Origin of the sequence: Tenacibaculum sp. 1B UA, from assembly GCF_033978845.1 — a bacterium.
GTDB lineage: Bacteria > Bacteroidota > Bacteroidia > Flavobacteriales > Flavobacteriaceae > Polaribacter.
This window is the reverse complement of sequence record NZ_JAKVUA010000002.1, coordinates 172,877-230,547: the sequence shown is the minus strand read 5'-3', so window position 1 is coordinate 230,547 and position 57,671 is coordinate 172,877. Positions and strand designations below refer to the sequence as shown.

The window sequence follows — 57,671 nt, the reverse complement described above, 5'->3', positions numbered from 1 at the left end:
GGTTTTGAACTAACTACTTGAATATTTTTAGGTTTACCATACACATCTACAGTAAATTGAATTAAAATTCTACCACGTATACCTTCCTCTGAAAAGACCTCAGGGTAATAGTTTTTAGAAAAATGTTTTTGTATATTGTTTTTAAAACATTTTTTTGCCTTTTCATTAGAATTATTTTTACACTTAGGAAATAAAGGAACTTGTTCAACTACAGAAAATAATAGCTCTTTAGTTTGAGACTTCAAAGAAGTTTTTATAGATAAGTCGTTATTAGTAGTAACAATAGAAACCTTAGAAGGATTACTTAGGCTTGATTGATTTTTTTGTGGTGTTTTTCTTATTTTTTTTATTCTATTTCTAGCGGTTAATGCTTTTGTAGTTCTTTCTCTTGAATTTTGTTTCTTGTTAACAATCTCACATTTATTTACACTTATAATATTTAAATCAACAGCATTGTCTTCAGGAGTAGTACAAACTTCTTGAGCTTTTAAAGCAATAGTTACAAAGAGAAGAAGTATAAAAAATAGTAATGTTGTTTTCATAGGATTTAAGAGCTTGTTTGGTGTTGTAAAGGTTACGCTTTATTGCTCTTTTGTCCTTAAGGAATCATGATAAATCTATTAAGTAATATGTTCTTTAATGTTATGAATATTAATTAAACATTAAGTAGCTTTTGAATAAAAATAAAGCCTTCATAATTATTACGAAGGCTTTATCAATACTGAAATATTTTATGTGTTATTATTTCACATTCATTAATTCAACATCAAAGATTAAGGTTGCATCTGGAGGAATTACACCGCCAGCACCTTGTGCTCCATATGCTAAGTCAGAAGGAATTACCAAACGAGCTTTGTCTCCAACTTTTAATAACTGAATACCTTCATCCCAACCAGGAATTACTTGACCAACTCCAATTGCAAAATCGATAGGTTGCTTGCGTTTGTAAGAAGAATCAAACACAGTTCCGTCTAATAATTGTCCCTTGTAATGTACAGAAACCGTAGCTCCTTTCGTAGCTTGTTTCCCATCTCCGTTTTGTAAAACCTTATAACGTAATCCGCTTGCAGTTTCATCGTATCCAGCAGCTACTTCATCTAATAATTCTTTTTGTTTAGCTTTTGCTTCAGCTTCACGTTTTTCACGAGCTCCTTCAAAAGATCTAAAAGCTTCTACTGCATTAAAAGATTCAGCGGTATCACCAACACGAATAATTTCTACATCCATAGTGTCGTCTTGTGCAATAGCATCAACAACATCTTGACCTTCAATAACACTACCAAAAACAGTGTGTTTTCCGTCTAACCAAGGAGTAGCAACATGGGTAATAAAAAACTGAGAACCATTAGTTCCAGGCCCTGCATTTGCCATTGATAACTTTCCTGGAGCATCGTGCTTTAATTCAGGGTGAATTTCATCATCAAATTTATAACCAGGATTTCCTGTTCCTGTTCCTTGTGGGCAACCACCTTGAACCATAAAATCAGCAATTACACGGTGGAATTTTAATCCATTGTAATAAGGAGTTCCTTGTGGTTTTGCTGAGTTTTCTAAATTTCCTTCTGCTAAAGCAACAAAGTTACCTACAGTTCCAGGAGTCTTTTCGTATTCTAAGTTTACTAAAATATCACCTTTTGGAGTGGTGAACTTTGCATAAATTCCGTTATCCATTTTTCTCTTGTTTATTTATATTGTGCGATTCCAATATCCAAAATATTATTAGGTAAAAGAATCTTTTTATTAAAATAGCTAAATCATTGTTTTTCTTAGCAATGACAAAGTTAGTTTTTTACTGATAAAGTTGAAAGGTTAAAGCTTAAACCTATGTTAATATTGTTTGAATTTACATTACCGAAAGGCGAATAATATCTACCTCCAGATGCAATTATAGAAACCTGATTTACTATGTCATAGCTCAATCCAAGTGTAGGGCGAATAATAATTCCTTCGTCAGTATCTACACCAGCACCTCCGCCAGCACCTGCCATAATTTCTATAAAACCACGCATTTTTTTGTTAAAAAAATACGGACTATATATACCACCACCTACTAATCCGTGAGCATAACCACCTGAGCGACCATCATACGCAAAACCTGCTTCACCAGCAATATATAACCAATGATTTAAGTCATAGTTAACTTTAAAACCAATTAACTGTAAGTCTATTTCAGTAGCGTTGTAAACATCATCTGTTTTAGCAACATTAAAATAGCTTTGATTTTGAATTTCTAAACGTAAACCTTGTGTACTATAAGTACTATTCTCTTCGGAAGACGTTCCGCCATTTAATCCGAAGTATTTTAGACCAAACCCGAAGGTATAGGCTTCTAAATCGCCTGCAATCGCACGATAATAACCACCATGACCACTAATAGCAATATTTTTAAACAGTTTTAAATCGATTCCTGCAGAAGGATAGATCATCAATCCTCCTTCAGGAGCCACACGACCACCAGCAGCACCGATACCTAATTTCCCGAAAATATTAATGTATTTTGATTGGTATGGGTGATACCCAGCACCAACAAATAAATCCATAAAACCAGCACGTAACCCTCTATAAATAGCATCGGTATGTGCAAATAAGAAGGTGTTTTCGTTTAAATATTTCTGATACTCAAAACCAATAACATATAGCATTTCATTTAAGTCATCACCATTATCTTTTTTTGAATTACCAATAGGTTTAAAGAAATCAAAACGAATTTGTTGTGCATTTTTAACTACAGGTTTACTCCAGAAACTATCAGGAGACAAGTTATCTGCTACAAAATTTTGATGTGCTTTGTCATAATCGGTAAAACGTAAAATACTAGGTATTTCTACAAAGAAAGAAACGGAGTTACTTTTAATTTCTCCAGATAAAAAGTTAACGTGACTGTATTGTATTCCGAAGGAATAATCATTCTTTTTATATTGTAATCCGATATTTGGATTGATAAAACCACCATCATTTACCAAGTAACGATATCCACCACCGCCACCAAAGTGGAAGTTAGCATCTACATATAAGTTTTTATATAATTGTTTATTCACCCCTAATTCAGCGCCTAACGTAAATAACCCTCCTTGGTCACCTGTTGCAGCAAAATGAAATCCTGCGCCACCATACAACCAATCGTTAATTGGAATTTGATAGTGTATACCTGCTAATCCCATGGTTGATTTTAGGTTTGGAAATTTATCCGAAGGCATTTCAACAGGTATAAAATTCAAACGAACTTTATTGTGTAACTCTTTTCCTTGTAAATTAGACAAGTTCTCTTGACCGTAAGTTAGAAAAGAGAAAATAAAAAATAGAAAAGAGAATATGTAGTGCTTCTTAAAATTCACTAGTGAAATGTAATTTTACAGTTGGATATTTACTTTGTGTCATTTGTATGGTAAATGAAGAGTCGGCTAAAAACACTAGCTGACCTTGTTTGTCTTTAGCTAAATAACGTTGTTTTACACGTTTAAACTCTTTGAATTCTTCATTTTTAGTGTCTTCTGGTTCAACCCAACAAGCTTTATGTACAGCAATATTTTCATACGAACACTTAGCTCCGTATTCATGCTCTAAACGATATTGAATTACTTCGTATTGAAGTGCTCCCACGGTTCCTACAATTCTACGCCCGTTCATTTCCATCGTAAATAATTGCGCAACACCCTCATCCATTAATTGATCTAAACCTTTATATAATTGTTTTGCCTTCATTGGGTCGGCATTGTTTACATAACGGAAATGCTCTGGAGAGAAACTAGGAATCCCTTTAAAGTTTAACTGTTCTCCTTCAGTTAAAGTGTCTCCAATTTTAAAGTTTCCTGTATCATGTAATCCTACAATATCACCAGGGAAAGATTCATCTACGATTTCTTTCTTTTCAGCAAAAAAGGCATTCGGGCTGGAAAATTTCACTTTTTTACTGTTACGAACGTGTAGGTAAGGGGTGTTTCTTTTAAAAGTACCTGATACAATCTTCACGAAAGCCAAACGGTCACGGTGTTTAGGGTCCATGTTTGCATGAATTTTAAATACAAACCCTGTAAGTTTTTCTTCTTTAGAGTCTACTAAACGCTCTTCTGCTTGTTTTGGCTGCGGATTTGGAGCAATATCAATAAAGCAATCTAGTAATTCTTTTACTCCAAAATTATTTAAAGCTGAACCAAATAAAACAGGCTGTAGCGAACCGCTCAGGTAGTCATTTTGATTAAAATTAGGATATACCTCATTTACCAACTCTAATTCTTCACGAAGAGTGTTTGCAGCATCTTCACCAACGATTTTATCTAATTCAGGGTTATCGATGTCATCAAATTCCACCCCTTCAGAAATAGTTTGTTTATTATCTCCAGAGAAGATATTTAATTTCTTTCCCCAAATATTATAGATTCCTTTAAAATCGTATCCCATTCCAATAGGGAAACTTAAAGGAGTTACTTTTAAACCTAGTTTTTGCTCAACTTCATCTAATAAATCAAAAGCGTCTTTACCTTCACGGTCTAACTTGTTAATGAAAACAATCATCGGAATTTTACGCATGCGACAAACCTCTACTAACTTTTCGGTTTGTTCCTCAACCCCTTTTGCAACATCAATAACCACAATAACACTATCTACTGCAGTTAAGGTTCTAAATGTATCTTCCGCAAAATCCTTGTGACCAGGTGTATCAAGAATATTTATCTTCTTGTCTTTATAAATAAAAGCTAATACAGAAGTAGCAACAGAGATACCACGCTGGCGCTCAATTTCCATAAAATCGGAAGTCGCTCCTTTTTTAATTTTATTATTTTTAACCGCACCGGCTTCTTGAATAGCCCCACCAAAAAGTAATAATTTTTCAGTTAAGGTAGTTTTACCAGCATCAGGGTGTGATATAATTCCGAATGTACGTCTCTTCTGTATTTCCTCTAAAAAACTCATCTATAAATTTTAAGGTTGCAAAGATACATTTTAAAGCGAACTGTTCAAAAGAAGCTTTATACAGATATGTTTTTTAATTTGAAAAGGAAAATAAGCTATAATTTTATAGGAGAGTTTATCAAACTTTTCCAGTTTTCAATTACTTCGATTGGGTGATTCATTTCGTTATCTAAATTACGTCTTTTTTGTTCTTTATATGAAGGTACTTCTTGTTTAACAAATTGGTCAAATTTAGGATTATTACCATGCTTATCATCTTGTCCAATTTCCCAAACCTTGTTTGTTGCTACACCATTATCCTTTATCCTACAGTAATAAGTTCTATCAGTAACTAAAGTTTGTCCAATAACATAAGCACGTTCAGTCATGTATTTTTCAGCTTTTACAGCATTATCACTTGCTTTCATTATGGAATCATATGTTTTTTTTGCATGTTTTATAAAGCTTTCAGCTGTTTTTGCAAGTGTCCCTGATTTGGGTTTTCCATAGCTAGATTCGTTAGGGTTTTTCCATTCTTCTTTTGCATTTTTATTCATAGGGTCAACATTAGCCATTTCTTGATAAATACTTAATTGAAGAGTTGCGCCTAACATAAAAACTGTAAAACCAGCACTTGCTTTATCTTTTTGTTGAAGTGTGCCTAGCATACCTTCGGCTCCAGAAAGAAAGGTTTGGTCATATTTTTGTAATAGATTAAATAAATGCTCACGATCTTCTTTACTCTTAAGGTCGCGTTGTTTTAGTGCAGGAACATATTCGTAGTTAATCTTTTGTATTAAATTAGTAATAGCTCCACTAATGGAGTCTATTTTACTTTTTTGTATTTCTTGTTTAACTACTTTAGTTATTTGAGCATAAACCTCATCAAAATACTCAGGAATTTCAGGAGGGAAAATAGCCTCGATAATTGCGTTGGCAATTGCGCCGCCTACAGCACTAAGCATTCCAGAAGCAATTCCTTTACCCATAAAAACAGCTACACTTTTAACATTAAGCTTTAATGATAATGAATCTAAATTTGAGTGGAGTTTGGGAGGTAATGTAAAAGAGGAATCTTGTAAAACAAGGTTATATTCATTATCAAGACTAATGTTTTTTAATAAAAAATATAGAGATGTTTTATTTGTTGTTAATTCATATACAATAGTTCGTTTAGGTAAATTATGAAACTTTTCTAATAAAAAAGTGATTCGATCATTTATAATTACTTCGTTAAGTAATAAGGGATACTCGTTAAGTATATTTTTTTTAAGACAATTTATATTAACATCTAGTTCTGTAGGAATATTTGGAACCTCTTCAGGTTGAGCTACTTTAATTTCTGCCTTCAACTTATTATTTTCAATAGAAATAGGAGGTGCTCCAGGTAACTTTTTTTGAAGGATGGTGTTAGTTTTTAATTCGAAATATTCCTTATTTGTTTCAGGTTTTAAATTGCCATATACTAATAAAATATCAGGGTTAATAGTACTCAGTTTTTTTTGAGTTAATTGAATCATTTTAACTAAATTTTGTAGTGAATTAATTTAAATACTCTAAACTAAAAAAACTAAATGAAAAGTTTTTTTATTTAGGTATAAGCGTTATGTTTTTGTGCATAGACTGATAAAAATTAACTGATTTTCGTAAGTTTGCTTTTCATAAATTTTCTGTATGAAGGAGCAAGTAATTTTAGTTGATCAGCAAGACAACCCCATAGGACTAATGGAAAAGATAGAAGCACACGAAAAAGCTTTGTTACATAGAGCGTTTTCGGTATTCGTTTTTAATGATAAAAATGAATTGATGTTACAGCAACGTGCTGCTGAAAAATACCATTCTCCTTTGTTATGGACAAATACTTGTTGTTCACACCAGAGAGATGGAGAGTCGAATATTGAGGCTGGGAAACGTAGATTACAAGAAGAAATGGGGTTTTCATGTGAGTTAGAAGAAGTGTTCTCTTTTATTTATAAAGCTCCGTTTGATAATGGCTTAACAGAGCATGAATACGATCATGTAATGATTGGTCGATTTAACGACGAACCTATTGTAAACCCCGAAGAAGTGGCGTCATATAAATGGATGCCTTTAGTAGAGGTGAAAAATGATATAGAAAACCACCCTGAACGATATACAGCTTGGTTTAAAATAATTTTTAAAGAATCTTACGATAAAATATCTAAGTATATTTAATATGCCTAAAGTAACAGTTCACAGAAAAGCACACTTTAACGCTGCACACAGGTTATTTAACCCTAAATGGTCTGATGAAAAAAATTATGAGGTTTTTGGTAAGTGTAGTAACCCTAATTACCATGGTCATAATTATGAACTAATTGTTTCATTAACTGGTGAAATAGACCAAGAAACAGGATATGTATATGATTTAGGTAAGCTGAAAAATTTAATTAAATTGAAAGTAGAAGATGTTTTAGATCATAAAAACTTAAATATTGAAGTAGAGGAGTTTAAGGATGTTAACCCTACAGTAGAAAATATATCAGTGGTGATTTATAATAAGTTACGTGTAAGTATTCCAGAAAAATTAGACTTAGAAGTTACATTATACGAAACTCCAAGAAACTACGTAACTTATAGAGGTGCATAATCTATGATAAACCAATTACTACGATTTACTCCAATTTTAAAACAAAAAATTTGGGGAGGAAAAAAACTAAACGAATTACTTCATAAAAACTCAGACGGATCCAATATTGGAGAGAGCTGGGAGATTTCTGATGTTGATGGAGATGAATCAATTGTTAGTAATGGTGATTTTGAAGGAAGAACATTACGAAGTCTTTTAGAAGAGTATAAGTACGATTTAGTAGGTGGTTATGTGTATAAAACTTTCGGTAAGCAGTTTCCACTGTTAATAAAGTTCATAGATGCTAAAGAAGTACTAAGTATTCAGGTACACCCTGATGATGATTTAGCAGGGCTTCAAGAAGCTTATGGAAAGACCGAAATGTGGTACGTAATGCAAGCTGACGAAGAAGCTAGTATTATTATTGGGTTTAAAGAAAATTCAAGCAAAGAAGAGTATATACAACACCTTCATAATAAAACACTTTTAAGTATTTTAAATATTGATAAAGTGGCTAAAGGAGATGTATATTTTGTGCCACCAGGTAGAGTGCATGCTATTGGGGCAGGTTTGTTGATTGCCGAAATTCAACAGACATCAGATTTAACTTATCGAATTTACGATTGGGATAGAAAAGATATTGATGGTAATTATCGAGAATTGCATACTGAAAAAGCATTGAAAGCAATTGACTTCTCAGCAGAAAGCTCTTATAAAACAATTTATGTGAAACAAGAAAATGTAGCGAATAAAGTAGTTACATGCCATTATTTTACAACGAATATACTTCCAGTAGAAGGAAAGAAAGAAATAGATTTATCTAAAAAAGATAGCTTTATAATTTATATGTGTGTAGAAGGAGAAGTAATATTTTCTTACGAGAATCAAGAAGAAATTGTAAGAAAAGGAGAAACTATTTTGGTGCCAGCATGTATTGATAAAGTGAAAGTTTTATCAGAAAGTTCTTCAGAGCTATTAGAAACATACATAAAATAAGCTTAAGAGAAGAATCTCCTAAGCTTATAACAAATCAAACTAACTTAACGATTGCTCAATTGATTGTAAAATCAATATTTAGAAATAATTAAGACGTTTTTTTAATAGTATAGCCAAAAGTAGCTGTACAAATAATATTTTGTTTCTTTTCTTCTTTTTTAGATACTGTTATATTGAAAATAACCTCAGTATCACTCAATTTTTTAATGTTGTTTTTGATAACAAGCTTATCATTAAGGTAGGCATTGTCTAACAGGTCAAATTCGATACTGTTAAAACTAAAATTAGAAGAATCTGGATAAAAGCCTAAAGAAGTGTTTGCGTTAGCTTCAATTTTATCGTATAAAACTGAAGTTTTTAGTACTTTGTTTTTGCTAACCTGTTTTTTGTTAACTATGAATTGATTAGGCTGACTGTTTGATGTGATGTTTAGTGTTTTCATGATAATTTTAAGGATTAAGTATTAGTAATTCAGGATCTCTGTAAAATGGATTTTGTACTGAGTACATTACAGTTGAGGTTACGTGTTTTCTAATTGAATTTCGATACTTAAAAGTGTTCATAATGTTTAAAATTTAAAATATTAGTAAATAAAAAAAGGTGCTTTTTTAAAAAGCACCTTGGTTAAGTTTATATTAAAATTGATTATTTAAAATCGATGTTTAATTCTGTTTCTTTGGGTGCTTTTAGGTACGTATACATACTGTTTATGCATGCGGGCTGTACACATAATCGAATTGATTGTGTTGAAAATAAATGTGTATGTGCCTAAAAGCGTTTTCATAAGAACCCAAAAGTAGTAAAAGTTTTTAATAATTGAACAAAATCAAAAATTAATTAATGTTAAAATTTTGTCAATGTGAGTTTTATCGGTTTTTATGATAGCAGTTTAAATATGTATCTTTGATACGTAAACACTTATTATTATTTATGAAGATAATAGCAATGATTCCTGCACGTTATAGTGCATCGCGTTTTCCAGGGAAATTAATGAAAGATTTAGGAGGGAAACCTGTAATTGTAAGAACCTATGAAGCGGCAGTAAAAGCGAATTTGTTTGATGAAGTATACGTGGTAACCGATTCCGAAGTAATTTATAATTCTATAGAAAAAGTAGGAGGTAAGGTGTTAATGAGCCAAAAAGAACACGAGTGTGGCTCAGATAGAATTGCAGAAGCTGTTGAAAGTCTTGACGTAGATATCGTGGTAAATGTACAAGGAGACGAACCTTTTATTGATACCGTTTCGTTATCTAAATTAATTAGCGTTTTTAAATCTGATACTCAAAAAGAAATTGATTTAGCGTCGTTAAAAGTAAAAATAACGAATGAAGAAGATATTCAAAACCCTAATAATGTAAAAGTAATTACCGATGCAAACGATTTTGCAATCTATTTTTCAAGAAGTGTAATTCCGTATCACAGAGATAAAGAAATAGCTATAAATTATTACAAACATAAAGGGGTTTATGCCTTTAGAAAAGAAGCATTGATCGATTTTTATCATACACCTATGACACCAATAGAAGCAGCTGAAAAAATTGAATGTATTCGCTACTTAGAAGCAGGAAAAAAAATAAAAATGATAGAAACTTCAGTAGAAAGTATTGGTATTGATACTCCTGAAGACTTAGAAAAAGCTATAAAACAACTTGAAAATGAATAATATTAAAATAATATCCTTTGATGCAGACGATACACTTTGGGTAAACGAAACTTATTTTCGTGATGCTGAAGATGATTTTGCTCGATTGCTGTCTGATTACGAAACAGAAAATAAAATTCATCAAGAATTATTTAAAAAGGAAATAGAAAACCTTAAAATTTACGGTTACGGTGTAAAAGGTTTTATGTTGTCTATGGTTGAATGTGCTCTAGAAATTTCTAACTATAAAATCAGTCCTAAAAAAATGGAAGCAATTCTTGAGATAGGAAAAGAGATGTTAGAAAAACCAATAGAGTTATTAGATGGAGTAGAAGAGGTGTTACAAGAACTACAAGGAAAATATAAGCTAATTGTAGCTACTAAAGGAGATTTGTTAGATCAAGAGCGTAAGTTGGCTAAATCAGGTATCTTAAAATATTTTCACCATACAGAGGTGATGAGTGAGAAGAAAAAAGCCGATTATAAAAAACTAGTAAAACGGTTGGAAATTAATCCTTCAGAATTTTTAATGATAGGTAACTCATTAAAATCAGATGTATTGCCGTTAATTGAAATTGGGGCTACGGCAATTCATGTTCCATTTCATACAACATGGGCACACGAAGAAGTAAAAGAAGAACAAAAAACGGATGCTTATAAAACAGTATCTAGTATTACAGATGTATTAAAGTTTTTATAGATGAGGTATCTAGATATTGAAAACTGGAATAGAAAAGAACTTTTTAAACACTTTAGAACTTTAGCAGATCCAACTTTTGGTTTAGTTGCAGATGTAGATGTGTCTAAGACTTATCAATCAGCAAAAGAGAAGGATCAATCCTTTTTTGTAAGGTATTTACATGCTTGTATGAAGGCTATAAATGCTGTTGAAAACTTTAAATTTAGAGTTGAAGGAGATAAAGTAGCAATTTATGATGTAATTAATGTATCAACAACTGTTGCTAGACCAGATACAACATTTGGTTTTTCTTATTTTGATTATTCAGAAGATTTTGAAGTTTTTAATCAAAATTACATAGAAGAAAAAGAGCGAATACAAAGTTCAACTAGTTTATTGCCAATAAGGTATTCATTAGGCTGTATACACTCTTCAGCGATTCCTTGGGTAAGTTTTACAGGGCATAAAGAACCTTTCTCAGGAAATAAAAATGATAGTGTTCCGCAGTTAGCTTTTGGTAAATTAAAAGAAGAAAAAGGGAAAGTATTAATGCCTGTGGCGGTAAATGTAAACCATGCTTTGGTAGATGGATACCATGTAGGAGAGTTTTTTGAGAAATTTCAAGCTGAATTGGATAAAATCGATTAATTTTGCATCAAATATTTATAATTATGGCAAGCATAAAAAATTTAAAGAAAGATATTAACTATACATTAGGAGACATTATTAGTATTTGTCAAATAGCTAGAGAATTAAACCCTGAAGCTGATAAAGCTAAAGCAAATGCTATTGTAGATGAAGTTATTGTAACTTTTGATGATTTAATTGCAAAAGTAAATGCAAAAAATGTAGAGAATAAAAAAGCTCATTACAAAGCTTTAAATACTGAGTTAGAGACTAAAGCTAATGCTTTAATAGAAAAAGTAAATAGTTTATAGTACTATAAATTATATGTTTATAAAGCGAGACTCTAATGAGTCTCGCTTTTTTTTTGGATAAATTTTAACATTCACTTTGGAATAAAATTTTGTAAATTACGTTCAGTATTTAATAACAGATAACCCCAATAAATATGGCAAGAGCTATGTATGAGTACACGAAAACTGTGCTTCAAAAGGTTAGTTTTAACGCTGATTTATTTTGTAAAGAGCTTGAGAAAGCTTTAAGTAGATTACTACCTTATGAAATAGATGAACTAACTATTTGGCTAAAACAATTTACAGCTAATAAACCAGATTTATATGTTTGCTTAGCCTTAGTCGATAAGTAAAAAAAGGAAGCTTTTAAAGCTTCCTTTTTTTATTTTTGATGTTCTCTTTTTTTACCTTTTAGCTTTTTTATAAGCTTTCGGTGAAACTCGTGTTCAGCAACTTCTAAAGTGAGAATTTTTTTATCTGATAAAAAAGTTGAGAGCTTATCATAAAAGTGAGTTTTAGCTTCGTATTGTTCTTTTGAAACTGACTTAATTTTATTCACAATTTCTTTTGATTCTTTGTCAGTTAAACTATCAATTCCTCCACAGCTAAGTATTTTTTTCTTTATACTGTATCGTTCCGCTTTGTGAAGTTTAATCATTTTTTTATCATATATATTATATAATGGCCAAAATTTATCAGCTTCTTCTTCCGTTAGATTTAATTTTTCAGAAAGAAAAGCTACTTTAAAAGCTTTAATTTTTTCATAATTTCCTTTTTTAGTTTGTGATTGAACAGAAAAAAGGGAAGTAAAAGCTACAAATAATATAAGTAAATGCTTCTTCATTATTGTTGTATTTCGTTTATAAGTGTTGGTGTGTCAACAGAGCTTAAGTAATCTTCTAGTGTTTCATCACTAATAGAAGCAAATATATCTTCTTCTAGCTCTGAAGTATTTAAGGCTGTTGCAAGCTCACTATTGTCAATATCACCATATCCATTTTCATACCAAGATTCTATATCAGTAATAGTTATATCTTCAAAAGTAATTTTTTGAGTATTAAAATAATTAATACCAATAAAAAGTAAAACAGAAGCTGCTGCAGCTACAGGAACATACTGTAAAATTCTTTTACGTAATGAAATTACTTTTGACTCTTTAGTTTGTTCTATTGCTAATTTTGATTGAATTCGAGCTTCAATTGTATCAAAATAACCGTGAGGAGTATTGAATGGTTTATTTTTTGGTAAACTATCTATAAATACAGAAGTGTTAATAGTCTCTTCAACTTTTTCAAAATAATTTTGAGGAGTTGAAAAACCATTATCCTTGCCAACTTGTTGGTTTATATAATCTATAGTATGTTTTAATTTTTTATCCATTACTTTAGTAAGACTCTTGTTTTTGTAAAAGGTTTAATTATAGTTCTTTATAAATTGTTCTATTTTTTTAGCGGCTATATGATATGAGGCTTTTAAAGCACCAACTGAGGTATTGAGAATTTCAGAGATTTCTTCATACTTTATTTCATCGAAGTACTTCATGTTAAATACTAATTGTTGTTTTTGAGGTAATGTAGCAATTGCTTTTTGCAAAATAAGCTGAATTTCATCACCAGAAAACCAATAATCACTATCTAAAGTAGAAGTAAGCTGTAGTTGATAATCAGAAATATGAATATTCTTTTCTTTAGCTTTTTTGTTGATGAAAGTTATAGCTTCATTGGTAGCTATTCTATACATCCAAGAATATAGTTTACTATCTCTTTTAAAGTGATTAATACTTTTAAAAACTTTTATAAAAGTGTTTTGTAAAACATCATCGGCGTCTTCATGAGAAATTACTATTTTTCGTATATGCCAATACAATCGCTCTTTATATTGCGATACTAGGCTTTTAAAAGCAATCTCTTTGGTAGTAGATTGCTGTAATTGATTTATAAGTGTGATCTCGTCAATCAACCAAAACTGTTTTAGTTGTTAGACATTAAAGATAGCAAAAGGTTTAAAAAGAGATATAAAAAACTACTTAATTCTTTTTGTACACCCAAATAAGCGTTTTTCTTTAATAGTTTCAGAAACTCCTTTAGGAAGCATTTCTTCCCATCCATCTTCTCCGTTTTTTATCTTTTTTAAGACTTTTCTTGAGAAAATATGTAAAATATCAGGGTTAAAGTCTTTAATATCAATTAATCGACCATTGTTTTTAAAGAACTTATAAAGTTCTTTCATTCTAGGATGCACTTTAAGGTTTTCACTAGTAATGTATTCACCAGTTTCCTCATTTTTATAAGGATACATGTATACCTTTAAATCTCTATAAAATAGTTTACCAAAAGCTTCTAAGATACCACCGCTTAAATCACGATAATACTTTTCATTAAAAATTTGAATCAAGTTGTAAACTCCCATAGCAAGTCCCATGCGCTCTTTGGTGTATTCGCTAAAGTATTCTACTAGTTTAAAGTATTCTTGATAGTTGGTAATCATAACGTTTAGACCAAGAGAACATAGTAGTTCAGCCCTGTCTAAGAAGTCACGTTCGTTAATTTCTCCTTCGGCACGAAGGTTACTTAAGGTAATTTCAAAAATAATTTTAGTTTTCTTAGGATCTACTTTATTTTCATCAAAGAATAGTTGTTTAGAACGCTCAAACATATCCATGTTAACCTTAGTTACGGGTCTGTAACTTCCACGAAGAGCCAAAATATTCTTTTTGTAAAGTACTTGTGCAGGCAATAAGTTATTCCCGTCAGGACCAAACATTACAGCATTTGTCATCCCGTTTTTAACAAGTTGTAAACTCATTAAGCGGTTGTCAACATACATAAAACGAGGTCCAGAGAAGTTGATCATGTCAATCTCTAAACGGTCTTTATCAATATTATCGTAAAAAGACTTTAATAAATCTTTAGGATTGTCATTTAAGTAATAAGCTCCATAAATTAAGTTTACACCTAAAACGCCCAATGTTTCTTGCTGCTGACGAGCATCGGTTTCTTTAAAACGAAGATGCAAAACAATTTCGTTGTAATCTTCTAATGGATCTAATTGAAAACGAATACCAACCCAACCATGACCTTTAAATTTTTTAGTAAAGTTTATAGTTGCTACTGTATTAGCGTAACTAAAAAATAATTTATCAGGGTGTTTTTGACGATCAAGTCGTTCCTCAATTAACTCCATTTCATGCTTTAGCATTTTCTTTAATCGAGGTTCAGTAACATAACGATTGTCTTTTTCAATTCCATAAATGGCATCAGAGAAATCCTTATCATAAGCACTCATAGCTTTTGCTATAGTACCAGATGCTCCACCAGCTCTAAAAAAATTACGAACAGTTTCTTGACCAGCTCCAATCTCTGCAAAAGTTCCATATATATGAGCGTTTAAATTAATTTTTAACGACTTCATTTTGGTAGTTGGTACAGTACTTATTTTTTGATCTCCTTTTAACGTAATTGCCATTTTGTTTTTTTTAGTTACGTATTACAAATGTACTCAAATTAGGAAGTATCAGACAATTTTTGTTGTATTTTTGTGGTGAAAATGAAGAAAAAAAATCAAGTAAAAATAACTTTTTTAGGAACAGGAACTTCTACTGGAGTTCCGATGCTTACAAGTAAGCACCCTGTAGCTTTATCTAAGAACCCAAAAGACAAACGATTACGGTCTTCAGTGCTGGTTTCGTGGAATAATATTAATTATGTTATTGATTGCGGACCTGATTTTCGTCAGCAAATGATGCGTGAAGAGGTCGAATCAATCAAAGGAATTTTATTTACACATGAACACGCAGATCATATAGCAGGTTTGGATGAAATCCGTCCGTATTGTTTTCAAATAGGACCAGTACCTATCTACTTAACAGAAAGAGTGCTAAATGTTTTAAAAAAACGATACGATTATATTTTTGCAACTGAAAATAGATACCCGAGTGCTCCAAGTGTAGCGCCAACTATTGTTTCACACAAAGAAAGTTTTGAGTTGGATGGAGTAGAGGTAACACCAATTGAAGTAATGCATGGTAATTTACCAATTCTCGGATATCGTTTTAATAACGTAGCATATATAACCGATATTAAAACTATTTCAGAAGAAGAGAAAGAAAAGCTAAAAAACCTTGATGTTTTGATTGTGACAGGTTTACGAAGAGAACCTCATAAAACACATTTTAACTTAGAAGAATCATTAAATTTTATAGAGGGAATTAAACCTAAAAAAGCATATTTAACGCATATTAGTGAGCTTTTAGGATTACACGATGAGGTTGAAAAAGAATTGCCAGAGAATGTGTTTTTAGCATATGATGGATTACAAGTTTAGTATTAAAAATATCAATACTACAATCAATATTAATTACTTAAAGTAATTGATGGTTTTAGAATAGCTTCTTATTTTTACTTTAAATATTTATAACATGAAAATTATTATATCACCAGCAAAATCGTTAGACTTTGAAAGCAAAGTTACTACCGATGTATATACACAACCTAGGTTTTTAGAACAATCTGAAAAGTTGAATAAGAAGCTAAAAACACTTTCAAGGAAAAAGCTGAGTGAGTTAATGAAGATTTCTGATGATTTAGCAAGTTTAAATTATGAAAGAAATCAAGACTGGCAGCCTCCTTTTTCTTTAGAGAATGCAAAACAAGCAGTATTCGCTTTTACAGGGGAAGTGTATAGAGGGATTGATGCTAATTCTATTTCGGAAGATAAAATTCCAGTTTTACAAGATAAATTGAGAATTTTATCAGGATTATACGGGTTGTTAAAACCATTGGATTTAATTCAGCCATACCGATTAGAAATGGGAACTAGGTTAAAAGTAGGTAGAAGAGAAAACTTATATAAGTTTTGGGATACTATATTGGCGGAATCTTTAAATGAAGAACTTGAGGATGGTGAGCTATTAATTAATTTGGCAAGTGCAGAATACTTTAAGGCACTTCCTAAAAAAACATTAAAAGTACCTATGATAACTCCAGTTTTTAAAGATTTTAAAAACGGACAGTATAAGACTATTATGACGTTTGCTAAAAAAGCTCGTGGATTAATGGTGCGCTATATTATTGATAATAATGTAGAGACTTTAGAAGAATTAAAAGGTTTTGATGTTGACGGATATGGTTTTTCTGAAGAAATGTCTACTGAAACAGATTTAGTATTTACAAGATAAATGAAACGAAAAAAAGTTGCTATTGTTTTTCTTTTAGGTTGTTTACTAATAATTACTTCTATTTATGTTTCAAACAAAGTAATAATTAATAATGCAGAAGGAAAACTATTTAACTCTACAGAAAATATATCTAAAAATAAGGTAGGGTTGTTATTAGGTACGGTAAAGTATTTGTCAGATGGTAGAGTGAATTTGTATTATCAATTCAGATTAAATGCTGCTGTGGAGTTATACAAAGCTAAAAAGATTGATTTTATTTTAGTAAGTGGTGATAATGGCTCTGAGGGATACGATGAGCCCACTGATTTTAAAAATGATTTAATAGAAGTGGGAATTCCTGAAAATAAGATATTTTTAGACTATGCAGGGTTTAGAACATTGGATTCTGTGGTAAGAGTGAAAGAGATTTTTGGGCAAACTTCAGTAACTATTATATCTCAAAAATTCCATAATGAAAGGGCCTTATACTTAGCTAATCATTATGATATTTACGCAATAGGTTATAACGCAAGAGGTATTTCTGGGAAATATGCGGTCAAAGTCCAGCTAAGAGAATACTTAGCTAGAGTAAAAGTTTTTGTTGATATTCTTTTTAATATAAAGCCTAAGTTTTTAGGAAGGCCTATTGAAATAAAATAAAAATTAACAATCAGCTAATCGTACTGTAACAGCTAAGCCGCCTTCTGAGGTTTCTTTATAGTTTCGGTTCATATCTTTAGCAGTTTCCCACATAGTGTCAACTACTTTGTCTAATGGGACTTTAGACTCTTTTGGGTTAGTTTCTAAGGCTAATTCAGCAGCATTAATAGCTTTAATAGCTCCCATAGCATTACGTTCAATACAAGGTACCTGTACTAATCCACCAATAGGGTCACAAGTAAGTCCTAAGTGATGTTCCATGGCAATTTCAGCAGCAACTAAACATTGTGATGGAGTTCCGCCTAATAATTCAGTTAATGCGGCAGCAGCCATGGCTGATGATACTCCAATTTCAGCTTGACAACCACCCATAGCAGCAGAAATTGTAGCATTTTTCTTAAAAATACTCCCTATTTCTCCTGAGACTAGTAAGAACTTTTTAACATGCTCAAAAGTAGCATCGTGGTTTTCTATTACTAAATAATACATTATTACAGCAGGAATTACTCCAGCACTTCCATTAGTAGGAGCAGTAACAACTCTACCTAAAGCAGCATTTACTTCATTTACTGACAAGGCTAAACAACTCACCCATTTTAAAATTTCTCGAAACTTAACTTCGGTGCCTCTAATAGCGGCAATCCACTCCTGTTGATTGTTATATTCAGCATCTTTAATAAGTTTTTGATGTGTTTCAAATGCACGTCGCTTTACATTTAATCCACCAGGTAAAATCCCCTTAGTATGACAACCAATATACATACATTCTAACATGGTATTCCATATACGGTGTAACTCTTTATCAATTTCTTCAGCAGAATTAATTACGAGTTCGTTTTGGTATACAATATCAGAAATATTCAAGCCTTCCTTTTCACAATAAGCTTCTAGTTCAGTAGCTCTGTTTATTGGAAACGGAAAGTTTTGTTTGTTAATTTCAATATCCTCAGCAAGATTATCGTCTTCTTGTACGATAAAACCTCCACCAATAGAGTAATAGGTTTCTGTTGAAATTTCTACCCCATTAGCGTATCCTCTAAAAGTCATTCCATTCGCATGAAAAGGCAAAAATTCTTTGTTGAATTTTACTGAGTTATTAGCAAAAACAATATTCTTTTCATTATTAAAAAATAATAGCTCTTTAGTTTGAATATCACTAATAACTACATCAATAGTTTCAATAGGAATATACTCTGGATCAGCACCACTTAAACCAAGTAAAACGGCTAAATCTGTCGCATGCCCTTTACCAGTTAACGAAAGAGAACCATACAAGTCTACTTTAATCTCTTCAATTAAAAGAAATTCATTCGTTTCTTTTAATTTTTGTATCCATTGTTGGGCCGCTCTCCAAGGGCCAAGGGTATGAGAGCTAGAAGGTCCCACCCCAATTTTAAGCATATCAAAAACGCTAATAAATTGCGACATAAATAGTAAGTTGTTTGTTGGTGGCTAAAATAAAAAAAAGTCCTGTATTTAAAACTTAAATACAGGACTTATATTTATCAAAAAAGAGTTATTACATTCCGTAAACAGATTCTTTGTCAAATTTCTTTACTAACATGTAGTAAACTACAGCACGGTACTTGTTTCTTTCAGACTTTCCAATTCTCTCCATAACTTCTCCAATAGCCTTATCTAATTCAGGTCCATCAGCTAAACCTAACTTTTTCATTAAGAAATTTTTCTTAACGGTTTCCAGTTCTTTAGGATCACTACCAGATACAGTTTCAGCATCATTTTTATAAATAGAAGGTCCTAGTCCTTTTGTAACAGCAGTTAATAAATCTGTGTTAGAACGGATATCTCTATCGTCCATAAATTTTTTATAAAGTGTTACTTTTTCGTCAAATTTACTCATGATTTTTTGTTTAAAATTAGATATTAATTTTTAGTTCTTTCAAATATAGAAAAATAATTAATTCTTTCAAACAACTTAGTGTTAATAAGAAAGAGAGACAATATTGTTAATTAAATTGTTGAAAAGAAATAAACAGATAGGTAAATAGGTACTGTTCTTGTAGTAATTTTATATAAATTCAAATCTGTAGCCTATGTCAATATCAAAATTTGAATCCATGTTGAAAACCAATGAGGTATATTTTTTTGATGCTGTAGAATTTGAAATAATTATAGAGCATTATTTAAATATAGGTAAACAGTCGTTGGCAAAAAAAGCCGTACAGTTAGGTTTGGAGCAGCATCCGTCTTCAATTCAATTAAAATTAATGAAAGTAGAAATTTTAATTTTTGAAGACCAATTGCATGAAGCAATTAAGATGTTATCTAATATTGAAGCTGTAGAACCTCATAACGACGAGGTTTTTATCCAAAAAGCAATTATTCTATCCAAAAAGAAGAAGCATACTGAAGCAATTGCAATTTTAAAAGAATCTTTACAGTATATAGAAGATCCATCTGATGTTTGGTCAATGATAGGTATGGAGTATTTATATCTTGATGATTTTGAAAATGCTCGCTTAAATTTTGCTAAATGTATAGAGGTAGACTATGAAGATTATTCATCGTTATACAATATTGTGTATTGCTTTGATATGGAAGGTAGTCATAAAGACGCTATTAAATTTTTAAATGCTTATTTAGATAAGAATCCTTACTGCGAAGTTGCATGGCATCAATTAGGAAAGCAATATTTTGAGTTAGGTATGTACAAAGAAGCATTAACAGCTTTTGACTATGCAGTATTAATTGATGATAGTTTTATTGGAGGTTATTTGGAAAAAGCAAAAGCTTTAGAAGAACTAAACCGTTATGAAGAAGCTATAGAAAATTATTTAGTAACACTAGAGTTAGACGATCCAACAGCCTATGCTTACATAAGAATAGGAGAGTGTTATGAAAAGCTAAATAATACACAAACAGCTATACATTTTTATAAAAAAGCAGTGCACGAAGATCCTCTTTTAGATAGAGGTTGGATTTTACTAACGAATGCTTGTTATAATCAAGAGAATTATCAAAAGGCATTGTATTATATAAACAAAGCTATTCATATAGATGAAGCAAACGTTTTGTATTGGAGACGTTATGGAGATATCAATTTGAAGCTTAATTTTTATGAAGAATCAGTTAAAGCTTTTAAAACTTGTTTGTCGTTAGGTGATAAAGAAATTGAAATATATGTAGCGTTGGCTGATATTTTATTGTTTTTAGGAGAGTTTAACGAAGCTCTTAAGGTATTAATTCAAGCAAAAAAGACATATAAAGAGTTTGCAGAAATAGAATATAGGCTTTGTGGGTTGTTTATGATTCTTGGTAAAGAAGAGTATAGTATAACACACCTAAAAAATGCTTTAGCGATTGATTTTGAATATTATACAATAATAAAAGAGTTGTATCCTTCTGTTTTTGAAAAAAACAGCATACAAAAAATCATTTCTAATTACGATAAAGCGGTACAATAAATACTTTAGAGTGTTATATTAACTGATATGTATTAGGAAACAAACTTCCAAATCTTTTTTAGAATTAAAATACAAATTAGAGTAATTATCGAAAGTGTAATTGCAAGAATCATTTCACCATAAATCCAGTTTCCAGTGGCGAATAAGAAACTGTACACACCAATTATTCCAGTTACAAATCCAACAATTTTAAATCCAACATTTTTAAATTTATTTTCTCCTTTAAAAATAAGATTGTCAAATTTTTCTAATGTTTTAGCATCTGTAGGTTGTGTTAAAAGAGTTACAATAACCCATCCAATAGTTGTGACAAAAACACCGATGATTAACTGCCAATATCCAGCAATTTCTATGATTGGGGTTTCTATTTTTTTGTTGATAAAAAAGAATACAGCAATAATAAAAGAAATAGCCATAGCAGCAATTTCACTGTATGGGTTTATTCTACTCCAAAACCAACGTAAAATAAACAATAGCCCTGTACCAGCACCAATTTGTAGCAATAAATCGAAAACACTTTTAGCCGATTGTAAATAGAAAGAAAATAACGCAGCACAAAGCATTAGCAATACAGTTGATATTCTACCAACTACAACTTTTTGTTTTTCAGAAGCTTTTTTATTGATAAACCTACTATAAAAATCATTTACTATATATGAGCTTCCCCAATTCAGTTGGGTAGAAATTGTACTCATAAAAGCAGCTATTAACGAAGTTAATACAATTCCTAATAAGCCAGCAGGTAAATAGGTCATCATTGCTGCATAACCAACATCATGACCTTGCATTTCAGCTGTTAAACTAGGAAAAGCTTGATTCATACTATCTAAACTCGGAAAGATAATTAATGAAGCAAGTCCTACAATAATCCATGGCCAAGGACGTAAAGCGTAATGAGCGAAATTAAAAAATAAAGTAGCCCACGTTGCATTTTTTTCGTCTTTAGCAGCCAACATTCGTTGTGCAATATAACCACCACCACCGGGTTCAGCACCTGGATACCAAGTACTCCACCATTGTACAGCAAAAGGGATTATAAACAAGGTAATAAGAGCCTCTTTATCCGAAAAATCAGGAAGCATTGCTAGTTTATCACTCACGTTGGGGTGTGTTAATAAATTTGAAAGTCCGTTGATTTCAGGCAAATTTATAATATATATAGTTGCCCAAACTGAACCAACCATAGCAATTAAAAACTGAATAAAATCAGTAAGTAATACACCTTTTAACCCTCCTAAAGAAGAATAAATAACTACAATTATAGATGAGTATAACAGCATTTCTCCTTGAGAAATTCCTAATAAAATATTGGCAATTTTGGCACCTGCTAAACATACACCAGCCATGGTAATTACATTGAAAATAACTCCTAAATAAATAGCTCTAAAACCTCTTAAAAAGCTAGCCATTTTACCAGAGTACCGCAATTCATAAAATTCTAAATCTGTTGTAATTCCTGATTTTCTCCACAATTTAGCATAAAAAAATACGGTTAACATCCCTGTAAGTAGGAGTGCCCACCAAACCCAGTTTCCTGAAACACCATTTTTTCTAACTAATTCAGTTACTAATCCAGGAGTATCTGCGGCAAAAGTAGTTGCTACCATAGAAACACCTAATAACCACCAAGGCATGTTTCTTCCTGATAAAAAGAATTCAGAACTATTCTTACCTGCTGATTTTGAAGCCCAAATTCCGATGAATAAGGATATAATAAAGAAGGCAACTATAATTATAAAATCTAAACTACTTAAATTAACCATGAATTTATTTTTGGCTTAAACTTAATTAAATTTTGTTAGTCACATAAAAAAAAATCTACTAAATACATCGTTAGGTTGTTAAACAGCATAAAACTATTAATTATTGTTATTTGCATTTAAAATAACCTGTTTTGTGTTTGAGAGGTATTTACGCCCTATAGGAATTCGTTTCTTATTTATTGTTAAAGAGTTTCCTTCTACATAATTTATTTTATCTATTGAAATTGTGTATGAGCGGTGTATTCTTAAAAAGAGGTCGTTAGGTAACTCTTCTGAAATACTGGTTAGGGATTTATGCACAATATGATTATCGGTGGTAGTACTAACTTTTATGTAGTCTTTTAAACTTTCTATGTATAGAATGTCTTTATATTTAATCTTAACGAGCTTTTTATCGACTTTTAGAAAGATATAAGCATCATTTTTTTGCGAACTATTATAGTTAATATTAGAAATACGTTGAGTAAGTTTATTAACTGTTTTTAAAAAACGATTAAAAGGAATTGGTTTAACTAAGTAATCGAGAGCATCAAGTTCGTATGCATCTATCGCAAACTCTCTATATGCGGTAGTTATTACTACATGAGATTTTAATGTTATATTTTTTATAAACTCTATGCCATTCATTTTAGGCATATTAATGTCTAAAAAAATGACATCTATATTTTCATTTTCAATAACTTCAATAGCATCTATGGGGTTGTTAAAAGTACTAACAATGTTAAATTTTTTAAATTTCTCTAAATGTTTTTGAATAACTTTAATAGCAAAAGGCTCATCATCAATTATAATAGTATTAATTTTCACTTTTATAATGGTATATTTAGGGTTACACAGTATTTATTTTCATTTTTTGAAAAAGATAAGTCGTAGTTGTTTTTGTAAAGTAAGTTTAATCTTCTTTTAGTATTTATATTTCCAATACCACTTTTTTCACTATTCTTAAACAAGCTATCTTTTTCATAAGAGTTTTTTATTGAAAACAGTAATCGGTTTTCAGGTTGTTTTTCGATACTAATGTATATATAAAAGTTGGGACTATTTTTATTTCCATGTTTAAAACTATTTTCAATAAATGATAAAAAAATGAGTGGAGGTATTTTTACATTATCTATTTCTCCACCAATTTCAATATTTATTATTGCATTTTCATGACACCTTAACCTTTCTAAATCGATATAGTTTTGAATGTGTTGTATTTCGTTAAGTAGTTTTACTTTTGGTTTTGTTACATCATAAATAACATACTGCATTATATTAGATAATTTTAAAACGACCTCTGGTGCTTGTTCAGATTGCTCTAATGTAAGTGCGTATAAGTTATTTAATGTATTAAAGAAAAAGTGGGGTTGTATTTGTGTTTTTAAAAAATTAAGCTCACTTTTTAATTGTTCTTTTTGTAAAGTAGCAATCCTTTTCTTTTGATAAACCCAGTCTATTGTAAATTTAATAGCAGTAGCTAAAGCAAGTACATAAAGTTCGCCTAAAGTAACAGCAATAATATGATTAAACGTGAAAGCTTGTTGATGACCATCAGATTCTGGCCAGATGTTTTTTGTAACTAATAAATAGTTTAACCCTGTTCGAATTATATATAAAAAGCCTAGTGAAGCGATTAATAAAAAAATATAAGTTTTATATTTTTTTTTGGCTAAAAAACTAGGAACAAGAAAGTATATGCTTGTGTAAACAAGAATAATATGTAGAGGGAATTCAATTAAATTTGATTTAAGAGAATACCAATAATCTCCAAAATAGCTTCCCCATCTAATTACATTAAAGCAAAAATAACTAACCCAAAAAATAACATGATATTTTCTTGGTATGGTTTTATTATTTTTTAAAGAAGCAAATGATTTCATTTTATAAAAATCATGAAAGTAGCTATTTTAAGTTATATCAAATAATTTTTGTTAAAAAAATGCAAAAGTTTAAAAAAAAAGTGTCGTTTGTTGTTTTTTTTGCGTTGTTGGTATATTATTTTTTCCAGAAAAAGAATTAAACATACATTTAACTTAAATTTTTTTTAATTAACCACTCATATGAGAAAAAATAAAATACTACTGTTCTTTTGGGGTTTTATGTTGTTTAGTATAATTATTACCGCACAAGAAAAAGTAATAACAGGTAAGGTAACATCTGCAACTGACGGTTTGCCTTTACCAGGAGTAAATGTAATTGTTAAAGGGACAACAAAGGGAACTGAAGCTGATTTTAACGGTAAGTATACTATAAAAGCATCAAAAGGAAGTGTTTTAGTTTTTTCTTTTGTTGGAATGAAAAAGTTAGAGGTTGTAGTAGAAAATAATATAATAAATGTAGCCTTAGAAGAATCGAATCTGTTAGAAGAAGTTGTTGTAACAGCATTGGGTATTAAAAAAGAATCGAAAAAGCTAGGTTATTCTTTACAAACTATAAAAAGTAAAGACTTAAACAAAGTTAAAACAACCAATATAACAAATGCTTTATCAGGAAAGGTTACTGGGGTTCAAATAAATCAAAACGGTTCAGGAGTAGCTGGTTCTGCATCCATAAATATTAGAGGAGTTTCTTCCTTAGTATCAAATAATCCGCTTATTGTAATAGATGGAGTTATTGTAGATAATACAGGCTTAGGGCAGGGGAGTTTTACTGGTGGACTTGATTATGGTAATGCTTTAGCAGATATTAACCCAGAAGATGTTCAAAGTATAAATGTATTAAAAGGAGGTAACGCAACGGCTCTTTATGGGTATAGAGGAGCGAGTGGAGTTATTGTAGTAACAACAAAAGAAGGTAAAGAAGGAAAAGTAAAGATTGATTTTAGTTCTAGCACAACGCTTGATAATGTTTTAGTAGCTCCTAGATTACAAAATAGTTATGGACAAGGAACATATAATGCGGCTACAAATTCGTTAGAGTATGATATTACTAGATCGGGAAGCTGGGGGCCAAAATTAGACGGCTCTCAAAGGATGAGGTTTGATGGAATAGGAACTGATGTTTATAAAGCAAATCCAAATAGCTTTAAAGATTTTTACAAAACAGGGTCAACTTTTATAAATTCAATAAGTGCATCAGGAGGAAATAAAGTATCTAACTATAGGTTATCTTATACTAACTTAACTAACGCTCCGGTACTAAGAGGCAGTGACTTTGAAAGAAACAGTGTTTTGTTAAATACTTTTACCAATATAACTGATAAATTAAAAGTACAAGCTAAAATTTCATACATCAATAATAAAGCTACTAATAGACCAGATATTACAGATGGGCAAGCTAATACAGTGAGAGGATTAATTTTAAAACCTCGTAATATATCTAATCAAATACTCTCTAAAAATTATATAAAGTTAGATGGAAGACCAAATAATTACGGAGGCGGAGCTTTTACGATGAACCCCTATTATGCAGTAAACACTAAAATAAATGAAGATAATAAAAATAGGTTTACAGGGTTGTTAAATGCAACATATCAGGTAACAGAAAACTTATCAGCCACAGCAAGGTACTCGAGAGATCAAAGTAATTATATAGCATCAATTTATCAGCCTATAGGAGCTTTTGATATTGCACCAACAGGTGGATTAGAAGAAATAACAAATCAAACGGTTTTAAACAACCTAGATTTAATGCTGTTTTATAATGGTAATATAACCGATAAACTATCGCTAGACGCAACTTTTGGTTTCAATACTGTTGAAACTAATTCAAAAACAAATAGAACAGAAGCAAATGATTTATTAGATGAAGATTTATTTTCAATAAATAATTTTACTTATAAGAGTGTTTCTACATTTTTAAATAGAACAAAATCTCAATCATTATTTGGAAGCGTTCAATTAGGGTATAATAATTATGCCTTTGTAGAGATTACAGCTAGAAATGATTGGAGTTCTACTTTACCGAAAGAAAATGCTTCGTTCTTTTATCCATCAATAGGAACTAGCTTTTTGTTGGGTGAAATATTTAATATTAAAACAGAAAAAATAAATAGATTAAAATTAAGAGCAAGTGCTGCAAGAACAGGTAACGCTACATTACCTCATTTGTTAAGCTCTGTTTTTACTGTTACTTCAAAACCTTATAACGGGTTATCATTATTATATTTAGGTAACTCTCAATTACCAGCAGGAGATGCCGAAGAAGGAGCTTCACCAGGATACATCATACCTAACTCAAATTTAAAAGCAGAATTATCTACTGAATATGAAATAGGTTTAGATGCTAGCTTTTTTGAAAATAGATTAGGAATAGATTTTACTTATTACAATAAAGAAACTAAAAATCAAATATTACAAATATCATTACCAGCAACATCAGGAGCGCAAAGCAAGTTGATAAATGCAGGATTAATAAGAAATAGCGGTTTAGAAATAGCCTTGACAGGTACACCTATAAAGAGTGAAAAGTTTTCGTGGAATACAGCTATTAATTTTACAAAAAACGAAAACAGAATAGAAAAACTCGTAGATGGTCTTCCTTCAACTATACTAGCCCGTCAGTTTAACGACGTTATACAACTTGTAGCAACAGAAGGTAGTTTATATGGTGACCTAATAGGATCTACATTTAAAAGAGATAGTGATGGGAATAAAATTTATGATACTGGTGGACTGCCAATAGTAGGAGAAGAAGGAGTAATAGGAAACGTAACTCCATATTTTTTAATGGGTATCACTAATACATTTACCTATAAAAATTTTGAATTAGATTTCTTAATAGATATACGTTCAGGCGGAGATGTTTTCTCTTTTACAGATCGATTAGCAGGAGTACAAGGAACCGATGAAATAACATTAAAAGGAAGAGCCTTTTATGAAGGAGGTCAAGGAATTCTTGTACCAGAAGGAACAACTATTGAAGGAGGAGTTTTACCGTCAGATATAGTTGCTAGAGGAGTAGATCCACAAACTTATTACAATAGATTAGGAAATATTTCAGAAAACTGGATTTCTGATGCAAGTTTTGTGAAATTAAGACAGTTGTCACTTACTTATAATTTGTCTCCCAAGTTTTTAAAGAAATTTTCAATTTCAAAGGCATCAATAAGTTATGTAGGAAGAAATTTAGCAATACTTCATAAGAACACAAGAAACTTTGATCCAGAAGTAGGGTTTAATACGGCAATTCAAGGAATTGAGTTTTTTGATATGCCTTCTACTTCAAGCCATGGGTTAAAATTAGCAGTATCCTTTTAAAAAAAACATACTATAATATTATGAATAATAGAAATAAAAAAAATAGTATTAAAATTGCCAATATTGCTTTAATACTAATTGTAATAGCTTCAACCTTTTCTTGTACAAGTGATTTTGAAGAAATAAACAGAAACCCGAATTTACCAACCAATGCAAGAGCAGAAAATCTTTTAGGAGGAGTTCAGTATTTTACATTTGCAGAACCTAGATTTGTATCATGGAGAGGGAACTTACTGTATACTTCTCAATTTTCACACCAATTTACAACAAATGTTCAAGGTACTTGGTGGGCTGGTGTTGATAGTTATAAAAATGATCAAGGTTGGACTAATGGTGTTTTTGATCAGCCATATAAAAAAAGTAGTATAAACCTAAGAGCTCTATTAATAGAGTATCAAGATCTTAACGATATACAAGGTATGGCCATCACAAGAATAATGATGTCTATGTTTACTCAAAAAATGACAGATATTTTTGGAAATGTACCTCATAAAGAAATAATAGTTCCTAAAATAGAAGTATTAAATCCAAAATATGAAACCCAAAAAGAAATCTATAAATTTATATTAGAAGACTTGAAAGAACAGATGAATATTATTGGAGCTTCTACAGAAACTATTAATGGCGCAAAAGGAGATTTTATTTATCAAGGAGATCCACAAAAATGGAAAGTCTTAGCAAATACATTACGTTTAAGGATGGCTTTGAGAAGTAGAGATGTATTTATAGCAGACGGAGAGTCGAGTTTTATTGATGCGGTTATCAACGATTGTTTAGCAAACCCATTAATAGATGATACTAATGAAGCTACTCTTGAAAGGTCGAAAGAACCTTTAATTAATGCAAATTTAGATGGAGGTTTTGAAGATGTTTATTGGGGCTTTGCCGGTTTAGGTTCTAAATGGGTGCCAACCGAACGTTATGTAAGTTTATTAAGAGATAATAATGATCCAAGATTAGGAGAAATTTTTACAGAAGCAGAAAATGGTGGATATAAAGGTAGTTTTGTGAATATACGTACAGCTCCAGAATGGGAAGACATGGCAAAACCTAGCGAAAAAATTATAGGCAAAGGATTGAGTGATTTAAAAGATCAAGTAAACGTAATGGTTTTAACAGCAGCAGAGTCTAACTTTTTGCAAGCAGAAGCAGCTTTGTTAGGTTATGCAGGAAATGCAAATGCATCTTATCAAGCAGGAATTTCATCTAGCATACGTTTTTGGGGAGCTGAAGTAGGAACCTTTATTGCAAGTGAACCTATAGCAACACTATCAGGAAGTAACGAAGAGCAGTTAGCGCAAGTACATAATCAACGTTGGTTAGCTTCGTTAACAAACGGTTATGAAAGTTGGAGTTTGGTAAGAAGAACAGATTTAATACCACAAATTACAGATAATACTAATTATTGGGTTTCTCAGCCAAATAATGGTAACGTACCGAATAGGTTGCCTTACTCATCAACAGAAAAGACATTAAATAAAGAAAATATTACAGTTGCAATACAACAACAAGGACCAGATGAAATGAACACTAAGTTATGGTGGGATATGAATTAAGAAAACTTTGTTTTAACTCCCCCTCTTTGTAAATTATCTTATATAATTTAAGGATTTACAATTAATTATCAAGCGAGAATATTAAACATATTTTCGCTTGTTTTTTGTCTAGTATTTACTGCTTTTAGTCGAAAAAAAAGATGAAAAAGATAAGTAATAAATACATTTACCTAAAAGACGAAAACCATGATTGGAGACATAAAAACCTATAATAGAGAAGCAATTGTTCATAAACCAGCAGGGCAATTCGAAGAAACTAGATTTGAGAAAATCCATAATATAATTTTTAATAATTCACTCCAAGCTTCAAAAATAGTAGCACATGAAATAGCTGATTTAATTAAACAAAAAGCTAAAGAAAATAAAAAATGTGTTTTAGGATTAGCAACAGGTTCTTCACCAATTAAAGTTTATGAAGAGTTGGTAAGATTACATAAAGAGGAAGGTTTAAGTTTTAATAATGTAGTTACTTTCAATCTTGATGAATATTTACCGATGAAGCCTAATGATGTACAGAGTTACTATTATTTTATGCATGAGTACTTGTTCAATCATGTAGATATTTTATCTGAAAACATTCATGTTCCGAATGGAACTTTATCATCAGAAGAGATTTATCAATATTGCATAGATTATGAATTAAAAATAAAAGAAGCAGGAGGGTTAGATTTTCAGTTACTAGGAATTGGGAGAACTGGTCACATAGGCTTTAACGAACCAGGGTCTCACTATAACTCAAGCACAAGAAGCATAACCCTAGATTATGTTACAAGGCAAGATGCAGCTTCAAGTTTTTTAGGAATAGATAATGTTCCTAAAAAAGCAATTACTATGGGAATAAGTACCATAAAAAAGGCAAAAAGAATTGTTTTATTAGCATGGGGTGTAAATAAAGCAAAAGTTATACAACACACTATTGAAGGAAAAATATCTCCACAAATACCAGCTACTTACCTACAAGACCATAAGAATACTACATTTATTTTAGATGTAGAATCGGCTTCAGAACTTACAAGAATAAAAACACCGTGGTTGGTTATGTCTTGTTTTTGGAATAAAGAACTAAAAAAGAAAGCTGTTTTCTGGTTAAGTGAGAAAGTGAAAAAACCAATTTTGAAGCTTACAGATAAGGATTATAATGAAAACGGAATGTCAGGACTGTTAGCAGAAGAAGGAAGTGCTTATAGTTTAAATATAAAAATATTTAACGCCTTACAACACACTATTACAGGATGGCCAGGAGGAAAACCTAATGCAGATGATACAAATAGACCAGAAAGAGAAACACCTCATAAAAAAAGAATAATCATTTTTAGTCCCCATCCAGATGACGATGTAATATCTATGGGAGGTACTTTCGATAGATTAATAGAGCAAGGGCACGAGGTTCATGTGGCTTACCAAACCTCTGGTAGTATTGCTGTGACCGATGAGGATGCTTTAAAGTTTGCTGAGGTAGCTAAGGTACTTACTACAGATAAGAATCATTTAGATAAAGTGATTTCTAAGATTAATGAAAATAATAAAAGAGCTGTGGCTTCAAAAGAAGTACAACTTTTAAAAGGAACAATAAGAAAAGCAGAATCATATGCTGCTACTCGTTATTTAGGATTACCAGATGAATTTGTACACTTTTTAAACCTTCCTTTTTATGAGACAGGGAAAGTAAAGAAAAATAACTTATCTGATGTTGATGTAAAAATTATGTGTGATTTGATAGAAGAGGTAAAGCCTCATCAAATATATGCAGCGGGTGATTTAGCCGACCCTCATGGAACCCATAAAGTGTGTTTAGATGCACTTTTTGAAGTATTAAAACAATTAAAACCTAAAAAAATGATGGAAGATTGCTGGGTATGGTTGTATAGAGGAGCATGGTTTGAATGGGAGCCTTTTGAGATTGAAATGGCAGTACCACTTAGTCCAGATCAAGTTGTAAAAAAACGACATGCTATTTTTTATCACCAATCACAAAAAGACAAAGTAATGTTTAGAGGAGATGATATAAGAGAATTCTGGGTAAGAGCAGAAGACAGAAATAGATTAACTGCTGAAAAATATCATGATCTGGGAATGGCAAATTACGCAGCAATCGAAGCATTTAAAAGACATTATTTCTAAAAACTATTTCATGATTATATCTTCTAAAAACATATTTATTGTCTTGTGGCTAATCTGTATTAGCTTAAAAGCACAAGACAACTTAAGGAACGAGCTTAACTTAATGCCATGGCCGCAAGAGTTAACAAAAACTAATACCAAGCTTGTAGTTGATGCTAATTTTACTATGAGCGTGCAAAAAAAAGAAGGTCGAGTATATAATTATGCAACAAATATTATAAGACGGATAACAAATAAAACAGGTGTTTTTATAAAAGAAGGTTTTCCGAGGTTAAATACTAAAAACGCAACAATTAAAGTTGAGTTTGATAAAACAGAAAAACTAGGTATTCATGTAGATGAATCTTATGTTTTAGAAGTAAAAGAACAAGAAGTTTTAATAAAGGCTAAAACGGATGTTGGAGTAATTAGAGCTCTTGAAACAATGGTACAGTTAATAACTTTTGATGAAGAAAAATTTTTCATTTCTGGTGTGCTTATTAAAGACTCTCCTAGATTTGTGTGGAGAGGTTTAATGATAGATGTTGCGAGACACTTTCAACCAGTACATGTTATTAAGCGAAACTTAAGAGCTATGGCAGCTTTAAAGATGAATGTTTTTCATTGGCATTTATCAGATGACCAAGGTTATAGAATAGAATCAAAAATTTTTCCAAAGCTACATAAAGAAGCATCAGACAATCTTTATTATACACATAGTCAAATAAAAGATGTAATTAATTATGCTAATTCTTTAGGTATTCGTGTGATACCAGAAATAGATGTACCAGGACATGCAACAGCAATATTAACAGCATATCCTGAGTTGGGAAGCAAAAAAAATGAGAAATATGAATTAGAGCGTTACTCAGGTGTTTTTGACCCAACATTAGACCCCACTAATACAGAGGTATATGTGTTTTTAGATAAATTATTTTCAGAAGTAATAACGTTGTTTCCTGATGAATATTTTCATATTGGAGGAGATGAAAATGAGGGTAAACATTGGAATGAAAATAAAGAAATTTCAAAATTTAAAAAAGAGCATAATCTTAAAAGCAATCATGAGTTACAAACATATTTTAATATAAAGCTTCAAAAAATATTATCAAAATACAATAAAAAGTTAATGGGGTGGGATGAAATAATGACGAAAGACATGCTTAAAACCGCTATTATTCATTCGTGGAGAGGGGCAAATGAGGGATTTGAAAAAGGGACTTTAGTAAAAGCGGTAAAAAAAGGTTACAATGTTGTATTGTCTAACGATTATTATATCGATAGATTACAGTCAGTTAATTACCACTACATGATTGACCCTGTTGGTAATAAAAAGTTAACAAAAAAAGAAGAGCAAAGAGTTTTAGGGGGAGAAGTAACAATGTGGAGTGAATTGGTAACACCATTAACTATAGATTCACGTATTTGGCCTAGAACAGCAGCAATAGCAGAACGCTTTTGGTCCTCTAAAAAAGTAAATAATATCGCTAATATGCGTAAAAGGTTAGTAGTAGTTAATGATAATTTGGAGCTTGTAGGGATAACTAATAAAGGTAGTGTAGAAGTTATTTTAAGAAATATAACAAAGACAAATACAATTGAACCGTTAAAGGTGTTGACTGGGATATACGAACCTTTAAAAGTCTATACCAGAAATAAAGAAGGTACAGAGTATAAAACGTTTTCACCTTTTATACTTTTTGCAGATGCTTGTACAGCAGATGCAGCAGATGCATATACCTTTAATACTTTAGTAAGTGATTTTATTAAAACACCCAACGAAGCAAAAAAATCAGAAATAATTAAATATTTTATTAAGTGGGAAAAAGGTTATACAGATTTTTTAAAGTTACCAAACAACCCTATTTTAAAGAAGTATAAGAAACACTACAAATCATTACATAAAACAGCATTATTTTGTATAGAGATCTTACAAAGCTCAGAGTTATCAGAGAAAGATAGAAAAGAATTGAAAGAACAAATAGAATTTTTAAAAACACCATTAGAAGATACAGAGTTAATGGTTATAAAAAGCATAGAAAAACTATATAACTATTCATTGTTAACTCTTCATAAAAGTATTAATAATGAAGAGTAATGTTACATTAAAAGAAATAGCAATAAAAACTGGTTTCTCAATATCTACAGTTTCAAAAGCACTAAATAACAGTTATGAAATAAGCAATGTAACAAAGAAAAATATAAATGATGTTGCAAAGTCTTTATGCTACAAGCCTAATTTTTTTGCAAAGAACTTAAAAAAAAGAAAGAATTATATTATAGGAGTAATTGTACCAAATTTTAAAGACGATTTTATATATAATTTTATCAATGCAATCATAGAGGAAACCAGTAGTAAAGAACACAGAGTAATGCTATATCAAACATGTAATAGCCTGCAAAGAGAAAGCAAATACATAAAATTACTATCAGACGATTTAATAGATGGACTCATAGTTTACACTCATAATATTTCAATTAGTGACTATACCAAACAACTAAAAGGTACACTTTTTACAATAGTCCGTAAGAAAGATAGTAAAAATGAAGCCAGCTTGTTAAAAGTAAACCAAATAGAAGGGTTAACCTTGGGAAAAAAAGTAATTAACGATTTAATTTTCCGAATAAAATCAAAAACCTCATAAATGATTTTAATTGCAGATAGTGGTTCTACAAAATGTGATTGGATTGTTCTTAATGTCAACGAAAGTAGCATTCAGTCTAGAATTAGAACAAAAGGAATAAATCCGTCGATCTTAAAAAAGAAAGCAATTCATAAAACTATTAGAAGTTCAAAAGAATTGATAGTTTGTAAAGAAGAAATTAGTTCTATATATTTTTTTGGAGCAGGATGTAACAATGAAAAAAGTAAAGAAAAAATACAAAGTGTTTTGTTACATTATTATAGCAATGCAAAAAAAATAGAAATACAAGAAGATATAATGCTAGCAGTGTTGTCAGCGTCTTTAGAACCATCAGTAGTTTGTATTTTAGGAACAGGTTCAAACTGTTGCTTTTTTGATGGAAATAAAATACAAAAACGCATAACATCAATGGGATATTTATTAATGGATGAGGGTAGTGGTAATCATTTAGGGAAACAGCTGTTAAAAGCTTACTATTTTAATGAATTACCTAGCGATTTAAAGTTTTCTTTTGAAAAAGAGTTTAACTTAAACTCAGATAAAGTATTATCTAAATTATACAATTCAAAAACACCTAATAAGTACCTAGCAAAATACGCTCGATTTTTATTTACCAATATAGAAAACAGTTATGTACAAGAGTTGGTAGCATCTTGTGTTTCAGAATTTATTAATAAACAATTAATAACTTACAAAGAAGAATTAGAAAAAAAACCTCTGTATTTTATTGGTTCGGTAGCATACCATGCTAAAAAAATAATAAATGACGAATTGGCAAAAAATAATTTAAAACCAGTAACTTTATTTATAAGAAGACCACTTACAATGTTCATACAAAAAATACAAAATAACCCTAAGCTATTGGAAAAATCATTTTCTTAATTTTTATGGAAGAATAACTTTAATTGAGTAAATTTGATATTCGATATTTATGAAGAAAATTAAAAAAATAGCAGTAATGACTTCTGGGGGAGATTCTCCTGGAATGAACGCAGCGATACGATCTGTAGTAAGGGCCAGTGCCTATTACCATATAGATTGTATGGGGATTTATAGAGGATATCAAGGGTTGATAGAAGGAGACCTAACTCCGTTAACCGCACGAAGTGTAAATAATATTATCAACAAAGGAGGAACCATATTAAAATCGGCTCGTTCAAAAGATTTTAGAACTAAAGAAGGAAGGCAAAAAGCCTATGAAAGTTTACAAAAGAACAAGGTGGATGCTTTAGTGGTAATTGGAGGAGACGGTTCTTTTACAGGAGGAGTAATTTTTAATAAAGAATTCAACTTTCCTATAATAGGTATTCCTGGTACGATAGATAATGATATTTCAGGAACAAGTCATACACTTGGTTATGATACTGCTTTAAACACAGCCGTAGAAGCAATTGATAAAATAAGAGATACAGCATCTTCTCATGACAGACTATTCTTTGTTGAGGTTATGGGGCGTGATGCAGGGTTTATAGCATTAAATGCTGGTGTAGGAGCTGGAGCAGAAGAAATTTTGATTCCTGAAGAAGATTTAGGGTTGGAAAGGCTATTAGAGTCATTAAAGAAAAGTAGAAGGTCAGGAAAATCATCAAGTATTGTAGTTGTTTCCGAAGGAGATAAAACAGGAAAAAATGTATTTGAATTAGCAGATTATGTTGAGAAAAACCTACCTGAATACGAAGTAAGAGTATCTGTATTAGGTCACATGCAACGCGGAGGATCACCAACTTGTTTTGATAGGGTTTTAGCAAGTAGGTTAGGAGTAAGCGCTGTTGAGTTATTACTTGACGGAAAAACCAATTTGATGGTGGGCTTAAAAGATAATAAAGTAGTTGCTACCAATTTAGAAAAAGCAATCAAAGGTCAACATAAAATCGATACTGAGTTACTAAGGGTATCAGATATAATGACCACTTAAACACGAATATAAAATTTATTAATAATGATAAAAATAGGAATTAACGGATTTGGAAGAATTGGTCGATTAGCGTTCCGTTCTGCAATAAAAAGAGACAACATCCAAGTTGTGGCTATTAACGATTTGTTAGAGGTAGATTATTTAGCCTATTTATTGAAGTATGATTCTGTTCATGGACGTTTTGAAGGAGATATTGAAGTTAAAGAAGGAAACTTAGTTGTAAACGGACAAACAATAAGAATTACTGCGGAAAGAAATCCTGAAAACTTGAGATGGAATGAAGCAGGGGCAGAATATGTAATTGAATCTACTGGTTTTTTTACAGATAAAGATAAGGCAGCACTGCATATTACTGGAGGGGCGAAAAAAGTAATTATTTCAGCACCTTCTAAAGATGCTAATATGTATGTAATGGGAGTAAATCATAAAGATTTGAAAGGTGATGAAGTAGTTTTTTCTAATGCTTCGTGTACCACAAACTGTTTAGGCCCGTTAACAAAAGTGATTCACGATAATTTTGGGATGAAAGAAGGGTTAATGACTACAGTTCATGCAGCAACATCAACACAAAACACAGTTGATGGCCCTAATAAAAAATGGCGAAGAGGACGTTCAGTAGTAAATAACATCATTCCTACGTCAACAGGTGCAGCAAAAGCGGTAACTAAAGTTATTCCTGAATTAGAAGGGAAATTAACAGGAATGGCAGTTAGAGTTCCTGTAGCGGATGTTTCTTTAGTAGATTTAACATTTAGAACAGAAAAAGCAACTTCATTAAAAGAAGTTTTATCAGCTTTAAAAGAAGCTTCGGAAGGTGAGTTAAAAGGAATTATTGGATATACAGAAGATGAAGTAGTATCACAAGATTTTGTTTCTGAAACAAGAACATCTGTAATAGATGCAGACGCTTGTTTAGAGTTAAATGAAAACTTTTTTAAAGTAATTTCTTGGTACGATAATGAGTTTGGATACGCTACAAAAATTGTAGATTTATTAGAGTATTCAGCATCTTTATAAAAACATAAAATATTTTGTAATATTGTATTCCCGCTTTTAGCGGGATTTTTTTTAAACACTATTTTATGGAAATAGCAATTATAGCACATGATGGAATGAAAGCTGAAATGGTTCAGTTTTTAAATGAACATAAAGAAGTTTTACGTCAAAAAAGCATCCAGTTAATTTCAACAGGAACAACAGGGGAGAAAGCAGAAAAAGCAGGTTTTGAAGTGACAAAATATTTATCGGGGCCTATTGGTGGTGATGCACAAATTGCTGGTAGAGTAGCAGAAGGGAAATGTCAAATGGTATTGTTTTTTAGAGATCCGTTAGCAAAGCATCCGCACGAACCAGATATTTCTATGTTAATGCGTTTATGCGATGTACATGATGTTCCGTTAGCAACGAATCCTGCAACAGCAGAACTGTTAATTAAAGCGATATAAAAGATTATAAAATTGTTTTGTAACCAGACTCGATTATGATTTCATTACGAAAAAATCCGAAGAATTCTTTTTGTCCTAATCAAAAGATAATAAAATTATGATTGAATTATTATAATCAATCTTAATAAATATTTTTATTTAAAATCTAATTGTAGTATTGGGTAAACTTTTCCTTATTCTTGTCTTTTCCTCTTCACTAAATTTATTAAATCTTAAATCTAAATCTTTTAATTTTTTTAAATTACCGATGTTTTTTGGTAAGAAGGTGAGTTTGTTTCCCATTAAGGCTAATTCTTCTAAATTTTTCAATTGTGTAATTTCTTCAGGGAGTTCAGTTAAATAGTTGTTTATTAAGTAAATTAATTTAACCGACTTTAGATTACCAATAGATGTTGGAAGTTTGGTTAATAAATTGTCGGTCAAATATATTTTTTCTATTTTTTTTAATTCTTCTATTTCTTTAGGAAGTTCTCTGAGTTTGTTTTGAGAAAATTCTATTTCTTTCAGATTTATAAGTTTAGTTATAACAAAAGGTAAAGTATCTAATCTATTAGATGACATTTCTAAGTACTCCAGGTTTTTAAGTTTTTCAAAAGAATTAGGAAGTTTTTTTATTCCAGTAGCGTGAAAACTCAAATATTTTAGCTTGTTTAAATCACCCATGGAAGAAGGTAATTCATTCAAGTTATTACTCCAAGATAGTATTAGCTTCTCAAGATTTTTTAATTTATAGATTTCTTCAGAAATAGTAGTTGTTTTAGAATTTGTTAATGATAAAATTTTAACACTGTCTGGTTCAATTAAAGCTTTATCAAATGAATTATATCTACTCTTACTTTGCGAATTAATGTTATTGCAAATTATTAATAATACAAGGAATGTAATTTTTTTCATTTTTGAATTTAGATTTACTACGCTCATTTAAATATTTGCTATCGTGTTTAAGGATATGAGTTCGTTTTAATGGCTTATATGCACTGATAGCGAAGTTAGCTTTTTAAAGGTTAAGCATCAAACTAAATTTATAGGTTTACTTGACAGCAATCATACTAATTTCTACATTTACAAACTTCGGTAAGTTAGCAACTTCTACAGTTTCACGAGCAGGAGCAGTAGCTTCATCAAAATATTTAGCATAAACAGCATTAATTTTTGAAAAGTTATGCATGTCTGAAATAAAAATAGAAGTTTTAATCACGTTTTCAAAAGTCATTTCAGCGGCAGTTAATACTTCTTTCATGTTTTGCATTACTTGTCTAGTTTCAGCTTCAATAGAATCTAAAACTAATTCACCAGTTTCAGGGTTAATTGCTATTTGTCCAGAAGTGTATAAAGTATTCCCACTAAGTACCGCTTGATTATATGGACCAATTGGGGCAGGAGCTTTATCTGTTGTGATTATTTTTTTCATTTTTGTTTGAGTTTATAAAGTTGTTTGTTTTGTTAAAAAGGGGAAGTTAGATTTTTCTAATTCCTAGAATAATACTCTATCTGGTGGTTTGTTTTTATCCCATTTTAAATCGCTCAATACTGAAGACTTTACCCCAATAAAGAAATTATAAGAAGAGTTAACACCAAAAGGAGTCCAGTTAAAATTAAATCGCCAACTATCTAAATCTCTTGAAAAATTTAATCTAGTATAAGTAAAAGCATTGTCTTTAACATCATAACCAGAAGAAAAACCAACTTTCCATTTAGGGGAGAGTTCTACATCACCACTAAACATTAACGTATTATTACCTATTTGGCTTGTTAATCCGTTATTAGTGTAACTCATAGAGTAAGCTAAATTAAGAGTCCAAGGTATTTTGGCTTTGTAGAGTTCTGTTTCTTTTGTTTCGCCTTCTTTATTTTTGTTATTGGTGTTGTTAGGAAACCCATTAGTAGAGCCTATACCTTCTCCAAAAACATCTGGTGTATCCTGTGCGCCATTTCCATTTTTGTTGTCAGCGTCATCTTCACCATCTTTATTCTTTTCAAAATCTTTACTAGAAATGGAATAATTAGCTGTTACCCCCAAATTAGTCATTCTAAGAAGACTACCGTTAAACTTATTTATTCTTTGTCCTTTGCTGTTCACTTGATACGGATCAAAAGTAGCATTCATGTTTAAAGCTAGCTTGTCTTTAAAAAGACGTGTACCAGCATTTGCTCTCACAGGAGACCAGCGTAAACTATCAGCAGCTATGTTATAACTTGTGCTAAAGTTTAAATTGTTAAGAATGGTGATTTTTTTGTCTTCTTCATCACTGTCAGGATCTTTCGGTGCTACTTTAGCCTCTAAAACATTGTTTACGGAAATACCGATAGAATTTGAAACTCCACTTCCTGGTGTTCCGTAAATTCCACCTTCAAAAGGAGAGTAGGTTAATAGATCATTCGGATCGGAACTTTGGCGAATTGTTAAATCATAATCATCAGCAAAATTAGGACGATATCCGTAAGAAATAGAGGGTCTAATTGTATGACGAATTGCTTTTAAACGACCTTTTTTAAAGTTAAATGTACCATAGATATTTGTAGATAAAGAAACTCCAAAATTATATTCATTATAACGAGTAAATCCACTAATAGTATCATTAACTGCAGCTCCTAAATTACCATCTTTGTTTACAGCAGTAGGATCGTATCGCTTTTTAATTTGATCAAAGTACCAAACATCCTTATAATTTACACTAGGTGATAATGTAAAATATTTAAAAGCTTTTATACTTGTGTTTGTACTTAAATTATGTTGTATACCTTTTTTTGCTGTTTGAAACATTTTAGCAGTGAAAAACTCGTCATCTGTGGTATTAATTTGATATTGACCTTGCATACTATAATTCAGTCCCATTTTTTGAATAGGATTCTTTTTAATTCCATCTTTCCCAGCAAAAGGATAAATACGATCCATATTAAGTTGTAATGATGGAAGCGTCATAGTAATGGATTCTGTATTGGTATTTTGCGAATGAGTAGCAGTTACGCTAACATTAAAAGGAGTACCTACAAAATTTTTATAGTATGAAACAGACGAGCTCAATGTGTTGTTTAAGAACTGAGAACTATTAAACTCGTTTAAAGATTGACGATAATACTTGCTACTACCTAAGTTAACAGAAGCAGAAAAACGAGAGTTTGGACTCGCCTTAGAATCTTGACTATGGCTCCATCTAAGGTTGAAATTGGTGGACTTTTGATAATCGCTTAAACCACGTATACCTCTAATAATATTTTCAAAACGAACACTAAAGCTTCCGCTAAATTTATAACGAACATAATAGTTAGAGGAAGCATTTAATCCCCAACTACCATTGGTATATAAGTCTCCTAATACAGTTAAATCAAAGTAGTCACTTAAAGCAAAATAGTATCCTCCATTTTGCATAAAAAAACCTTGGTTATTACTTTCCCCCCAAGAAGGAATAATAAACCCTGAAGTTCTTTTATCTGTTAAAGGAAAATATGCAAACGGTAAATATACAGGAGTAGGAACGTCTGCCAATACTAAATTGCTACCACCAACAATAATCTTTTTACCAGGAACTAGTTTTGCTTTATTTGTTTGAATATAATAATCTGGAATTTTCTTTTTTGAAGTAGTAAAACGTAATCGACGCATATAAATAGTAGAGTCATTTACCCGTTTTGTTTTTTCTCCATAAGTAATAATTCCTGCTTGATTTGTTTTAACACCATAAACTAAAGCTTTTTTAGTTTTAAAGTTAAAAAGAATAGAGTCTTGTTCAGATTCTTGTCCTCCTTGCTTAAATTGAGGTCTTTGATGATACCCTGTGCTATCTTTTATACCTTTAGCATATACCATATTGTTTTTATAATCCAGAATAATAATTCCAGCTTTTAAGTCAATGTCAGTATATGTTACTTGGGCTTTATTATATAAGGTAATTGTTTTTTCTTTGGCGTTTTGTATGGTATAATCTTCAGCATCATGAGTAATAATACCGTCAATTACTTCTTTTGGTTTAATAGAATCGTTAACAACAGTATCTCTTTTTTTGTTAATAAGAGCATTGCTTTTTAAACCTATTAAAGTGTCTTTAGAGCTAGTAAATAGGGAGTCTTTACTAGTTTTTTGAGGAGTAATACCTTTCTTGCCAAATTCTTGTGCAGTACTTAATTGAAAACAAAAAAGATAGAAAGCTAAAAGTATGTAAGTTGGATTTGCTCGCAATATTATTAATACTATTTTTGTGTTATATTTAAAAACTTTGGCGTGCTATTTGAATGCCTATATTTTAAAAACCAAAAATAGTTAAATTTTATTGATGCAATTCTTAAATTTCCGTAAATATAATATCTCAAAAACAAGCTTAATCATTCTAACCTTTTTTACTGTTTTGTATGGGGGTATATTATCGGTTTCGGCTCAAAAAAAATATACTGTTGTTCTAGATGCTGGTCATGGAGGAAAAGATCCAGGAAATTTAGGGAATGGTTTTAGAGAAAAAAACATAGCCTTAAAAGTAGCATTAGATGTAGGTAAGGAGTTGTTAACTTCAAAAGATATACAAGTAGTTTATACCCGTAAAAAAGATGTTTTTGTAGAGTTGCACAACCGAGCTAAAATAGCGAATGATAAAAAAGCGGATTTATTTGTGTCTATACATTGTGATGCTTTTAGGAGATCAGATCCGCATGGAGCAAGTACTTTTGTTTTAGGATTAAGTGGAAATAAAGAAAACCTAGAGATTGCTAAAAAAGAGAACTCTGTAATTTTATTAGAGGATAATTATAAGCAAAATTATGATTATGACCCGAACTCACCAGAATCAGTAATTGGTTTGTCAGTACTTCAAGAAGAAAACTTAGAAAATAGTTTAGGTATTGCAGGTTTAGTTCAAAATAATTTTGTAGCAATTAAAAGAAATAATAGAAAGGTAAAACAAGCAAATTTTTTAGTATTAAGAGAAACAGTTATGCCTAGTGTTTTAATAGAGTTAGGTTTTTTGACTAATAAAAATGAAGGTAAATTTCTAAATTCTAGAAAAGGGCAAATTAGAATGGCAAAGTCAATAGCTCAAGCAATAAGAAAGTACTTTGAACGATTAAAGTTAAATACGATTAGCGAAACCTTAACAGTTAATGCACCGTTAGTGGAAGAGGAAGTTTCTACCCCAGTTATAAAAAAAGAGAAACTTAAGCAAATTGTCAAAAAAGAAAATATATCACCAACATTAGTGTCGACAGGTGTTGTGTTTAGAGTACAAATAGCTGCATCAAGAAAAAAACTTTCAATAAACAGTTTCAAAGGGTTAGAAAATGTTGAGTCTTTATTTATAGATAATTACTATAAATATTACTATGGAAACTCATCAAGTTTAGTAGGAATAAAAAAGGTTTTACCAAAAGTAAGAAGCAAAGGATATAAAGATGCTTGGGTGGTAGCTTTTAAAAATGGAAAAAGAATTTCAATTAAAGAAGCATTGAAAAACCGTTAATTTAGAGGTATTCTATATTTATACTCGCAAAATTATTATTATTTTCGCTCGTATAAATATATTTTATGTCTAAAGAACTAAAAACAGGAATTGTTGCTGTAGTTATTATTGCACTGTTTATTTGGGGGTATAACTTCTTAAAAGGACAAGATTTGTTCAGTGCTAATGCAAGACACTTTTTTGTAGAGTACAACAATATTAATGGTCTTAACGAGGCAAGTTCGGTAACTATTAATGGATTAAAGGTTGGTAAGGTAGATGAAATTCGCTTTAATGGAAAACCAGATAAAAAGGGGAACTTAATTGTAAAGATTTCATTAGATACTGACTTTAATTTTTCCAAAAACAGTATTGCTAAAATTTATTCAGCAAGTTTAATGGGAGGTCAAAGTTTAGCAATTGTTCCTAAATATGACGGAGAAATAGCCAAATCAGGAGACTTTTTAAAAGGAGAAGTTGAATCAGATATATTTTCATCAGTAGGCGAAAAATTAAATCCTATTCAGGCAAAACTAGAGAATGTTCTGGTTGGAGCAGACTCTTTATTATTAGGCTTTAATCAAGTATTAGATGAAAAATCTCGTAAAAGTTTAAATAGAAGTATTTTAGGGTTAGAAGGTACTATATATGATGTGCGTAAGACATTAACTTCAGTAAATACATTGTTGGCCGATAATAAAGAGAATTTAAATGCGACCTTTGCAAACACAAAAAAAATTACAGATAATTTTTCAAAAGTATCTGAAGATTTAGCAACAACTAATTTAGGAGAGTCGGTTAAGAAACTCGAAGCAACTTTGGTAAATGTTAATGGTCTACTAGCGAATATGAAATCAGGAAAAGGAACTTTAGGAAAGTTAATGACTGATGAAAAGATGTACACTAATTTAACAAATGCATCTAAAGAATTAGAAGAACTGTTAAGAGAAATGAAGTTGAACCCAAAACGATTTGTACATTTTTCGTTATTCGGTAAAAAACCAAAACCATACAACGAGGAAAATAATAAAAGTAACAGCAACAACTAAACAAAACAACAACTAAAATATTCTATAATCTCTTAAAAACTGAAGAAGTAATAGGTATAACAGAGTAAAAATAATTAAAGACAATGGAGAATTACTTGCCAAACCTCTTTTTTGCAATTATTTTAATTGCAGGTATAGGGTATTTTGTAATGAATGTTCGTAAGCTAATACGAAACATCAAATTAGGAAAAGACGTAGATAGAACAGACAGAAAACCTGAGCGATGGAAAAATATGACAAAAATAGCTTTAGGGCAATATAAAATGGTACGCCGTCCAGTTTCAGGTATTTTACATATTGTTGTGTATGTTGGGTTTATCTTAATCAATATCGAAATGTTAGAAATTGTTATTGATGGACTATTTGGTACACACCGCGTTTTTCAACCAATTATAGGAAATGCTTTATACGGATTCCTAATTGGTAATTTTGAAGTGTTAGCGTTGTTGGTGTTTGTGGCAGTAACAATTTTTTGGTTCCGTAGAAATATTGAAAAAGTAAAACGTTTTTGGAATAAAGAAATGGAGGGCTGGCCTAAAAATGATGGTAATATCATTTTATACTTCGAAATGGTGTTAATGACCTTATTTTTAGTAATGAATGCAACAGATATTCCTTTTCAAGAAGTAGGAGTAGGAAATGTAGTATCACAGTTTATAGCTCCTTGGTTCGACGGATATTCGCCAGAAGCATTACATACTATCGAAAAAACAGCTTGGTGGTTACATATTGTAGGAATTTTAATTTTCTTAAATTATCTATACTATTCTAAGCACTTGCATATCTTGTTAGCTTTTCCAAATACGTTTTTTGCAAGCTTAAAACCAAAAGGACAGTTTAACAACCTTGAAGCAGTAACAAAAGAAGTAAAAATGATGATGGATCCTGATGCTGACCCGTATGCAATGCCTGAAGAAGGAGAGGACGAAGGAGAACCAGAGAAATTTGGAGCATCGGATGTAACCGATTTAAATTGGGTACAGTTGATGAATGCTTATACGTGTACTGAGTGTGGGCGTTGTACATCATCTTGTCCTGCAAACTTAACAGGAAAAGAATTGTCTCCACGTGCTATCATGATGAAAACACGTGATCGTTTAGAAGAAGTAGGAAAAAATATTGATGCCAATGGAGGAGAGTTTAAAGATGACGGTAAGCAGTTGTTAAACGATTATATTACTCCAGAAGAATTATGGGCATGTACAAGTTGTAATGCTTGTGTACAAGAATGTCCTATCGGTATCGATCCATTATCCATTATTATGGATATGCGTCGTTATTTAGTAATGGAAGAATCAGCAGCTCCGCAAGAGTTAAATATGATGATGACCAATATTGAAAATAACGGAGCGCCATGGCAGTACAGTCAAATGGATAGATTAAACTGGAAAGACGAAGAATAATTTTTTAATGACTAATTATGAACTACGAATAAGTAATAAATCGTAAGTTATAATTCAAAAAATCACAATTTATGGTAGTACCAACAATGGCAGAAATGATGGCTCAAGGAAAACAACCAGAAGTGTTGTTTTGGGTAGGAGCTGCAGGAAGTTACGATGATAGAGTAAAAAAAATAACAAGAGCCTTCGTAAAAATATTACAACAAGCAGGAGTTGATTTTGCAGTATTAGGTACAGAAGAAAGCTCAACAGGAGATGCAGCAAAACGTGCAGGAAATGAGTTTTTATTCCAAATGCAGGCTGTTACTAATATAGAAGTTTTAAATGCTTACGAAGTAAAAACAATTGTTACGTGTGATCCGCATTCATTCAATACATTAAAAAATGAATACCCTGGATTAGGAGGGAAGTATAAAGTGTATCATCATACACAATATATAAGCAAATTAATCAAAGAAGGACGTTTAACCATTGAAGACGAAAATTTAAACGGTAAGCGTTTAACATATCACGATCCATGTTATTTAGGACGTGCAAATGATGTGTACGAAAGTCCACGTGAATTAATTCGTCGTTTAGGGGCGAAAATGACGGAAATGAAACGTCATAAATCAACGGCATTATGTTGTGGAGCAGGAGGAGCACAAATGTTTAAAGAACCTGAAAAAGGAGATAAAGATATTAATGTGTTAAGAACAGAAGATGCCTTAGAAACAAACCCACAAATTATAGCTACTGGATGTCCTTACTGTAATACAATGATGACTGATGGTGTAAAATTCAAAGAAAAAGAATCGCAAATACAAGTAAAAGATATTGCCGAGTTAATTGCGGAAGCTAATAACCTATAAGTTAAATAAAATATTTAGTGGTAAAAAAGCGTGTTACATTTTGTAACACGCTTTTTTTGGCATAAAAATTGAAAAAGATAAAGTCTAACTCAAAAAATAATTATGATGAAAAAACTACTTTATTTAGTTGTGGCAACTTTAGTATTAAACTCTTGTACAAAAAACATAGAACCTTGGGAAAAAGAACCATTAAATCTCGATGTAAGGTTTGTAGTAGCAACTGAAGAACAACACAACTCCATTTTAATAAAAGAAATAAATGATGGTTCTATTGGAGAAATAAGTTTTTATAGTAAAAGTGAAGGAAATGCTAATTTACCTTATGATAAAACTATAAATCAGGAGGTGAGCTATTATACAAAGGCTACTTTTTCTTATCAAGATAGAACAGTTTCAGAATCAATAGCAGAATATGAATCTTTTGTAGCATATGATGTTACCTTAAAAATGTTTGTAGAGGGGGAGTTAAAAGTAGAGACTACTAAAGCAATAGCTAAACCAGATGATACAGCAAGTATTTCATTTGATTTTAAAGAATACTTTGAAGACTAATACTTTCCTTTAATTCTATCTCTAAATTTTTCTTAGAAAAAACAGATTTGATACCTATAAATATAAAGTGTTCTTAAAAGTGTATTACGAGAGTAGTACACTTTTTTCTTTGTAGTAAGTTTGTGAAAAATAATTCAAAAAAATAAAAGAATGAGATGCCTTTTTATGTTTGGTTTTATTAACATCATGTGAGGATGCCGATTTTTCTCTTGACGGAAATAGAGCGGTTTCAACAATAATGTTTAATATTACAAGTAATAACAACAATGGAAAGATTAAAACTGTTTTTCTAGAATCAGGTTTCTTTAAGTATGATAACACTAGAACAACTAATGTTTTTCCTTACAAGAAATCTTATACAGATGAAATCAACTTTGCTGCAAACGTAGCTTTTGAATACGAAGATAAAGCTACAGATAATTTTAGTGTTTATACAATAACAATGGAAATCCTTAGAGATAACATTTTGGTGGACAAAAGAGAATATTTTATAGATAAACCTGGAACAAAAGTAGGTTTTAATGCTGTAGTAAATAAGTAAACTACTCATATACTTTAAGAAAAAAGGAAAGCTGAGCTTTCCTTTTTTTATGTCTAAAAAACTTATCTTTGAAAATCATATTATTTCAATGAAAAACTATATAAAAGCAGCACGTTTACGCACCTTACCGTTGTCCGTATCAGGCATTATTGTTGGAGCATTTTTAGGGTTTAATAGCGTATTGTATGCAGACAGTACGATAAGCTTATTAGAATCTCCGATTTTTTGGTTAGCAATACTCACAACAATCGGTTTTCAGGTATTATCTAATTTTGCGAATGATTATGGAGACGGTATAAAAGGAACTGACGATAATAGAGATGGAGAAGCACGCATGGTTTCGTCTGGAGTTATTACCCCAAGGCAAATGAAAAATGCGATGTTAGTAACTGGAATCATTACATTAGTTGTTGCACTGTTATTGATTTACGTATCCTTTGGAAAAGATAACTTTTTATACTCCGTAATTTTCTTTGGACTAGGAATAGCTTCAATTGTTGCTGCTATAAAATATACCGTAGGAAAATCAGCTTATGGTTATAGCGGATTTGGAGACATTTTCGTTTTTATTTTCTTTGGTTTGTTAGCAGTAGTTGGAACCTACTTTTTATACACTAAACAACTAAATTTTATTGTTTTCTTACCAGCAATCACAGTTGGACTATTAAGTACTGCTGTATTAAATTTAAACAATATGCGAGATAGAGAAAACGATGCTAAATCAGGAAAAAACACACTAGTTGTAAAAATGGGAGTAGAGTCTGCAAAACTGTATCATTACTTTCTAATTGTAGTGTCTTTTATAGTTGCACTATTGTATACGGTAATTAAGTTTCAATCACCTTATCAATTCTTGTTTGTCATAGCCTATATCCCTTTAGTAAAACACGTAGTTTTTGTATATAAAAACAAAGAAGAAGTATTGTTAGATGCTGAACTTAAAAAAGTAGCACTAAGCACCTTTTTATTCTCAATTTTATTTGGATTAGGTCAAATATTGTAATTTTATTAACCCCCAAAAAAACAATTTATGAAAATCACTTTTTACGGTCATGCATGTTTTGGTATTGAAATTAACGGAACGCACGTATTAATTGACCCTTTTATTACAGGAAACCCTCTAGCTTCAAATATAGATGTAGATCAAGTAAAAGCAGATTATATTTTACTTACACATGCGCATCAAGACCATGTGTTAGATGTAGAACGTATTGCAGAAAGAACAGACGCTATAATCGTTTCAAATTATGAGATTGTAACATATTATGAAGTAAAAAAACTTAAAGGACACCCAGTAAATCATGGAGGTACTTATACTAATGATACCTTTTCAGCCAAATATGTAAACGCAATTCATACTTCTTCGTTTGCTGATGGAAGCTATGGAGGTCAACCCGGAGGATTCGTAATTACCGCAGGAGAAAAATCATTATACATATCAGGAGATACAGCGGTAACAATGGATATGCAATTAATACCGATGTCAACCAATTTAACAGCCTCTATATTTCCAATAGGAGATAATTTTACAATGGGAGTTGATGACGCTATTATAGCTAGTGACCTAGTAATTTGTGATAAGGTAATAGGATGTCATTTTAATACCTTTCCTCCAATAGAAATTAATATAGATGAAGCCAAAGAAAAATTCAATCAAGCTAAAAAAGAATTGATGATTTTAGAAATTGGACAAACAATAACTATTTAAGTAAACCTTTTATTTAGGTATTATATATGAAAGCAATCAAGATAATTTTAGGAATCATAACCGTTTTAATTCTTGCGTTTTTTTTAACAGGATTAGTGGTGCAAGAAGTGGTATATACCACAGAGGTAGAAGTTAATAAACCAATAGACAAAGTTTTTGCTGATTTTCAAAACGTTGAATTGATGCAACAATGGATGCCGGAAGTAAAATCGATAGAAACTATAGAAGAAAAACCTAATAAAATAGGAAGCACCTATAAAATAGTAGTTGAAAACCAAGGTAAATTAGTCACCATGACTGAGAAAATATTGGAATATAAAAAAAACGAACAAATTACATTTCATTTTGATGCAGAAAACATGTTAAAAACAGATGATTATGTATTTACTCCACAAGGAGACACAACTAAAATACTACAAACATCTACTTGCACTAGTGAATCGTATGTAATGAGTTGTTTGTTTCCATATTTTAAAGGAGCACTAATAAAAATAAGTCAACAATATTTAGAGAATTTTAAAAAAGCCTCTGAAGCTCACAATTAATACATTTACAATTGATAAAAGCTACCTATCATAAATACTTACTGAACTTTAAACAAGCCAGCGGAACTTCTCGTGGAGTTTTAAGAACCAAAGAAACCTGGTTTTTAATTTTAGAAAAAGAAGGAAAGAAAGGCTTTGGAGAATGTGGTTTATTTCGCGGATTAAGTGCTGATGATAGACCTGATTATGAAGAGAAATTACAGTGGGTGTGTAACAACATTAATTTTGGTTTAGAAAAATTGTTAATTGAACTCATTGAGTTCCCTTCGATACAATTTGGATTAGAACAAGCATTCTTATCCTTAGAAAGTAAAACACCATTTGAATTATTTCCATCAGATTTCACCAAAGGAAAACAGCAAATTTCCATAAACGGATTAATCTGGATGGGAGATAAAGCTTTTATGCAGCAGCAAATAAAAGATAAGTTGCAACAAGGTTTTACTACTATAAAGATGAAAATTGGAGCGATAGATTTTAATACAGAAATTGAATTATTACAATCTATCCGAAAAGAATTTTCAGTAAAAGAAATAGAGTTACGAGTAGATGCCAATGGAGCATTTTTACCTAAAAACGCTTTAGAGAAATTACAAAGGCTATCTGAATTTGAATTACATTCTATTGAACAACCTATAAAGCAAGGACAATGGCAGGAAATGGCAAGTTTATGTGAAAAAACTCCATTACCAATAGCCTTAGATGAAGAGTTGATAGGAGTATTTTCTTTCGAAGAAAAAGAAAAATGTATTGCTACAATTCAACCAGAATACATTATTTTAAAACCTAGTTTGGTAGGAGGATTTAAAGGAAGTAGCGAATGGATTCAAATAGCATCTAACCATAACGCAGGTAATTGGATAACTAGTGCTTTAGAAAGTAATATAGGGTTAAATGCAATCGCACAATGGACGTACACGTTAAACAATCCATTACCACAAGGGTTAGGAACAGGAAGTTTGTTTACCAATAATTTTGAAAGTCCGTTAGAAGTTTCAGACGGCAGTTTAGGATATAATGTTGATAGAAATTGGAACTTTAATATTTAACAATGAATTTTATACAACAAGCATATAAAGGGCAAAATCAGTGGTACTTATACCTACTAGTTATTTTTATAGTTTTATTTGGATGGCAATTTATAGGTGTAATTCCTTTAGCTGTTACAGCGGTCTTACATTCTGAAAGTACAAATGAGTTTTTAAGAGCTGCGGATGATAGCTTTATGAGTTTAGGAATAAATAAGAACTTGTTTTTATTTATGATGGTTGCAATGTTTGCTTTTGGATTAGTTTCATTGTTTTTAGGAGTAAAATACATTCATAAAAGGGCAATTAAAACAGTTATAACAAGCAGAGCAAAAATAGACTGGAGTCGTTTTTGGTTTGGTTTTTTTGTATGGGGAATACTATCTATAATAGTAGTGTCTTCTGATATTCTTTTATCTCCAGAAAATTATACTTGGAATTTTAAAGCTCTTCCTTTTTTCACTTTAGTAACAGTATCATTTTTGTTTTTACCGATTCAAACAAGTTTTGAAGAATTACTTTTCAGAGGATATTTTATGCAAGGATTAGGAACTTGGTTTAAAAACAAATGGGTTCCATTAATAGTAACCTCAGTAGCTTTTGGATTACTACATGGAGCAAATCCAGAAGTAGAGAAGCTAGGATATATTTCAATGGTATTTTATATAGGAACAGGTTTCTTCTTTGGAATTACAACCTTAATGGATGAAGGAACAGAGTTAGCATTAGGTTTGCATGCTATTAACAATATTGTAGCAGCATTCTTAGTAACAACCGATTGGACTGTTTTTCAAACAGATGCTTTATTCGTAGACACTTCAGACCCTTCGGTAGGTATAGAAATGTTTTTGCCTGTATTTGTTTTGTATCCTTTAATGTTGCTACTGTTTTCAAAAAAATATGGCTGGAGAAACTGGAAAGAAAAACTATTTGGTAACATAGAAAAACCAGTAATAACAACAAAATAGCACTCCAAACAAAGTGGACAATCTAAACTTTCATAATAGTTTTCAGTTAAACGGAAAGTCTTTTTCTAATGAAGATGAATTATTGACTTTTTCGAAGACTATAAACGATTCTGTATATCAATTTTTATCAGATTGGTTTAATACGGAAGATTTTGTAGTAGTGCAAACATCAGGTTCTACGGGAAAACCTAAACCAATTTCGTTAAAAAAAGAGTTTATGATAAACTCAGCAAAAGCTACAGGAGTTTTTTTTGACTTAGAAGAAAATACTACAGCTTTATTGTGTTTATCAACTGATTATATTGCAGGAAAGATGATGCTAGTGCGTGCACTGACTTTAGGGTGGAGTATTGATGTGGTCGCCCTAACTTCTAAAGTTGAAATTATAAAAGAGTATGATTTTTCCGCGATGGTACCTTTACAGTTAAGAAGCTCTTTGGCTAGTATACATAAAATAAAGAAGCTTATTGTAGGTGGAGGAGTTGTAGCAAATGATTTAATTGAAGCCATTCAAGATAAATCAACCGAAATTTTTGCTACTTACGGAATGACAGAAACAATTACGCATATTGCCGTTAAAAAGTTAAACAATGTCATTTCGAATGATAGTGAGAAATCTCATTATAAAACATTACCAAACGTACAATTATCTCAAGACAATCGAAATTGTTTAATTATTGACGCGTCTAAAGTTTCTGAAGAAAAAGTTGTAACAAATGACGTAGTTCACTTGATTTCAAAAACAGAATTTGAATGGTTAGGGCGTTATGACAACGTGATTAATTCTGGAGGAGTTAAACTACATCCAGAGAAAATAGAAGAGAAGCTATCGAAAGTTATTCCGAATCGTTTTTTTGTTATTGGTATTCCTGATCAAAAACTAGGAGAGAAGTTAGTTTTGATAGTAGAAGGAGAGAAAAATGACCTCATTTCGGACGAAGTTAGAAATCTATTGGGGCTTACCAAGTATGAAATCCCGAAAGCAATTTATTTTGTAGAAAAATTTGTTGAGACAGAAACAAAAAAAATCCAACGTAAAAAAACACTCGCTAAAATTTTACCTCACTAAAAAGTATCGTTCACTTTTCTAATAAGCTTGTTTACTCATTTAAGGTTTTATAAAAAAATAGCGTTAGCTAGTTTTATGTAAACTTTAAAACGAAAAGCTATGTTTAAAAAACTATTTTATGCAATGATATTGTTGAGTTCAATAGCACTTGCAGCGCAACAAAGAACAATTACAGGTGTAGTTTCAGATGAATCAGGTCCGTTACCAGGGGTTACTATTGTGGTAAAAGGAACAACCAATGGAACTGAAACTGATTTTGATGGTAAATACTCTATATCAGCTACACAAGGTGATGTTTTGGTATTTTCTTTTGTAGGGATGAAAACTGTAGAAGAAAAGATAAAAGAAAGTTCTGTAATTAATATAATAATGAAGAGTGATAATCTTTTAGAAGAAGTTGTAGTAGCAGCCTACGGTATTTCAAAAAGGAGAAAATCATCGGTCTCAAAAGCTATTAGAATTAGAGGGTATAATCAAGTTGAAAATAAAGACTCTTATGCAGCAAGAAATGAAAATATTTTTAAAAGTCCTGTAAACTTTCCCTTGTCTACATTTTCTATTGATGTTGATAAAGCTTCTTACAGTAATATAAGAAGAATGATTAATAGCGGTCAAAAAATACCAAAGGAAGCAGTTAAGGTAGAAGAAATGATTAATTACTTTGATTATAACTACCCGCAACCTAAAGGAAAACATCCTTTTTCAATTAATACAGAGGTTGTTACGACTCCATGGAATAAAGATACTCAGCTGGTAAGAATTGGGTTAAAAGGAAAAGAGTATAAACAAGAAAATTTACCAGCATCAAACTTAACTTTTTTAATAGATGTTTCAGGATCTATGTCAGGTCAAAATAAGTTGCCATTGCTAAAATCAGCTTTTAAGTTATTGGTAAATCAGTTGAGAGAAAAAGATAAAGTAGGAATTGTTGTATATGCAGGAGCAGCAGGGGTAGTTTTAAAACCTACCTCAGGAAATGAAAAAGAAACAATATTAGAGGCTTTGAATCAACTAGAAGCAGGAGGTTCAACAGCAGGAGGCGAAGGAATTGAGTTAGCTTACAAACTAGCAAAGGAAAATTATATAAAAGATGGAAATAACCGAGTTATTTTAGCTACAGACGGTGATTTTAATGTAGGAGCTTCAAGTAATACTGAAATGGAAGAGTTAATAGAAGAAAAAAGAAAATCAGGAGTTTTTCTATCAGTGTTAGGTTTTGGTTATGGAAACTATCAAGATGATAAATTAGAAATTTTAGCAGACAAAGGAAATGGAAACCATGCATATATTGACACGATGCAAGAAGCACAAAAAGTATTTGGTAAAGAATTTGGAGGAACTTTATATACAATTGCAAAGGATGTGAAAATTCAAGTAGAATTCAATCCAAAGAAAGTACAAGCGTACCGTTTAATAGGGTATGAAAATAGATTATTAAATGATGAAGACTTTGTAGACGATACAAAAGATGCAGGAGAGTTAGGTAGTGGTCATACAGTAACAGCATTGTATGAGGTAATTCCTGTAGGAGTAAAAAGTAAATTTCTGAAAAAACTACCTAAATTAAAGTATACTCAAAATAAACAATTAGATAGTTTTAACGATGAATTATTAACCGTGAAGTTTAGGTATAAATTACCAAAAGGGACTAAGAGCATAGAGTTAGTGAAAATTGTAAAAAATGAAGTATTGGCACCAACGAATGATATGAATTTTATTTCAGCGGTAGCTTTATTTGGAATGCAATTAAGTAAATCAAAATTTAAAAATAATTCAAAAATTGAAGATGTACTTAGTTTGATAGAAGGAGAAATAGGAGAGGATAAGGGGGGGTATAAAGCAGAGTTCTTTAGATTAGTGAAAACGTATAATTAAGAATAAAAAAACAGGGCTAAATGCCCTGTTTTTTACCTGTCAACATCTAAAAACTTTTTGTCATCAAAAGCTTTTTTATAATCAGTTAAACTCATTCCGAATCGTTCGGCGTTATAATTTTTCTCTTTGTCTATTTTATAAAGTTTACTTCTTCTGCTTATTTCCATAGAGTTGGCTACAAAGAAAATAGAATCGGAGGTAACGTTTGTTACTTTCACGGTAGAGTAGGCTTTGTCGGATGATTTGTATTCAACAATATCGTTAACTTGAGGAGTATTAATGTAGGTAACAATATTTTTGTCATGCTGTTGTGCTGAGTAAATTCCAAAGAGAATTATGGCTCCCATTAATAAAGAACCTATCCAATGAGTAAAAGGTGTTATGGCATTTCGTTTTACGTTGTCGTGAGCTAGTTTTAACTGTTCGCTCATGTTTTTGCGTTCGTAAGTAGCTTTACAATGATTACATTCAGATACTCCTTTTTTACCTATAGGAAAAATAGGTATCCAATAAATGTAAAAATATTTGCCAAAAATACTAATGGTGTGAGCGTTTTGCTGTTCGCAGTGATTACATTTTACACCGCTAACTTTTTCGCTGTGTAAATGCGCTCCTTTTGTTCCGTAGAAAATCATAATAGTGAGAAGTTTGGTTGAGATAAATATATAAAAAAAATCCAACGATCTTTATCGTTGGATTTATATGTTTTGAATAAGAAGATGTTTGTTATTCTTCCATCGAATGGTAAACATTGTTTACATCATCATCTTCTTCCAATCTTTCTAAAAGTTTGTTTACTTCTTCCTTTTGCTCATCAGAAATAGCTGTAGTAGTGGTTGGAATGCGTTCAAATTCAGAAGAAAGAATTTCAATATTATTTTCTTCTAAATATTTTTGAATAGCACCAAATTGTTCAAAAGGAGCGTACAACATAACCGAACTATCTTCTTCGTCGGCAAAAACCTCTTCAACTTCAAAGTCAATCATTTCCATTTCAAACTCTTCTAAATCCATACCTAATGAATCTTCTTTTACTTTAAAGTTTACCACGTGGTCAAACATAAAAGCAACTGAACCAGAAGTTCCTAAATTTCCATTACACTTATTAAAAGAAGCACGCACATTAGCTACCGTACGATTATTATTGTCAGTAGCAGTTTCTACTAAAACAGCAATTCCGTGAGGTGCATATCCTTCAAACAATACTTCTTTATAGTTTTCAGTACTTTTATCAGATGCTTTTTTAATGGCACGTTCAACATTGTCTTTCGGCATGTTGGCAGCTTTCGCATTTTGAATTACTACACGCAAACGAGAGTTGGTTTCAGGGTTTGGCCCACCTTCTTTAACTGCCATAACGATATCTTTACCAATACGAGTAAAGGTTTTAGCCATGGCTGACCAACGTTTCATTTTTCTTGCTTTCCTAAATTCGAATGCTCTTCCCATGTGTATGCTTTTTTAATTTTGCTTGGCAAATGTAACTAATGCTATAAAATATTGCAATTAAAAATGTTTTTTGAAAATTACATCACCTTTTTGTTCATCGTATGCTTTCCAAGTTCCACTTTGCTTATCTTTTTTATAATGTCCTTTAACTTTTACATTTCCGTTTTCATAATAAGACTTATAAGAGCCATCTTTTAAACCATCTTCTAAATCAACTTCAAATTTTAGTTTTCCGTTTTTATAAAACTCCTTGTATGATTTAGCGCTTAAATCAGAAGGGTGTATTGGCGGAATCTTAAAAAATGTTGTTGAATTTTGAGTGCTTGTAGAATCTTTGTAGGGAGCTAACTCTAATAATAGTTTCTCTCTTAACTCTTTATCTTTTTTAGTGTTTATATCAATGTTTTTAGGGTCTTCAAAAACAAGAGAAATATTACTTTCAAACAACTCATCAGAAGCAATTAGTTGCATGCCAATTTGAGAAAAACAAGTGATATATGGTTTGTTTTTTTGGAGTTCATGTCGAGTTTTGTTATCAACCAAACTTAAAAGGTCTTTATAGGAATTTGGAGTGTTTACATAAGCAAAGACACTAGATTTCTTTTCAAAATGATAATTAAAATCGTCAAATTTTTCAGAACTTTCAAGTGTGTATCCTATTAAGTGATTATTAATGATTTCTTTAATTGTATTTGGGCTAGTACTAAAAACAACATAATCATCAATAATGGTAAAGTAAGGCTTTTCCATTTTAGAAAACATGTTTCCTGCTAACATTTTAAAGAATCCTTTTAAATCAAAAAAGTTAATAGGATAGCCTCTGTAATCGATTTGCTTGTATTTTAAAGGAGTATTTTCTTTAATTTTTGAAAGGACAAGCTGAAGATTTTCTTTAGCGTCATCAATATCGTCAGCTTTAATAATAGCAGCGATATCTTTTTTGTTTTTTGAAAGTTCAGTGTTAAAATGAATTAAAGCTATTTCACTACCAATCCAACTATAAATGTTTTCAGAAACATTAATGTCTAATTTATCCTCAATCATCGAAAGTTGATCAGAATACATCTTAAAATCAGTAGGATTTTCTTGTTGGAGTTTTTCTAGATTACTATTAAATGTTTTAAAATCATCAAAAGCAAAACTAAGATATAAAGAGGTGTTCTTTGGGGCTATTTTAGCAACACTACGTTTACCAACTCCAGACTTTTGTAATACCTTTAAATATGTTTGTGAATTAGTGTCAACGTTTGTGTAACCAGTAGCTTGAACGATAACTCCTTCCACAATGGATATATCTAAACCAGAGTAGAAGAATGCTTCTTTATTTAAGAAATCTAAATTGCTAGAACTGGTAAAACAATTTAAATAGTTTTTTAGATATTTATGTTGTAAATAAACATTGAAAAAACCATCAGTATCTGTTTTCTTTTTTATTTCTAAAAAGTTAAGATCACGTCCAATAACAGGATTTAAGTATTGGTCTATTGATTGTTCAACCAAAAGGTGAGTATAAGAAGCTATAACCTGATTTTTAATAAAGGAAAGATGTAAGGTTTCTCTTGTCTTCTTATTATAGAGTTCTATAATTTCATGCTTTTTGTATACGCGTTTGGTTACTTTATAATCTTCACCAGCTAAATTGCTAATAGC

55 protein-coding genes (2 of these 55 running past the window's edge) are annotated in these 57,671 nt (G+C 31.0%); 34 read left to right on the top strand and 21 right to left on the bottom strand.

Features of this window, described 5'->3' with window-relative positions; translation table 11 throughout:
• The 5 genes from MK851_RS04090 to MK851_RS04070 all read right to left on the bottom strand — a co-directional run.
• On the bottom strand, positions 1-542 hold the 5' portion of the coding sequence (locus MK851_RS04090) for a TonB family protein (RefSeq protein ID WP_320241674.1). Its footprint begins 127 nt before the window's first position; 542 of the gene's 669 nt are visible here — the first part of the coding sequence; it begins with the start codon at positions 540-542; its stop codon lies off the left edge, out of view.
• A gap of 199 nt (positions 543-741) precedes the next feature.
• The gene (locus MK851_RS04085; protein ID WP_303509196.1) at positions 742-1,671 is read right to left on the bottom strand and encodes a peptidylprolyl isomerase; all 930 of its coding nucleotides are present in this window, start codon (positions 1,669-1,671) and stop codon (positions 742-744) included.
• 110 nt (positions 1,672-1,781) lie between these two features.
• Complete coding sequence (locus tag MK851_RS04080) at positions 1,782-3,260, bottom strand: hypothetical protein (RefSeq protein WP_320241672.1); 1,479 nt, start codon at positions 3,258-3,260, stop codon at positions 1,782-1,784.
• 64 nt (positions 3,261-3,324) lie between these two features.
• Positions 3,325-4,911 carry a peptide chain release factor 3 gene (locus MK851_RS04075; protein ID WP_303509200.1) on the bottom strand — a complete coding sequence of 529 codons (1,587 nt, stop codon included), beginning with the start codon at positions 4,909-4,911 and terminating at the stop codon, positions 3,325-3,327.
• 95 nt (positions 4,912-5,006) lie between these two features.
• Positions 5,007-6,410, bottom strand: coding sequence for a hypothetical protein (locus MK851_RS04070; protein ID WP_303509201.1), 1,404 nt, complete (start codon positions 6,408-6,410; stop codon positions 5,007-5,009).
• Positions 6,411-6,564: 154 nt separating this feature from the next.
• Here MK851_RS04070 and idi point away from each other — a divergent pair, with 154 nt between their 5' ends.
• From idi to MK851_RS04055, 3 genes are read left to right on the top strand one after another with little or no spacing between them, the layout of a single operon-like run.
• A complete protein-coding gene (gene idi / locus MK851_RS04065; protein ID WP_320241669.1) occupies positions 6,565-7,086 on the top strand; it encodes an isopentenyl-diphosphate Delta-isomerase in 522 nt (173 codons plus the stop codon).
• A 1-nt stretch (position 7,087) separates the two neighbouring features.
• A complete protein-coding gene (locus tag MK851_RS04060; RefSeq protein ID WP_303509206.1) occupies positions 7,088-7,501 on the top strand; it encodes a 6-pyruvoyl trahydropterin synthase family protein in 414 nt (137 codons plus the stop codon).
• A gap of 3 nt (positions 7,502-7,504) precedes the next feature.
• On the top strand, positions 7,505-8,476 hold the full coding sequence (locus tag MK851_RS04055) for a type I phosphomannose isomerase catalytic subunit (protein WP_320241665.1): 972 nt from the start codon (positions 7,505-7,507) through the stop codon (positions 8,474-8,476).
• 88 nt (positions 8,477-8,564) lie between these two features.
• Here MK851_RS04055 and MK851_RS04050 read toward each other — a convergent pair whose 3' ends face one another.
• Positions 8,565-8,918: a hypothetical protein gene (locus MK851_RS04050; RefSeq protein ID WP_303509211.1), complete on the bottom strand. Its 354-nt coding sequence runs from the start codon at positions 8,916-8,918 to the stop codon at positions 8,565-8,567.
• 488 nt (positions 8,919-9,406) lie between these two features.
• Between MK851_RS04050 and kdsB the strand changes: the two genes are divergently transcribed.
• The 5 genes from kdsB to MK851_RS04025 all read left to right on the top strand — a co-directional run bounded on the left by kdsB (position 9,407) and on the right by MK851_RS04025 (position 12,069).
• The gene (kdsB, locus tag MK851_RS04045; protein WP_303509213.1) at positions 9,407-10,141 is read left to right on the top strand and encodes a 3-deoxy-manno-octulosonate cytidylyltransferase; all 735 of its coding nucleotides are present in this window, start codon (positions 9,407-9,409) and stop codon (positions 10,139-10,141) included.
• Positions 10,134-10,820, top strand: a complete 687-nt coding sequence (locus MK851_RS04040; protein WP_303509215.1) for an HAD family hydrolase — start codon at positions 10,134-10,136, stop codon at positions 10,818-10,820. Before kdsB ends, MK851_RS04040 begins: the two co-directional genes overlap by 8 nt.
• Entirely contained in the window at positions 10,821-11,447 is a 627-nt protein-coding gene (locus MK851_RS04035; RefSeq protein WP_303509217.1) for a chloramphenicol acetyltransferase, read from the top strand.
• A gap of 23 nt (positions 11,448-11,470) precedes the next feature.
• Positions 11,471-11,737 carry a hypothetical protein gene (locus tag MK851_RS04030; RefSeq protein ID WP_303509219.1) on the top strand — a complete coding sequence of 89 codons (267 nt, stop codon included), beginning with the start codon at positions 11,471-11,473 and terminating at the stop codon, positions 11,735-11,737.
• A gap of 134 nt (positions 11,738-11,871) precedes the next feature.
• The gene (locus MK851_RS04025) at positions 11,872-12,069 is read left to right on the top strand and encodes a hypothetical protein (protein WP_115900718.1); all 198 of its coding nucleotides are present in this window, start codon (positions 11,872-11,874) and stop codon (positions 12,067-12,069) included.
• 29 nt (positions 12,070-12,098) lie between these two features.
• Here MK851_RS04025 and MK851_RS04020 read toward each other — a convergent pair whose 3' ends face one another.
• The 4 genes from MK851_RS04020 to MK851_RS04005 form a co-directional block, all read right to left on the bottom strand.
• The gene (locus MK851_RS04020; RefSeq protein ID WP_303509224.1) at positions 12,099-12,560 is read right to left on the bottom strand and encodes a hypothetical protein; all 462 of its coding nucleotides are present in this window, start codon (positions 12,558-12,560) and stop codon (positions 12,099-12,101) included.
• Positions 12,560-13,096 (bottom strand): hypothetical protein, encoded by a 537-nt coding sequence (locus tag MK851_RS04015; protein ID WP_320241652.1) that lies wholly within the window; start codon positions 13,094-13,096, stop codon positions 12,560-12,562. The genes MK851_RS04020 and MK851_RS04015 overlap by 1 nt, the downstream gene beginning before the upstream one ends.
• 33 nt (positions 13,097-13,129) lie before the next feature.
• A complete protein-coding gene (locus MK851_RS04010) occupies positions 13,130-13,675 on the bottom strand; it encodes an RNA polymerase sigma factor (RefSeq protein ID WP_320241649.1) in 546 nt (181 codons plus the stop codon).
• 63 nt (positions 13,676-13,738) lie between these two features.
• Positions 13,739-15,181, bottom strand: a complete 1,443-nt coding sequence (locus MK851_RS04005; RefSeq protein ID WP_320241647.1) for a TonB-dependent receptor — start codon at positions 15,179-15,181, stop codon at positions 13,739-13,741.
• Between the two features lie 81 nt (positions 15,182-15,262).
• On the opposite strand from MK851_RS04005, the gene MK851_RS04000 reads away from it, so the two are divergent.
• From MK851_RS04000 to MK851_RS03990, 3 genes are all read left to right on the top strand, one after another.
• Positions 15,263-16,039 (top strand): MBL fold metallo-hydrolase, encoded by a 777-nt coding sequence (locus tag MK851_RS04000; RefSeq protein ID WP_320241645.1) that lies wholly within the window; start codon positions 15,263-15,265, stop codon positions 16,037-16,039.
• A 94-nt stretch (positions 16,040-16,133) separates the two neighbouring features.
• On the top strand, positions 16,134-16,892 hold the full coding sequence (yaaA, locus tag MK851_RS03995; RefSeq protein ID WP_320241643.1) for a peroxide stress protein YaaA: 759 nt from the start codon (positions 16,134-16,136) through the stop codon (positions 16,890-16,892).
• Positions 16,893-17,531, top strand: coding sequence for a vancomycin high temperature exclusion protein (locus MK851_RS03990; RefSeq protein WP_303509241.1), 639 nt, complete (start codon positions 16,893-16,895; stop codon positions 17,529-17,531). It abuts the gene before it with no gap.
• A gap of 3 nt (positions 17,532-17,534) precedes the next feature.
• On the opposite strand, the gene MK851_RS03985 is transcribed toward MK851_RS03990, so the two are convergent.
• A complete protein-coding gene (locus tag MK851_RS03985) occupies positions 17,535-18,959 on the bottom strand; it encodes an L-serine ammonia-lyase (RefSeq protein WP_320241640.1) in 1,425 nt (474 codons plus the stop codon).
• A gap of 91 nt (positions 18,960-19,050) precedes the next feature.
• On the bottom strand, positions 19,051-19,392 hold the full coding sequence (locus tag MK851_RS03980; RefSeq protein ID WP_320241639.1) for a DUF2853 family protein: 342 nt from the start codon (positions 19,390-19,392) through the stop codon (positions 19,051-19,053).
• A gap of 193 nt (positions 19,393-19,585) precedes the next feature.
• On the opposite strand from MK851_RS03980, the gene MK851_RS03975 reads away from it, so the two are divergent.
• Positions 19,586-20,956, top strand: coding sequence for a tetratricopeptide repeat protein (locus tag MK851_RS03975; protein ID WP_320241637.1), 1,371 nt, complete (start codon positions 19,586-19,588; stop codon positions 20,954-20,956).
• Between the two features lie 32 nt (positions 20,957-20,988).
• On the opposite strand, the gene MK851_RS03970 is transcribed toward MK851_RS03975, so the two are convergent.
• The 3 genes from MK851_RS03970 to MK851_RS03960 form a co-directional block, all read right to left on the bottom strand.
• Complete coding sequence (locus MK851_RS03970; RefSeq protein ID WP_303509249.1) at positions 20,989-22,719, bottom strand: sodium:solute symporter family protein; 1,731 nt, start codon at positions 22,717-22,719, stop codon at positions 20,989-20,991.
• A 96-nt stretch (positions 22,720-22,815) separates the two neighbouring features.
• Complete coding sequence (locus MK851_RS03965; protein WP_320241634.1) at positions 22,816-23,526, bottom strand: LytTR family DNA-binding domain-containing protein; 711 nt, start codon at positions 23,524-23,526, stop codon at positions 22,816-22,818.
• A gap of 2 nt (positions 23,527-23,528) precedes the next feature.
• Positions 23,529-24,581: a sensor histidine kinase gene (locus MK851_RS03960; protein WP_320241632.1), complete on the bottom strand. Its 1,053-nt coding sequence runs from the start codon at positions 24,579-24,581 to the stop codon at positions 23,529-23,531.
• Positions 24,582-24,761: 180 nt separating this feature from the next.
• Between MK851_RS03960 and MK851_RS03955 the strand changes: the two genes are divergently transcribed.
• The 9 genes from MK851_RS03955 to MK851_RS03915 all read left to right on the top strand — a co-directional run bounded on the left by MK851_RS03955 (position 24,762) and on the right by MK851_RS03915 (position 37,560).
• Positions 24,762-27,899 (top strand): SusC/RagA family TonB-linked outer membrane protein, encoded by a 3,138-nt coding sequence (locus tag MK851_RS03955; protein ID WP_320241630.1) that lies wholly within the window; start codon positions 24,762-24,764, stop codon positions 27,897-27,899.
• A 20-nt stretch (positions 27,900-27,919) separates the two neighbouring features.
• Positions 27,920-29,455, top strand: a complete 1,536-nt coding sequence (locus MK851_RS03950; RefSeq protein WP_320241628.1) for a SusD/RagB family nutrient-binding outer membrane lipoprotein — start codon at positions 27,920-27,922, stop codon at positions 29,453-29,455.
• A gap of 186 nt (positions 29,456-29,641) precedes the next feature.
• Complete coding sequence (gene nagB / locus MK851_RS03945; RefSeq protein ID WP_320241626.1) at positions 29,642-31,576, top strand: glucosamine-6-phosphate deaminase; 1,935 nt, start codon at positions 29,642-29,644, stop codon at positions 31,574-31,576.
• Positions 31,577-31,586: 10 nt separating this feature from the next.
• Positions 31,587-33,653, top strand: coding sequence for a family 20 glycosylhydrolase (locus MK851_RS03940; RefSeq protein ID WP_320241624.1), 2,067 nt, complete (start codon positions 31,587-31,589; stop codon positions 33,651-33,653).
• Positions 33,643-34,200, top strand: coding sequence for a LacI family DNA-binding transcriptional regulator (locus MK851_RS03935; protein WP_303509266.1), 558 nt, complete (start codon positions 33,643-33,645; stop codon positions 34,198-34,200). Before MK851_RS03940 ends, MK851_RS03935 begins: the two co-directional genes overlap by 11 nt.
• Positions 34,201-35,082 carry a BadF/BadG/BcrA/BcrD ATPase family protein gene (locus MK851_RS03930; RefSeq protein ID WP_303509268.1) on the top strand — a complete coding sequence of 294 codons (882 nt, stop codon included), beginning with the start codon at positions 34,201-34,203 and terminating at the stop codon, positions 35,080-35,082.
• 49 nt (positions 35,083-35,131) lie between these two features.
• Positions 35,132-36,115 (top strand): 6-phosphofructokinase, encoded by a 984-nt coding sequence (pfkA, locus tag MK851_RS03925; RefSeq protein ID WP_303509270.1) that lies wholly within the window; start codon positions 35,132-35,134, stop codon positions 36,113-36,115.
• 24 nt (positions 36,116-36,139) lie between these two features.
• The gene (gap, locus tag MK851_RS03920; RefSeq protein WP_303509272.1) at positions 36,140-37,132 is read left to right on the top strand and encodes a type I glyceraldehyde-3-phosphate dehydrogenase; all 993 of its coding nucleotides are present in this window, start codon (positions 36,140-36,142) and stop codon (positions 37,130-37,132) included.
• 65 nt (positions 37,133-37,197) lie between these two features.
• Complete coding sequence (locus MK851_RS03915; RefSeq protein ID WP_303509273.1) at positions 37,198-37,560, top strand: methylglyoxal synthase; 363 nt, start codon at positions 37,198-37,200, stop codon at positions 37,558-37,560.
• 138 nt (positions 37,561-37,698) lie between these two features.
• On the opposite strand, the gene MK851_RS03910 is transcribed toward MK851_RS03915, so the two are convergent.
• The 3 genes from MK851_RS03910 to MK851_RS03900 all read right to left on the bottom strand — a co-directional run bounded on the left by MK851_RS03910 (position 37,699) and on the right by MK851_RS03900 (position 41,737).
• Positions 37,699-38,454, bottom strand: a complete 756-nt coding sequence (locus MK851_RS03910) for a leucine-rich repeat domain-containing protein (protein ID WP_320241620.1) — start codon at positions 38,452-38,454, stop codon at positions 37,699-37,701.
• Between the two features lie 136 nt (positions 38,455-38,590).
• Positions 38,591-38,971 (bottom strand): RidA family protein, encoded by a 381-nt coding sequence (locus MK851_RS03905; protein ID WP_320241618.1) that lies wholly within the window; start codon positions 38,969-38,971, stop codon positions 38,591-38,593.
• Positions 38,972-39,034: 63 nt separating this feature from the next.
• Positions 39,035-41,737 (bottom strand): putative LPS assembly protein LptD, encoded by a 2,703-nt coding sequence (locus MK851_RS03900; protein ID WP_320241616.1) that lies wholly within the window; start codon positions 41,735-41,737, stop codon positions 39,035-39,037.
• Positions 41,738-41,831: 94 nt separating this feature from the next.
• On the opposite strand from MK851_RS03900, the gene MK851_RS03895 reads away from it, so the two are divergent.
• From MK851_RS03895 to MK851_RS03835, 13 genes are all read left to right on the top strand, one after another.
• Positions 41,832-43,004 (top strand): N-acetylmuramoyl-L-alanine amidase family protein, encoded by a 1,173-nt coding sequence (locus MK851_RS03895; protein WP_303509277.1) that lies wholly within the window; start codon positions 41,832-41,834, stop codon positions 43,002-43,004.
• 65 nt (positions 43,005-43,069) lie between these two features.
• A complete protein-coding gene (locus MK851_RS03890) occupies positions 43,070-44,032 on the top strand; it encodes an MlaD family protein (RefSeq protein ID WP_320241612.1) in 963 nt (320 codons plus the stop codon).
• 83 nt (positions 44,033-44,115) lie between these two features.
• Positions 44,116-45,435 (top strand): 4Fe-4S dicluster domain-containing protein, encoded by a 1,320-nt coding sequence (locus tag MK851_RS03885; RefSeq protein ID WP_320241609.1) that lies wholly within the window; start codon positions 44,116-44,118, stop codon positions 45,433-45,435.
• A 71-nt stretch (positions 45,436-45,506) separates the two neighbouring features.
• The gene (locus MK851_RS03880; protein WP_320241606.1) at positions 45,507-46,286 is read left to right on the top strand and encodes a (Fe-S)-binding protein; all 780 of its coding nucleotides are present in this window, start codon (positions 45,507-45,509) and stop codon (positions 46,284-46,286) included.
• A gap of 105 nt (positions 46,287-46,391) precedes the next feature.
• Positions 46,392-46,838 (top strand): hypothetical protein, encoded by a 447-nt coding sequence (locus tag MK851_RS03875; protein WP_320241603.1) that lies wholly within the window; start codon positions 46,392-46,394, stop codon positions 46,836-46,838.
• A gap of 169 nt (positions 46,839-47,007) precedes the next feature.
• The gene (locus MK851_RS03870) at positions 47,008-47,379 is read left to right on the top strand and encodes a hypothetical protein (RefSeq protein ID WP_303509285.1); all 372 of its coding nucleotides are present in this window, start codon (positions 47,008-47,010) and stop codon (positions 47,377-47,379) included.
• 82 nt (positions 47,380-47,461) lie between these two features.
• Entirely contained in the window at positions 47,462-48,382 is a 921-nt protein-coding gene (gene menA, locus MK851_RS03865) for a 1,4-dihydroxy-2-naphthoate octaprenyltransferase (RefSeq protein WP_320241692.1), read from the top strand.
• A 27-nt stretch (positions 48,383-48,409) separates the two neighbouring features.
• The gene (locus MK851_RS03860) at positions 48,410-49,087 is read left to right on the top strand and encodes a metal-dependent hydrolase (protein WP_303509287.1); all 678 of its coding nucleotides are present in this window, start codon (positions 48,410-48,412) and stop codon (positions 49,085-49,087) included.
• 26 nt (positions 49,088-49,113) lie between these two features.
• Positions 49,114-49,632: an SRPBCC family protein gene (locus MK851_RS03855; protein ID WP_320241599.1), complete on the top strand. Its 519-nt coding sequence runs from the start codon at positions 49,114-49,116 to the stop codon at positions 49,630-49,632.
• Positions 49,633-49,643: 11 nt separating this feature from the next.
• On the top strand, positions 49,644-50,681 hold the full coding sequence (locus tag MK851_RS03850; RefSeq protein WP_320241597.1) for an o-succinylbenzoate synthase: 1,038 nt from the start codon (positions 49,644-49,646) through the stop codon (positions 50,679-50,681).
• 2 nt (positions 50,682-50,683) lie between these two features.
• On the top strand, positions 50,684-51,628 hold the full coding sequence (locus tag MK851_RS03845) for a CPBP family intramembrane glutamic endopeptidase (protein ID WP_320241595.1): 945 nt from the start codon (positions 50,684-50,686) through the stop codon (positions 51,626-51,628).
• A gap of 13 nt (positions 51,629-51,641) precedes the next feature.
• The gene (locus MK851_RS03840) at positions 51,642-52,697 is read left to right on the top strand and encodes an AMP-binding protein (protein WP_320241593.1); all 1,056 of its coding nucleotides are present in this window, start codon (positions 51,642-51,644) and stop codon (positions 52,695-52,697) included.
• Between the two features lie 99 nt (positions 52,698-52,796).
• Positions 52,797-54,572 (top strand): vWA domain-containing protein, encoded by a 1,776-nt coding sequence (locus MK851_RS03835; RefSeq protein WP_320241591.1) that lies wholly within the window; start codon positions 52,797-52,799, stop codon positions 54,570-54,572.
• 32 nt (positions 54,573-54,604) lie between these two features.
• Here MK851_RS03835 and MK851_RS03830 read toward each other — a convergent pair whose 3' ends face one another.
• From MK851_RS03830 to MK851_RS03820, 3 genes are all read right to left on the bottom strand, one after another.
• Entirely contained in the window at positions 54,605-55,207 is a 603-nt protein-coding gene (locus tag MK851_RS03830) for a zinc-ribbon domain-containing protein (RefSeq protein ID WP_320241589.1), read from the bottom strand.
• A 91-nt stretch (positions 55,208-55,298) separates the two neighbouring features.
• Positions 55,299-56,021: a YebC/PmpR family DNA-binding transcriptional regulator gene (locus tag MK851_RS03825; protein WP_320241587.1), complete on the bottom strand. Its 723-nt coding sequence runs from the start codon at positions 56,019-56,021 to the stop codon at positions 55,299-55,301.
• Between the two features lie 57 nt (positions 56,022-56,078).
• A protein-coding gene (locus tag MK851_RS03820) for a DUF3352 domain-containing protein (protein ID WP_320241585.1) crosses the window boundary here: on the bottom strand, positions 56,079-57,671 show its 3' portion. Its footprint extends 399 nt past the window's final position; the window shows 1,593 of its 1,992 coding nt (coding positions 400-1,992); its start codon lies off the right edge, out of view; its stop codon occupies positions 56,079-56,081.

Excerpts from the sequence above, each read along its gene's own strand:
- MK851_RS04085 (WP_303509196.1), bottom strand. The coding sequence starts at position 1,671 with ATGGATAACGGAATTTATGCAAAGTTCACCACTCCAAAAGGTGATATT.
- MK851_RS04075 (WP_303509200.1), bottom strand. The coding sequence starts at position 4,911 with ATGAGTTTTTTAGAGGAAATACAGAAGAGACGTACATTCGGAATTATA.
- MK851_RS04070 (WP_303509201.1), bottom strand. The coding sequence starts at position 6,410 with ATGATTCAATTAACTCAAAAAAAACTGAGTACTATTAACCCTGATATT.
- idi (WP_320241669.1), top strand. The coding sequence starts at position 6,565 with ATGAAGGAGCAAGTAATTTTAGTTGATCAGCAAGACAACCCCATAGGA.
- MK851_RS04060 (WP_303509206.1), top strand. The coding sequence starts at position 7,088 with ATGCCTAAAGTAACAGTTCACAGAAAAGCACACTTTAACGCTGCACAC.
- MK851_RS04055 (WP_320241665.1), top strand. The coding sequence starts at position 7,505 with ATGATAAACCAATTACTACGATTTACTCCAATTTTAAAACAAAAAATT.
- MK851_RS04050 (WP_303509211.1), bottom strand. The coding sequence starts at position 8,918 with ATGAAAACACTAAACATCACATCAAACAGTCAGCCTAATCAATTCATA.
- kdsB (WP_303509213.1), top strand. The coding sequence starts at position 9,407 with ATGAAGATAATAGCAATGATTCCTGCACGTTATAGTGCATCGCGTTTT.
- MK851_RS04040 (WP_303509215.1), top strand. The coding sequence starts at position 10,134 with ATGAATAATATTAAAATAATATCCTTTGATGCAGACGATACACTTTGG.
- MK851_RS04035 (WP_303509217.1), top strand. The coding sequence starts at position 10,821 with ATGAGGTATCTAGATATTGAAAACTGGAATAGAAAAGAACTTTTTAAA.
- MK851_RS04030 (WP_303509219.1), top strand. The coding sequence starts at position 11,471 with ATGGCAAGCATAAAAAATTTAAAGAAAGATATTAACTATACATTAGGA.
- MK851_RS04025 (WP_115900718.1), top strand. The coding sequence starts at position 11,872 with ATGGCAAGAGCTATGTATGAGTACACGAAAACTGTGCTTCAAAAGGTT.
- MK851_RS04020 (WP_303509224.1), bottom strand. The coding sequence starts at position 12,560 with ATGAAGAAGCATTTACTTATATTATTTGTAGCTTTTACTTCCCTTTTT.
- MK851_RS04015 (WP_320241652.1), bottom strand. The coding sequence starts at position 13,096 with ATGGATAAAAAATTAAAACATACTATAGATTATATAAACCAACAAGTT.
- MK851_RS04005 (WP_320241647.1), bottom strand. The coding sequence starts at position 15,181 with ATGGCAATTACGTTAAAAGGAGATCAAAAAATAAGTACTGTACCAACT.
- MK851_RS04000 (WP_320241645.1), top strand. The coding sequence starts at position 15,263 with ATGAAGAAAAAAAATCAAGTAAAAATAACTTTTTTAGGAACAGGAACT.
- yaaA (WP_320241643.1), top strand. The coding sequence starts at position 16,134 with ATGAAAATTATTATATCACCAGCAAAATCGTTAGACTTTGAAAGCAAA.
- MK851_RS03990 (WP_303509241.1), top strand. The coding sequence starts at position 16,893 with ATGAAACGAAAAAAAGTTGCTATTGTTTTTCTTTTAGGTTGTTTACTA.
- MK851_RS03985 (WP_320241640.1), bottom strand. The coding sequence starts at position 18,959 with ATGTCGCAATTTATTAGCGTTTTTGATATGCTTAAAATTGGGGTGGGA.
- MK851_RS03980 (WP_320241639.1), bottom strand. The coding sequence starts at position 19,392 with ATGAGTAAATTTGACGAAAAAGTAACACTTTATAAAAAATTTATGGAC.
- MK851_RS03975 (WP_320241637.1), top strand. The coding sequence starts at position 19,586 with ATGTCAATATCAAAATTTGAATCCATGTTGAAAACCAATGAGGTATAT.
- MK851_RS03970 (WP_303509249.1), bottom strand. The coding sequence starts at position 22,719 with ATGGTTAATTTAAGTAGTTTAGATTTTATAATTATAGTTGCCTTCTTT.
- MK851_RS03960 (WP_320241632.1), bottom strand. The coding sequence starts at position 24,581 with ATGAAATCATTTGCTTCTTTAAAAAATAATAAAACCATACCAAGAAAA.
- MK851_RS03955 (WP_320241630.1), top strand. The coding sequence starts at position 24,762 with ATGAGAAAAAATAAAATACTACTGTTCTTTTGGGGTTTTATGTTGTTT.
- MK851_RS03950 (WP_320241628.1), top strand. The coding sequence starts at position 27,920 with ATGAATAATAGAAATAAAAAAAATAGTATTAAAATTGCCAATATTGCT.
- nagB (WP_320241626.1), top strand. The coding sequence starts at position 29,642 with ATGATTGGAGACATAAAAACCTATAATAGAGAAGCAATTGTTCATAAA.
- MK851_RS03940 (WP_320241624.1), top strand. The coding sequence starts at position 31,587 with ATGATTATATCTTCTAAAAACATATTTATTGTCTTGTGGCTAATCTGT.
- MK851_RS03935 (WP_303509266.1), top strand. The coding sequence starts at position 33,643 with ATGAAGAGTAATGTTACATTAAAAGAAATAGCAATAAAAACTGGTTTC.
- MK851_RS03930 (WP_303509268.1), top strand. The coding sequence starts at position 34,201 with ATGATTTTAATTGCAGATAGTGGTTCTACAAAATGTGATTGGATTGTT.
- pfkA (WP_303509270.1), top strand. The coding sequence starts at position 35,132 with ATGAAGAAAATTAAAAAAATAGCAGTAATGACTTCTGGGGGAGATTCT.
- gap (WP_303509272.1), top strand. The coding sequence starts at position 36,140 with ATGATAAAAATAGGAATTAACGGATTTGGAAGAATTGGTCGATTAGCG.
- MK851_RS03915 (WP_303509273.1), top strand. The coding sequence starts at position 37,198 with ATGGAAATAGCAATTATAGCACATGATGGAATGAAAGCTGAAATGGTT.
- MK851_RS03910 (WP_320241620.1), bottom strand. The coding sequence starts at position 38,454 with ATGAAAAAAATTACATTCCTTGTATTATTAATAATTTGCAATAACATT.
- MK851_RS03905 (WP_320241618.1), bottom strand. The coding sequence starts at position 38,971 with ATGAAAAAAATAATCACAACAGATAAAGCTCCTGCCCCAATTGGTCCA.
- MK851_RS03895 (WP_303509277.1), top strand. The coding sequence starts at position 41,832 with ATGCAATTCTTAAATTTCCGTAAATATAATATCTCAAAAACAAGCTTA.
- MK851_RS03890 (WP_320241612.1), top strand. The coding sequence starts at position 43,070 with ATGTCTAAAGAACTAAAAACAGGAATTGTTGCTGTAGTTATTATTGCA.
- MK851_RS03885 (WP_320241609.1), top strand. The coding sequence starts at position 44,116 with ATGGAGAATTACTTGCCAAACCTCTTTTTTGCAATTATTTTAATTGCA.
- MK851_RS03880 (WP_320241606.1), top strand. The coding sequence starts at position 45,507 with ATGGTAGTACCAACAATGGCAGAAATGATGGCTCAAGGAAAACAACCA.
- MK851_RS03875 (WP_320241603.1), top strand. The coding sequence starts at position 46,392 with ATGAAAAAACTACTTTATTTAGTTGTGGCAACTTTAGTATTAAACTCT.
- MK851_RS03860 (WP_303509287.1), top strand. The coding sequence starts at position 48,410 with ATGAAAATCACTTTTTACGGTCATGCATGTTTTGGTATTGAAATTAAC.
- MK851_RS03855 (WP_320241599.1), top strand. The coding sequence starts at position 49,114 with ATGAAAGCAATCAAGATAATTTTAGGAATCATAACCGTTTTAATTCTT.
- MK851_RS03845 (WP_320241595.1), top strand. The coding sequence starts at position 50,684 with ATGAATTTTATACAACAAGCATATAAAGGGCAAAATCAGTGGTACTTA.
- MK851_RS03835 (WP_320241591.1), top strand. The coding sequence starts at position 52,797 with ATGTTTAAAAAACTATTTTATGCAATGATATTGTTGAGTTCAATAGCA.
- MK851_RS03830 (WP_320241589.1), bottom strand. The coding sequence starts at position 55,207 with ATGATTTTCTACGGAACAAAAGGAGCGCATTTACACAGCGAAAAAGTT.
- MK851_RS03825 (WP_320241587.1), bottom strand. The coding sequence starts at position 56,021 with ATGGGAAGAGCATTCGAATTTAGGAAAGCAAGAAAAATGAAACGTTGG.